Source organism: Klebsiella sp. H-Nf2, from assembly GCF_002806645.1.
Classification (GTDB): domain Bacteria; phylum Pseudomonadota; class Gammaproteobacteria; order Enterobacterales; family Enterobacteriaceae; genus Klebsiella; species Klebsiella variicola.
Map to the genome: position 1 here is coordinate 285,810 of NZ_PIBL01000004.1, position 47,424 is coordinate 333,233.

The window sequence follows — 47,424 nt, forward strand, 5'->3', positions numbered from 1 at the left end:
GCAGTAGCTGGTAGCGGAGCTGTGCCAGATAATCGAAACCGCAGGCATGCTGCCGACGCAGCTGTAACACACAATGCTCGGCGCCGTGCTCAATAATCTTCCAGCGCTGTAACCAGCCATCACCGTGAAGAAAGAAATGCTCGTCGGCATGGTGGTGAGGCAGGACAATCTCCTGCCCATGGAGAGTAAAACGGTTCCCGGCGACACGATTGGCCAACGGCAGCATGGGAAACATGCCGCCAGCAGGGTTGTCATACAGCACCGGAGCCTGATGTTGCCGGGAGAACAAACGTTGCACTTTGCCCCCCAGGGAGGAGATGCGCATCCGCAGATGCGCGTTTTCCAGAATCAACGCTTCCGCCATTAACGTGTCTGCTCCTGCTTTATCGCCTGGCCGGCCGAGTGACGCTGCGCCAGCTGCTCTTCCAGCGCTTCGAGGGTGATACCTTTCGTTTCCGGCACGTTGCGCAGAATATAGAGGTAGCCGGCAGCGCAAATGACGCCATACAGCAGGAAGCTGCCTGCCGCGCCCAGGCCGGCATTAAGCAGCGGGAAAGTATAGGTTAACAGGAAACAGGCAATCCACAGCGCCAGGGTACCTAAAGACATCGCGAGTCCACGTACGCGGTTGGGGAAAATCTCCGCCAGCAGCACCCAGGTCACCGGCGCCAGGGTTAACGCATAAATAGCAATCGCCGCCAGCACCAGCAACAGTACTGGCCACCCCATCATGCCCATCGCGTAAGCGCCGGCGATCAGGACATAGATCACCGTCAATCCTGAAGCGCCGAGCAGCATTAATTTACGGCGGCCGATTTTATCCACCAGCGGCAGTGCGGCAATGGTAAAGACCAGGTTAACGACGCCCGTGGCGACGATCGATTTTAACGTGCTGTTGATATCGAATCCCGCCGAGGCAAAAATCTCCTGCGCGTAGTTAAAGATGACGTTGATCCCGCACCACTGCTGGAACACAGCGAGCACCATGCCAATGATCACAATCGGTTTCACCTGCGGAGCCAACAGCGCGCCGTAGGAGACTTTGTTGTTATCCTTTTCCAGCGTATGCGCGATTTCACGCAGGATCCGGTCGGCATAGTCGGCAGAACCAATGCGCTCCAGCGCGGCCCGGGCACGCTCCGGTTTTCCGGCCTTCATGAGCCAGCGCGGCGACTCGGGAACAAAAAACATCAGGACCAGAAACGCCAGCGCCGGAACCAGTTCCGCGCCGAACATCCAGCGCCACCCCATCTGTCCGTTCCAGGTTTCCACAATCATCTGCTGCGTTGCCCCCGTCTCCACAGGTTCAGCAATCATCAGGTTGATAAGCTGAGCGGCCAGCACGCCAATCACGATGGTGAGCTGATTGACCGCCACAAAGCGCCCTCTTTTCTCTGCCGGACTGACTTCGGCAATGTAAAGCGGGCTGAGCGCGGATGCCAGACCAATCCCCACGCCGCCCACAATGCGGTAAACCACAAACATGTCAAAATGACTGGCGACCGCCGTCCCCCACGCCGACGCGCTGAACAGCACAGCGGAAAGAATTAATGGCAGTTTGCGCCCCAGTTTATCGGCGCACCATCCCGAAATTAATGCGCCGAAAATGCAGCCCAACAGCGCCGAGCTCATCGCCCAGCCGGACTGCGCCGGATCCGTAATTGAAAACCAGGCTTCATAAAATGGCTTAGCGCCGCCAATCACCACCCAGTCATAGCCAAACAGTAAACCACCGCAGGCGGCGACCAGACAAATAGTCCAGACGTAGCCCATTTTCAGATGTGTCTGCGCGTTATTCATAATGATTCCTCTATAAGGGAAACGCAGGGAACAGTAGGGTTCAGGCGGGCCTGGCCCGCCACTTTCAGATTCAGGAAAAGATGCCGCTTTGCAGGGCGTGGCGAATCAGATGCGCCTTATCATGAGCCGGGTTCATTTGCAGAAGCTGCTGCATCGCCTGCTGGCAGGCAGATAAATGACCCAGCCCCAGATGTCCCAGCGCTTCAATAAACAAACAGTGCTGCAGATGTCGTTGCTGCGCTGATATGTCGAGAACCACCAGGTCCGGAAGAGAGACGGCAAAAAAATCGGCTTGCGGAACGTCATCCCGATGCTGCCCGGCCCAGTCGATAAAATGGCGGAAGTGCCGCTCGGCCTGAGTCGGGTTACCGCGCTTACGCAGCGCAATGCCCTGCCAGAAAAGGTAATCTGCGGGCTGATCGTTGTAGTAACGCCCGGCGTCCAGCGTTGAGCCACCTTGCAGGGCAAGCTGGTAATATTCGGCTGCCTGCGGCGCATCCCCCGTCTGTTCAGCGCAATAGCCCAGCAAACACCAGATATCGTTGTCCGTTTGCCCGGGCAGTCGTCCCTCCCCCAGGTTATCGGGATAGCGTAATGCTGCTTTCAGACAGAGCGTGGCTGGCTTAAACGCCTGACGTTCGATGAACTGCAAAGCCCGATGCAGCTGATTCAGCAAATACTGGCCGGTAATTTTCCCTTCTCCCCCTTCCCAGGGATGGAATACGCGCGTATCCAGAATCGCGGCGGCATCGGCATAATGACCGGACGCGTTCCACAGGCTTAACAGCTCAGCGGTCAGATCGTCCCGCTTCAGCACCACGGCTTTACGCTCCGCCAGCGTCGTCAGTCGTTCATTGACCGGCGTAGCCAGTAACTTTTGCAGGAAATCGAGCTCAAACAGGAAGCGCGCATTTTCGGGTTCCAGCGCGACGGCGCGCTGCAGATATGCCAGCGCCTGCGTTGCATCCTGTTGTTTATTCCACGCATAGACGCCCAGCAGACGATGCGCGGGCGCATAATCGGGAGATTTTTCGAGCGTCTCGCGCCAGCAGCTCACCGCCTCTTCATAGCGACGTTTGCTGTACCAGAAGCAACCGAGCAGATAGCGGGCAAAAGCGCTGTCGCCCAGCGTTTGCAGCATCTGAACTTCATCAAGCGTGTTAGGGAAACGAACGTTGCGCGCATGACAGCGCTCGGCGGCGGCAATAAACTGTTGGCGTTGATTGGCATCGTCACTTAACGACGCACGCCACAGCATCGGCAACGCTTCCTGACAATCCAGAACCTCAAGTACCTCTTTCGCCGCCATTTTCTGTCCGATAGAGAGCAGCCAGCCCGCCAGCAGGCTGCCGTTTATCCCTCTGCGCCCTGTGACGCGCAGCAGGGTCTCTCGCGCTTCGTCACTCCGCTCAATCATCCAGCGCGCGCAGTGCAGCGGGTAGCTCAACGGGTATTGCTCAAGAGAGGCTAAAACAGACTCCAGCGCCGCTTGCTTCTGCCCGCTGTTCGCTAACGCCAGCGCTTTAAGCCCCATCGCCAGAGGGTTGCTGGCGTTGAATCGCAGGCTGGTATTAACTTTTTCCAGCGCATCGGCGACATCACCGCGCTTCATCGCCAGCCGCGCCAGCGACCACCAGGCGGCGTCACGGCAGTTACCGCTCCAGGAGGCTTTGAAATAGTGATCCCAGGCGCCTGCATCATCCCCCTGCCTTTCCAGTGTACTGGCTAGCAGCATACTGGCTTCGCCATCCCGTGGGTTCTTATTCAGACGATGCGCGCGCTGTAGCGCAGCGCGGGAACACTGTTCCGCCAGCGCCCAGTCGGCGCAGTTGAACGCCAGAGTACCGAGGGCAACATTATTGCGATAATCCTGCGGATCGAGCTCAACCGCCCGGCGATAGTAATCCCCGGCATAGCGGCTTGCGTGATTGTATTGTTCAAGGTGCTGGCCGATAAAATAGAGCTCGTCGCCATTGTGGATCGCTTCCGGTAACGCTGGCGCGATGGCGGGATCGGGCAGCGGCGTCTGCCGGGTAATATGTTCCTGATAATCCAGCAACAGCCGGTTCTCGGCGGTTTTCACTTTGATGGTTAAGCGCCCTGCGCCATTTTCCGGCAGCGTCTGCAGCCAACTCTCACCGGGCTTCAGCGTCAGCTGAGTTTCGTACAATGGCTGATGGTCAGCGCTGAGTTCCACCACGATATGTGTCAGCGGAGCAATGGCATAAACGCCAAGCTGCAGCTGCTCAGACTCGCGAACCAGCTTCAGTGCCAGCTGCGTATTGGCGTTTTGCACCATCCCTAACTCGCTGTAGGGAAGGAAATTTTGCACAAAAACCTTCTCTTCATAAGGCGCAAGCCACGTAAAGTCAGGCTGGTTATCGGTGAAGACACCGGTCATCAGCTCAATATAGGGGCCATTTTCATCGGTCAGATTGCGGTCCCAGGCCTGGCCAAATTCCCCGTAGCCCCAGCTCCACTGTTTCTTACCCGGAGAGACATGGTGATCCGCGACATGCAGTAACCCACCTCGCTCGTCATGGTGATAAGCGCCGACAAAATCGTAGTCCGACCTCTCGGCCATATACGAGGTTGGTACCGGAACGTTTTTATAGCGGGAGATATCAACGCCCGCAGAATAGTCCACTTTGTAATAGGTGCCGGTGGCAATGGGGAAAGCGGAAACGTCACGTTTACCATGGTCGAATACCGCGGTGACATCGGGAGGGAATACGCTCTGGTGGGCATCGCCGCCTTTGACTGCAGGGTTTGCCCACCACAGGAAATGACGCGGCGTGGCGTTACCATTAAAGACCTTACCGGCGATCTCAATCAGTGCCCGGTCAGGATAGAGCGTAAACCCGGCCATAACCTGCAAGCCGCGCATGGGCTCCGCTTCCCCCATCCATACAGTCTGTGCGCCGTTTTCTCCCTGCTGAACAGAAAAATCGACCGGCATAAAGGTCGTCGGCCGGTGATGTTGCGGCCAGTTAAACTCGATTCCGCCAGAGATCCAGGGCCCGAGCAGCCCGACCAGGGCAGGCTTAACCACTTCATTGTAATAGACGAAATCACGTTGTTTGACGTTGTCATACGCCCGATGAATACGGCCGCCAAGCTCCGGTAGCAGCATGATCCGAATGAAATCATTCTCCATCCACACGGCGTGATAATCGCGCATTTCACATTCGCCGGTCAGGGTATCAATCACGCCATAGGGATAGACGCTGCCGGAAGAGCCTTGATAAACACGTTTTTCCAGAAACATAGGGTTCGGATCTTCCGCCCCCGTCGTCCACGTTGGTAATGAAATGGTTTCCTGCCAGACCTTAACCGAACCGTACATGACGCCTCCACTAAACAAAACGAAGTAAAATATGTTATGAGAGGAGTCTATATCGCCAATTCGCTGTTAAAATGCGCAAAGCTCACGCAATATAGTTAAGGGAGTTAAGTGTATGCAGCGTACTGGTTTTAATAACGCCCGGGTCCGGCAGGTCAATAAATCGATTTTTCTTTCCCATCTGTGGCGGGAAAAGCAGCTCAGTAAATCACAGCTCTCTCAACTCACCGGACTCTCCATTCCGGCAGTGAGCAATATTCTCGCCGAGCTGCTGGGCGAAGGATTGATTAGTCACTCAACGGAACACATGAGCAAACGCGGCGTGAACAGCGGCAGCTACCAGATCCCCGAACACGGCGCCTGGACACTGTGCATGAATATCACCCCGACCAGCATTGAGTATCAGCTTGCTGACGCCCGTCTGTTGGCAGTGGACAACCACCAGCATTTGCCAGTCGACGCCCCCACCCCAAAAGCCCTGCTTGACGCCATCGTTGAATGCTGGCGGCATATCCACCGCCGCTACCCGCAGCACAGTATTAATCTCGCCCTTGGCGTGCACGGACAAGTTGATCCGATAACCGGCGTTTCACAAACCATGCCCCAGGCACGCTGGAAAACACCGATTGAAATAAAGTATCTGCTTGAGGAACAGCTTGGCGTGCAGGTTCGGGTGGATAATGACTGCGTGATGCTGGCGCTGGCGGAAAAGTGGCAGCATCAGGGTACCCAGCCGGATTTTTGCGTGATCAACGTCGACTACGGCATCGGCTCGTCATTTGTGATTAACGATCATATTTATCGTGGCAGCCTGTACGGCAGCGGGCAGATTGGGCACACGATTGTCAATCCTGACGGCAAAGCCTGTGACTGCGGAAGATACGGTTGCCTCGAAACCGTCGCCTCGCTCAGTGCGTTGAAAAAACAGGCCAGAATGTGGCTCAAAACACAGCCTGAAGCAACGCTCTCACCCGAGCAGCTCACCACGACATCGCTCATTGCGGCCTGGGAACAAGGAGATGTGCAAATTCGCGCATGGGTTGATAACGCTGCCAACGCTATTGGCTTAAGCCTCTATAATTTCCTGAATATATTAAATATTAATCAGATCTGGCTGTACGGGCGTAGCTGCGCCTTTGGTGAGCAATGGCTGGAAAATATCGTCAAACAAACGGGCTTCAACCCTTTTGACCACCGGGATACGCCGCGAGCGCACGCCACCCAAATCGGTTTTGGCCAGCTAACCCGTGCCCAGCAGCTGATGGGGATAGGTTATCTGTACGTTGAGGAGCAGTTGCAGACGTTGGTTTAGTCATAAACGAACGTGGCGGAGCGTAAATTTGTGTATTACGTTTAGATCACACTTCTCTCATAACGAGCTGATTATGAACACACTCCGCTATTTTGATTTTGGCGCTTCCCGCTCTTTGCTGCTGCTCATCGCCCGCATCGCCGTGGTGGTCCTGTTTATTCTTTTTGGTTATCCGAAACTGTTGGGCTTTGGCGGCACGGTGCAGTACATGGCCGCCTCCGGTGCGCCAATGCCGACGCTGGCGGCGATTATCGCTGTGATTATGGAGGTCCCTGCGGCGATCTTAATTGTGCTGGGCTTTTTCACCCGCCCGCTGGCGGTCATCTTTATTTTTTATACGCTGGGTACGGCGGTGATTGGCCATCATTACTGGGATATGACCGGCGATGCGGTATTGCCGAACATGATTAATTTCTGGAAAAACGTCAGTATTGCCGGCGCTTTTCTGCTGCTGGCGATTACCGGCCCCGGCGCGATTTCGCTCGACCGCCGCTAATCGACAGACACAAAAAAGGCCGCAATCGCGGCCTTTTTTATTGCAACGTTAACGCTTACGCATAAACCGGGAAACGTGCGCAGATATCCAGCACTTTGCCTTTCACACGTTCAATGACGGCTTCGTCATTGATATTGTCCAGCACGTCACACATCCAGCCAGCCAGCTCTTTGACTTCCGCTTCTTTAAAGCCGCGGCGAGTCACAGCCGGAGAACCGATACGGATACCGGAAGTCACGAACGGGCTCTTCGGATCGTTCGGCACGCTGTTTTTGTTCACGGTGATGTTGGCGCGGCCCAGGGCGGCGTCAGCTTCTTTACCGGTCAGGTTTTTATCCACCAGGTCCAGCAGGAACAGGTGGTTCTCAGTCCCGCCAGAAACCACTTTGTAACCGCGGCTCAGGAACACTTCCACCATCGCTTTCGCGTTTTTCGCAACCTGCTGCTGGTAAACTTTGAACTCTGGCTCCATCGCTTCTTTCAGCGCCACCGCTTTCGCCGCGATAACGTGCATCAGCGGGCCGCCCTGCGCGCTTGGGAACACGGCAGAGTTCAGTTTTTTGTACAGCTCTTCGCTACCGCCTTTCGCCAGAATCAGGCCGCCGCGCGGACCCGCCAGGGTTTTGTGGGTGGTGGTGGTCACAACGTGAGCATGCGGAACCGGGTTCGGATACACACCCGCGGCAATCAGGCCAGCCACGTGCGCCATATCGACGAACAGGTAGGCGCCGATGCTGTCGGCGATTTCACGCATTTTTGCCCAGTCAACGATACCGGAGTAAGCCGAGAAACCACCGATGATCATCTTCGGTTTGTGTTCCTGAGCCTGCTTCGCCATGTCGTCATAGTCAATTTTACCGGACTCATCAATACCGTAAGGGATGATGTTGTACAGTTTGCCGGAGAAGTTAACCGGAGAGCCGTGAGTCAGGTGGCCGCCTTGCGCCAGGTTCATACCGAGCACGGTATCACCCGGCTGCAGCAGCGCGGTGTAGACCGCAAAGTTAGCCTGAGAGCCGGAGTGCGGCTGGACGTTAGCATAGTCAGCGCCGAACAGTTCTTTCGCGCGGTCGATAGCCAGTTGCTCAACCACGTCGACATATTCACAGCCGCCGTAGTAACGCTTGCCCGGATACCCTTCAGCATATTTGTTGGTCAGCTGAGAGCCCTGCGCCTGCATGACGCGCGGACTGGTGTAGTTTTCGGAGGCGATCAGTTCGATGTGCTCTTCCTGACGTACTTTTTCCTGCTCCATAGCCTGCCACAGTTCGGCATCATAATCGGCAATGTTCATTTCACGCTTTAACATCCGCATCTCCTGACTCAGCTAACAATAAAATTTCGGCCTAAAAAGGCGGTCCGATTGGACAACGGCCCACAGTATAACCTAATCATTCTGTGATAACAGGTCTTGACAAAGGATTTTACGCAAACGATTGGCTCCGCATGATACAAGGCTTTGAGCAATAACGTCTCTCTCATTATCAACGGATTTCTTTTCAGGTTTGTGATGCAAATTCTTCATGTTGTAACGGCATCGGGGCTAAGTGTTAAAGAACCATTTACATAGCAGGGTTATTTCTATAAGATGCATTTAAAATGCATCAATAAGATAACACACAAGGAAGCACGCTATGCTCGACGCTCAAACCATCGCCACGGTCAAAGCCACCATCCCCCTGCTGGTAGAGACCGGCCCAAAGCTCACCGCCCATTTCTACGATCGTATGTTCGCGCATAATCCGGAGCTCAAAGAGATCTTCAACATGAGCAACCAGCGCAACGGCGATCAGCGCGAAGCGTTATTCAACGCCATTGCCGCCTACGCCAGCAATATCGATAACCTGCCCGCCCTGCTGCCGGCGGTGGAAAAAATCGCCCAGAAACACACCAGCTTCCAGATCAAACCGGAGCAGTACAACATCGTTGGCAGCCATCTGCTGGCGACCCTCGATGAAATGTTCAGCCCGGGTCAGGACGTGCTTGATGCCTGGGGGAAAGCTTACGGCGTGCTGGCGAACGTCTTTATCGGCCGCGAAGCCGAGATTTATCAGCAAAACTCCAGTAAAACCGGTGGCTGGGAAGGGACCCGCGCGTTCCGCATCGTGAAGAAAACCCCGCGTAGCCAGCTCATCACCAGCTTTGAACTGGCGCCGGTCGACGGCCAGCCGGTCGCCGATTACCAGCCGGGGCAGTACCTGGCCATCTGGCTGAAACCGGAAGGCTTCGAATATCAGGAAATTCGTCAATACTCTTTAACCCGCAAAGCAGACGGCAAAGGCTACCGCATCGCGGTAAAACGTGAGGACGGCGGTCAGGTTTCCAGCTGGCTGCATAACCATGCCAGCGAAGGCGATGTGGTCTATTTAGCCGCGCCGGCGGGGGACTTCTTCCTTAACGTTGAACCGCAGACGCCGGTCACCCTGCTCTCCGGCGGCGTCGGGCAAACACCGATGCTGGCGATGCTGGATTCGCTGGCGAAGAGCGGTCATCAGGGTCAGGTGAACTGGTTCCATGCGGCAGAAAATGGCGACGTTCACGCCTTTGCCGATGAAGTGAGTGCGCTTGGCGCGGCGCTGCCGGCGTTTACCTCTCACGTGTGGTATCGCAACCCGAGCGAAGCCGACCGTCAGGCTGGACGTTTTGATAGCGAAGGTTTGATGGATTTAGCGGCAGTGGCGGACAATATTCGCGACCCGCAGATGCAGTTCTATCTCTGCGGCCCGGTAGCGTTTATGCAGTTTGCAGCGAAGCAGCTGGTAGAATTAGGGGTCAATAAAGACAACATTCATTACGAATGTTTCGGCCCGCATAAGGTGCTGTAAGCCCCGACGACGCGGGGATTTGTAGGCCGGGTAAGCGCAGCGCCACCCGGCAATACTGCAGCGAGCGGCGAGAGTTAAATCGCCGCGTCGTCTTCTTCACCGGTACGGATACGAATAACCCGCGCGACGTCGAAGACAAAGATTTTACCGTCGCCGATTTTACCGGTCTGCGCCGTACGGATGATGGTATCGACGCAAGTATCGACGATATCGTCAGTCACCACGATTTCAATTTTCACCTTCGGCAGAAAATCCACCATGTACTCCGCACCGCGGTACAGCTCGGTATGACCTTTCTGGCGGCCAAAGCCCTTCACTTCCGTCACCGTCATCCCGGTGATGCCGACTTCGGCCAGCGCTTCACGCACGTCATCCAGTTTGAAAGGTTTAATAATCGCATCAATCTTTTTCATGGTGTTCCTGTCTTAGTCGCGTAACCGGTTGCTTACCGTATCATAACTTGCGCTATGCTGCGGAGCTACTCTTTAAAGTCGTTGGCGTCGAGCTCATGGCGCGACAGCAGTTTATAGAATTCGGTGCGGTTGCGCCCTGCCATCCGCGCGGCGTGGGTGACATTGCCTTTAGTAATTTGCAGCAGCTTGCGCAGGTAGTTCAGCTCAAACTGATTACGCGCCTCCACGAAGGTCGGCAGCGCGGTATTCTCTCCTTCCAGCGCCTGCTCCACCAGCGCGTCGCCGATCACCGGCGATGAGGTCAGGGCCACACACTGCTCGATCACGTTCACCAGCTGGCGCACGTTACCCGGCCACTTGGCGGCCATCAGCCGCTTCATCGCATCGCTGGAAAACGCCCGCACAAACGGCTTATGGCGATCGGCGGACTGGCGCAGCAAATGATTAGCCAGCAGCGGGATATCCTCAGCCCGTTCGGAAAGCGGTGGGATCTTCAGATTCACTACGTTGAGGCGGTAAAACAGATCTTCGCGGAACTCGCCGCGGGCCATCGCCTTCGGCAGGTCGCGGTGGGTGGCGGAGATGATCCGCACGTTGATCTCGATATCGCGGTTGCTGCCCAGCGGACGCACCTTACGCTCCTGCAGGACGCGCAGCAGCTTCACCTGCAGTGCAACCGGCATATCGCCGATCTCGTCGAGAAACAGCGTACCGCCCTCAGCGGCCTGGAATAATCCTTCACGGTTACTGACCGCGCCGGTAAAAGCGCCCCGCGCATGACCGAAGAGCTCAGACTCGAGCAGCTGTTCCGGCAGCGCGCCGCAGTTGATCGCCACGAACGGCTTATCATGACGCGGGCTGGCGTTATGGATCGCCTGAGCGACGATCTCCTTCCCGGTCCCGCTCTGGCCATTAATCAGCACGCTGACGTCCGATTGCGCCACCATCCCGGCCTGCTCAAGCAGGCGTAGCATCAGCGGGCTGCGGGTCACAATCGCCTGGCGCCAGGCTTCGTCGGTGGCCGGCGAGCGCTGCTCTAACGCCTCATCAATGGCTTTATACAAGGCATCTTTATCGACCGGCTTGGTCAGGAAGCTGAACACTCCCTGCTGGGTCGCGGCCACGGCGTCGGGAATCGAACCATGGGCGGTGAGAATAATCACCGGCATGCCGGGCAGCCCCTTCTGGATCTCGCTGAACAGCTGCAGGCCGTCCATTTCATCCATCCGCAGATCGCTAATCACCAGATCCACTTTCTCACGTCCCAGCACGCGCAGCGCTTCCGGCCCACTCTCCGCGGTGGCCACGCTGTAGCCTTCGCTGACCAGGCGCATACCCAGCAGCTTCAGCAGCCCCGGATCGTCATCCACCAGCAACAAACGCGCCGGTTTACGGATCGTCATGGATCACCTCCGGCACTTTTTCACTGCCGAAGTTGCCGCCCGGCTTGCGGCTGGAGAGCTGGCGTTCGATATCCGTCAGGTTCTCCAGCTTACGGGTGGTCAGCTCCAGCTGTTCGCGCAACGCCTGCTCCTGCTGACGCAGCGTCTCCAGTTCGCTATCGCTGGACTGCTGAAGCTTCGCGTAACGGGCACGCTCTTCCACCAGCTGCAGCTGGCGGGTCTGGCCGTCGCGCCAGAGCTGATACAGCGGGCGGACCTGAACGGCGATTTGCGGGCTGAAGGTATCGAGACGCGCCACCAGGTCGCGACGCTCGTCGGGAGTAATTTTGGCATCAGCAAGCAGGATGCCGCGACGGAAGGCGTCCTGCCAGCTGTCGTCGGTATGGCGCTTCGCCTCTGCCCGCGCCTGCACCGGAGCCAGACGATCGGCACAATCAATTCCCCGCAGCCAGTAGAGGGGATTTTTATCGCTGGCATCGCTGCTGTGCGCCCAGATGTCCGCGCAGTCGACCGCGACAAAATCGGCCACCTGATGCTGCGCCAGTCCAGGGGCGGCGGTACCTTCCGCCGTATGCGGTGAGAAGCCGGCGGAACACCCCGCCAGCGTCAGACAAGCTATGCCTGAGAGCAACCATCCGTTGAGCGAACGGCGCCAGGCCAGGAAATGGGACATAGTTCCCCGATATCGATTCATAGGTTGGTTTATTCCGGTGCTGCTGCGGGGAGCGTAATGCGAAAACAGACTTGCCCGGCGGGAGCGTCAACCAGACTCAGATCCCCTTGCATCTGCCGGACGCAGTCGCGGGCAATACTCAACCCCAGACCACTGCCCTTAACGGCCCCTTTACGCTGGTGACTTCCCTGGTAAAAAGGCTCAAAAATCATATTCTGTTCTGCGGCCGGGATCGGTTCGCCGCTGTTAGCGACATCAATACGTACCTGCTCTCCGTGCCGGTAGCTATGGATACGAATGTTACCGGATTCAGCGCCATAGTGCACCGCATTGGAGTAGAGATTATCCATTACGCTTATCAATAGCGCAGGCTCTGCCAGACAACGCCGCGCCTGCAGCGTCAGTTCGGTATGCATCAGTTTAGCCCGCGCGGGCAGGCTGTGCGCCGCCACGACGTTTTCCACCAGTTCCACCAGGTCCACCGCTTCGCGTGTCACCGGCCCGTCGGCCTGTTTTCGGTTGTAGTCCAGCAGCTGTTCAATCAGCTTTTGCAGGTTACGGCTACTGCTGTCGAGGATCTCGACGATCTCCTGCTGCTCAGGGGTCAGTGGCCCGGCGACCCTGTCGGCCAACAGCTCGGTACCTTCACGCATACTGGCCAGCGGGGTTTTCAGCTCATGCGACAGATGGCGAAGAAATTGATGCCGCTGCGACTCCAGCCACGCCAGGCGTTCGCTGAGCCAGATGATACGCTTGCCCACCGAGCGCAGCTCGCGCGGGCCGGTAAACAATGCGGCGTCGTCCAGCGACTTCCCTGCCCCCAGCTGATTGATCATTCTTTCGATGCCTTTCACCGGACCGATAATCATGCGGGTGAAGAGTAGCACCAGCGCCAGGCTCAGCAGAAACAGCACCAGCGCCTGCCAGCCGAAAAACTGGCCGCGTTCGGCAATCTCCTGCTGCAGCTGCTGGCCGCGGGAATAGACGACCGCCCGGGTCGCCTGCACCATATCGCTGTTATTGCTGGCGAAAACTTCCAGTCTGGCGGCCGACTGGGCATCGGGGCCGCTGTTTTTACACTGCAGCTGCGCCAGATCGCTGACATCCTGACGCAGCGCCTGCCAGAGCCTCTCGTCCGGTAGCACGCCAGCGTGGGCATCCAGCATCTGGCTGTAGCGCTGTCGCTGATTCTGATACACCCGCGCCAGCGTCGGATCGTCCAGCACGCAGTACTGGCGATAGCTGCGCTCCATCTCCAGCGCGGCATTGATCATCGCCTCGCTGCGTCGGGCATCGACCAGCGTAGTGCGGTTGATATGCGCCGCCTGGGCGCTAAGGGCATTCAGGCTCTGCCAGGCCTGCCATGCCAGCACCAGTAACGGCAGCAGGATCAGCACAAAGGAGAGCGTCACCAGCTGACGCAGCGAACGGGGAAAAAGAGAGAGTCGCTTCAAGGATGTTGTCTCAATCATTAGCTCTGGTCGATGCTAACTGAGGAGCGCGCCAGAGAAAAGCGCTACCGCTGACTGCTGCGCCGCAGAAACAACAAAGCCAGGCGCAAGGCCTGGCTTTGTTCAGGAATGAGGCGGTGCCTTACTCGACGTTTCGCCCGATGTCTGATAAAGCCAGGCTATTATCAGGAGTTGGACGGCAGGCACCTGTTTGTGCGTCATTCGAAGTTTATGTAGCGCGTCCCGAAGGGGCTGACATAAGAAGGTGAATGAGCCACTGGTTAATATTATGCATGAACTATGCCATCTTTCAAAACATTTTATTAACACACTGATATTTATGATATTAGTTCAATATCATCGCCCAACCAGAGCTGTGCACTTTTTATTCACACTGTCGCCAGTTGACGACACTAAATAAGCGCTTAATCACTCATCAATTAAATCAATAACTTAAATGTCTCCTATTAGAGACACCATAACATAGCGGTTGTCGGCAATTCCCGACACCCTGGCGTGCCGGCTATCACAGATAAAAAAAGCCCCCTGCCTGAGCAGGGGGCCGATACGTCCGCGTGACACGCTGCGGGGAGATTAACCCAGCTGTTTACGCGCGTTACGGAAGATACGCATCCACGGGCTGTCCTCGCCCCAGTTCTCCGGGTGCCAGGAGTTGCTTACGGTACGGAAGACGCGTTCCGGGTGCGGCATCATGATGGTCGCGCGCCCGCTTTCGCTGGTCACCGCGGTGATACCGTTCGGGGAACCGTTCGGGTTCGCCGGATAGGTTTCGGTCACTTTGCCGAAGTTATCGACGAAGCGCAACGCCACCAGACCTTTGCTCTCCAGCTGGGCCAGATGCGCGCTGTCGCGCACTTCCACCTGACCTTCGCCGTGGGAGACCGCAATCGGCATCCGTGAGCCAACCATGCCTTCCAGCAGCAGGGATGGGCTTTGCGTCACTTCCACCAGGCTAAAGCGCGCTTCGAAGCGGTCAGACTGGTTACGCACAAAGCGCGGCCACAGATCGCTGCCCGGGATCAGTTCACGCAGGTTGGACATCATCTGACAGCCGTTGCACACGCCGAGCGCCAGGGTCTGCGGACGATGGAAGAACGTCGCGAACTCATCGCGCACGCGCTCGTTGAACAGAATCGACTTCGCCCAGCCTTCACCCGCGCCCAGCACGTCGCCGTAGGAGAAGCCGCCGCAGGCCACCAGGGCATGGAAATCACCCAGACCGGTCCGGCCCGCCAGCAGGTCGCTCATATGCACGTCGATGGCGTCAAAGCCGGCGCGATGGAAGGCTGCCGCCATTTCAACGTGAGAGTTCACCCCCTGCTCGCGCAGGACGGCCACTTTCGGACGCGCGCCGGTGGCAATGTACGGCGCCGCAACGTCGTCATTAATATCAAACGAAAGCTTCACATTGAGGCCCGGGTCGGCGTCATTGGCTTTCGCCTCGTGCTCCTGATCGGCGCAGGCCGGGTTGTCACGTAGACGCTGCATCTGCCAGGTGGTTTCCGCCCACCACATGCGCAGCGTGGTACGGCTTTCGCTAAACACCGTCTGACCGTTGGCAGTCAGCACAAAGCGATCGCCCTCAACCGCTTTACCGAGGTAATGCACGCAGTCTGCCAGACCGTTAACCGCCAGAATGGCTTCCACCGCCTCACGGTCTGCGGCACGTACCTGGATCACCGCCCCCAGCTCTTCGTTGAACAGCGCGGCCAGACGGTCGTCGCCCAGCGCGGCGATATCTGCTTCCAGGCCACAGTGGCCGGTAAAGGCCATTTCCGCCAGGGTCACCAGCAGGCCGCCATCGGAGCGGTCGTGGTAGGCCAGCAGTTTACGCTGCGCCACCAGGGCCTGCATCGCATCCCAGAAGCCTTTCAGCTGAACAACATCACGCACGTCAGCTGGCTTGTCGCCGAGCTGGCGATAGACCTGCGCCAGGGCCGTCGCGCCCAGCGCGTTGTGGCCTTTACCGAGGTCGATCAGCAGCAGAGCGTTATCTTCTGTAGAAAGCTGCGGCGTGACGGTATGACGAACATCTTCGACACGGGCAAAGGCGGAGATCACCAGCGACAGCGGGGAGGTCATCTCGCGCTGCTCGCTGCCTTCCTGCCAGCGGGTTTTCATCGACATCGAGTCTTTGCCGACTGGAATGGTCAGGCCCAGCGCCGGACACAGCTCTTCGCCGACCGCTTTCACTGCCTCATACAGGCCAGCGTCTTCGCCCGGGTGGCCAGCGGCGGCCATCCAGTTAGCCGACAGCTTCACGCGGTTCAGCTCGCCAATCTGCGTGGCGGCGATGTTGGTCAGCGCTTCACCGACGGCCAGACGGCCAGAGGCCGCGAAGTCCAGCAGGGCAACCGGGGCGCGCTCGCCCATCGCCATCGCTTCACCGTAGTAGCTGTCGAGGCTGGCGGTGGTTACCGCGCAGTTGGCCACCGGGATCTGCCACGGGCCGACCATCTGGTCGCGGGCGACCATGCCGGTCACCGTACGGTCGCCGATGGTCACGAGGAAGGTTTTCTCGGCCACCGTCGGCAGATGCAGAACGCGATTTACCGCATCGGCAAGGGTAATAGGTTGGCGATCCAGCGCGCTGCCCTGAGCTTTCAGGGTCTGCACGTCACGGGTCATTTTCGGCGTTTTGCCGAGCAGGACGTCCAGCGGCAGGTCGATCGGCTGATCGTTAAAGTGGCTGTCGCTCAGGCTCAGGTGCTGCTCAGCGGTAGCTTCGCCGATAACGGCATAAGGCGCGCGTTCGCGGCGGCACAGTTCGTCGAACAGCGGCAGTTGCTCCGGCGCGACCGCCAGAACATAACGCTCCTGCGATTCGTTACACCAGATCTCCAGCGGGCTCATCCCTGGCTCATCGCTGAGAATATCGCGCAGCTGGAATTTACCGCCGCGGCCGCCGTCGCTTACCAGCTCCGGCATGGCGTTGGAAAGACCGCCCGCGCCAACGTCGTGGATAAAGAGGATCGGGTTGGCGTCGCCCAGCTGCCAGCAACGGTCGATCACTTCCTGACAGCGGCGTTCCATTTCCGGGTTGTCACGCTGTACGGAGGCGAAATCAAGGTCGGCATCAGACTGGCCGGAGGCCATAGAAGACGCCGCGCCGCCGCCGAGGCCGATATTCATCGCCGGGCCACCCAGCACGATCAGTTTCGCGCCGACGGTAATTTCGCCCTTCTGCACGTGCTCGCCGCGGATGTTGCCGATGCCGCCGGCCAGCATGATCGGTTTGTGGTAGCCGCGCAGCTCTTCACCGTTGTGGCTGGTGACTTTCTCTTCGTAGGTACGGAAGTAGCCGTTCAGCGCCGGACGACCAAATTCGTTATTAAACGCCGCGCCGCCCAGTGGGCCGTCAGTCATGATGTCCAGGGCGGTGACGATGCGATCCGGTTTACCGAAATCTTCTTCCCACGGCTGCTCGAAGCCCGGAATACGCAGGTTGGAAACCGAGAAGCCCACCAGGCCCGCTTTCGGCTTCGCGCCGCGGCCGGTGGCGCCTTCATCACGGATTTCACCGCCGGAGCCGGTTGCCGCGCCTGGCCATGGAGAGATGGCCGTCGGGTGGTTATGGGTTTCCACCTTCATCAGAATGTGCGCCGGCTCCTGATGGAAGTCGTAGCGCCCGGTCTGGTGGTCAGCGAAGTAACGTCCGACTTCAGACCCTTCCATCACCGCGGCGTTGTCTTTATAGGCTGACAGGACATAGTCCGGCGTTTTTTCAAAGGTGTTTTTGATCATTTTGAACAGCGACTTCGGCTGCTGTTCGCCGTCGATGATCCAGTCGGCGTTGAAAATCTTGTGGCGACAATGCTCAGAGTTCGCCTGAGCGAACATATACAGCTCGATATCGTTCGGATTGCGGCCCAGGCGGGTAAACGCGTCCTGCAGGTAGTCGATTTCATCGTCTGCCAGCGCCAGCCCCAGACGGAGGTTGGCGTCAATCAGTGCCTGGCGGCCCTCGCCCAGCAGGTCAACGCTAGTGACCGGCGTCGGCTGATGGTGGGCAAACAGTGTCTCGCCCGCTTCCAGGGCGTCGAAGACGCTCTCCATCATGCGGTCGTGCAGCTCCGCCGCCACGGCGGTCCACTGTGCTTCGGTCAGGGTTGAGGCTTCAACGTAATACGCCACGCCGCGCTCCAGGCGCACGACCTGAGTCAGACCGCAGTTGTGAGCGATGTCGGTAGCTTTAGAAGACCAGGGAGAGATGGTGCCAGGGCGAGGGGTCACGAGCAGTAATTTACCGGTCGGGGTATGGCTGTTTAAGCTCGGGCCATACTGAAGCAGTCGCGCCAGGCGCTCGCGATCGTCAGCGCTCAGCGGAGCGTTCAGATCGGCAAAATGAATATATTCGGCATATATGGCGCTTACCGGAAGGTTGGCCGCCTGAAATCGTGCCAGCAGTTTATTGATACGGAATGCCGACAGTGCAGGTGAACCACGCAAAATTTCCATCATAAGTCTCTCGTCTTCGAAGCTTTCAGGGTGAGCCAGGGGGGGAAACGGGCGTCATTATAGTGAATCCTGCGCCCCGACGAAACCGTTTGCGTAGAAATAAAATGATTCATCAGCTTTATCAATAAATGTGACGACCATCGCGAATAAGTTGCCAACTGGCGCATTCTTAAGCAGAATGCCGCACATTCGACGACAACCTTGCGTTTTTTCCGGACATCGCCTGCTGAGGAACCTGAAGCTGCAGAAGATTAACGCTCTGAAAAAATTAAAGATTAATTATCTGCTGATCGGCATTGTCACCCTTTTGCTGGCGGCGGCCCTGTGGCCGTCAATCCCCTGGTCCAGTAAACCCGAGAACCGGGTGGCGGGCATTATCGCTCGCGGCGAGCTGCGCATCAGCACCATCAACTCGCCGATGACCTTCGCCACCATGAACAATAAAACGTTCGGTCTGGATTATGAACTGGCGAAACAGTTTGCTGACTACCTGGGCGTAACGCTTAAGGTAACCGTCCGGCAGAACATCAGCCAGCTGTTTGACGACCTCGACGACGGTCAGGCCGATATGCTGGCCGCCGGTCTGGTCTATAACCAGGAGCGGGTGAAAAACTACCAGGCCGGCCCCACCTACTATTCTGTTTCCCAACAGCTGGTCTATCGTGTCGGTAATATCCGGCCACGCACTCTCGCGTCGCTGACCGCCGAGCAGCTCACCATCGCTCCGGGCCACGTGGCGATCAACGACCTGCAGGCCTTAAAAGCGGAGAAATACCCGGATCTTGCCTGGCGTGTGGACGAGAAGCGCGGTACCACGGCCCTGATGCAGGCGGTGATTGACGGCAAACTCGATTACACCGTCGCCGACTCGGTGGCCGTCAGCCTGTTTCAGCGCGTCCATCCGGAGCTGGCGGTAGCCCTGGATATCACCGACGAACAGCCGGTCACCTGGTTTAGCGCCCGGGGCGAAGATAATTCGCTGTCGGCGGCGATGCTTGATTTCTTCAATAACATTAATGAAGACGGCACGCTGGCACGCCTGGAGGAAAAATACCTCGGCCACGGCAACGACTTCGATTACGTCGACACCCGCACCTTCCTCCGTGCAGTGGAGAATATTCTCCCGGACGTGCAGCCGCTGTTTGAAAAGTACGCCCGCGAGATTGACTGGCGCCTGTTGGCCGCGATCGCCTGGCAGGAATCCCACTGGGATCCGCAGGCCACCTCCCCCACCGGCGTGCGCGGCATGATGATGCTGACGCGCAATACCGCGCAAAGCCTGGGGCTGACTGACCGGACCGATGCGGCGCAGAGTATCGACGGCGGCATGCGCTATCTGCAGGATATGATGGATAAAGTGCCGGATTCGATCCCGAAAGACGAACGCATCTGGTTTGCGCTGGCTGCTTACAATATGGGCTATGCCCATATGCTGGACGCCATGGCGCTAACCCGCAAACAAAAAGGCAATCCCAACAGCTGGGCAGACGTTAAGCTGCGTTTACCCCTGCTGAGCCAGAAGCCTTATTACAGCAAACTTAAATACGGCTATGCGCGCGGCCATGAGGCCTACGCCTATGTGGAAAACATCCGCAAATACCAGATAAGCCTTGTCGGCTATTTGTCAGAGAAGGAGCGCCAGCAACAGCAAACGCTGGCCCTGGCGGAGGATTACCCGGCCGTGCTGCCGAATGAACTCGAACAGCCGCAGGAAACCACCCTGCCCTTTTTCAAGTTTCGCGCCGATAAGCAGATGGATAATGCCCGGTTAAAACTCCCCGGCCACCTGTATTAACTTTCTCCGGTCTGCTCCCGGGCTTTCTTCAGCGCTTTTTTCTCTTCCCGCCGCCAGCGAAAGAAGTCGCTCAGCATGGTAGAGCAGGACTCCGCCAGCACACCTTCGCTTATTTCAACCCGATGATTCATTCCCGGATGGTGCAGGACATCTATCAGCGAGCCGGCAGCACCGGTCTTGGCATCCCTGGCGCCAAAGACCAGGCGGGCGATACGGCTGTGCACCATGGCGCCAGCACACATGACGCAAGGCTCCAGAGTCACGTACAGCGTGGCGTCGATCAGGCGGTAGTTTTGCAGCACCAGCCCGCCCTGGCGTAAAGCCATAATTTCCGCGTGAGCGGTGGGGTCGTGACGGCCGATCGGCCGGTTCCAGCCCTCGCCGATGACCTGGTTGTTATGCACCAGCACCGCGCCCACCGGCACCTCGCCCTCTTCCCAGGCGCGCTTTGCCAGCGTCAGGGCATGACGCATCCAGTATTCATCATTGATTTCGAGGTCAGACACAGCGGCCACTCCAGCAGAAAAAGCGGGGCGCATTATACATGGGCGCTATCAATTACACACTATTACTCCAGCTGCTGGAGCTCTCCCTGAGGCGTTACCCGCCAGCGATGCTGGCAAAAGCCGAGCAAGGGGTTGTCCTGCTCACTGTCGCTATAGCCGCTGTACAGCCGCAGCGGCGCGCCAATCTTTTTCTCCAGTTGCACCACTTTTTCATGCCCCAGGCAGCGCAGGGTCAATACCCAGCCGCCCCTGCGGCGCGCGGTGCGACTGGCAATCAGATTGACCCGTGGCAGCCAGAGGGTATCACGATAGACCTGCTCCACCAGCGACTGCGGCGAGCCGGTGATCAACCAGACGTCGGCATCGGTGCTGGTCAGGTACGCTGTGAGCCGCGCATGAACCACCGGAAACGCCGTCACATGATGGCGAAACCAGCCGACAAATTCCGCTTCCAGCCGCTTCAGTACCGCCTCACGACGGCCAAAGGTTGATGCCCACAACAGGAGACTCATCGGCCAGCGCGCCGCCCGCCCACAAACCGCCAGACCGACAAGGATCACTGGCACCATCGGCACCACCAGCAGCAGGTTTAGCGGCAGATTACGCAGCAGGTAGCGCAGGAAACTGCCGAACATATCCTGCTGATGCAAGGTTCCATCCAGATCGAAAAACACCACTTTCCGTTCATTGTGCTGCAAACTGCCTCCTTATGTCAGGACTCGCTTCTCGTTAGGTTAAGCTTAACAGCCTTACGCCGCGAAGAGGGAAAACATCCCCTGCCGTTAAGGAAGAATTAAAGTAGCAGGCTAAGGAAAAATTGTGGCTCAAGAATTTTTAATTCGTGGTATACCCCTTATAATCGAATAAAAATTCTGTCAGTCACGAGCCGGACGGCTCCAGCGGAGCTCCAATGAACTGTTTAACGCGTATTCGTCAGCGCTATCCCACCCTGGCGGCGAGCGACAAAAAGTTGGCCGATTATATTCTGAGCCAGCCCGATGAGACCCGGCACCTCAGCTCGCAGCAGCTGGCGGCGGAAGCCGGTGTGAGTCAGTCCAGCGTGGTTAAATTTGCCCAGAAGCTGGGATTCAAAGGCTTTCCGGCGCTGAAGCTGGCCCTCAGTGAGGCTCTGGCGAGCAGCCCGGATCCGCACTCCGTCCCGGTGCATAACCACATTCGTGGTGACGACCCGCTGCGACTGGTGGGCGAGAAACTGATTAAAGACAATGTCGCCGCCATGCATGCTTCACTGGACGTCAACACCGAAGAGACGCTACGGGAAGCGGTCACGCTCCTGCGCAACGCCCGGCGGGTGATCGTCACCGGCATCGGCGCGTCCGGTCTGGTGGCGCGTAACTTTAGCTGGAAGCTGATGAAGATCGGCATCAACGCTGTTTCTGAGCAGGATATGCACGCCCTGCTGGCGACAGTGCAGGCCATGTCCAGCGACGATCTGCTGCTGGCGATCTCTTACTCCGGCGAGCGCCGGGAGATCAATATGGCGGCAGGTGAAGCGCTGCGCGTGGGCTGCAAGATCCTGGCGATCACCGGCTTTAGCCCTAACGCCCTGCAGCAACAGGCAACCCACTGCCTGTATACCATTGCCGAAGAGCAGGCGACGCGTAGCGCGGCCATCTCCTCCACCAGCGCGCAAATGATGCTCACCGACCTGCTATTTATGGGGCTGGTGCAGCAGGATCTGGAGCGGGCGCCCGAGCGCATTCGCCATAGCGAAGCGCTGGTGAAAAAGCTGGTCTGAGCAGAAAATGGGCGTATAATGCCCGCCCTGTTTGTGTTGTTTCTGAGACTTTCCTGATGGCGCTGTTAATTACTAAAAAATGCATCAACTGCGATATGTGCGAACCGGAGTGCCCGAATGAGGCCATTTCGATGGGTGATAGCATTTATGAAATTAACAGCGACCGCTGCACCGAGTGCGTGGGTCATTATGACACGCCAACCTGCCAGAAAGTGTGCCCGATCCCGAATACGATCCTGAAAGATCCGGCACACATCGAGAGTGAAGAACAGCTGTGGGACAAATTCGTGCTGATGCACCACGCGGATAAAATTTAACCGCCCCCTGGCTAGCTTTCGACAATCACCGTGGCGCAGGCGTAGTGGCGTTCATCGGCGAGAGTAACGTGAATAGCGCTTACCCCCATTCGTTCAGCCAAAAGGTTTGCTTCACCCCATAGCCGCAGCTTTGGCTTGCCCAGCTCGTCGTTGTAAACCTCGAACTGGTTAAAAGCCAGTCCGTTACGGATCCCGGTTCCCAGCGCTTTCGCCGCCGCTTCCTTGACCGCAAAGCGTTTCGCCAGGAAACGCACCGGCTGCTGATGCTGCTCCCAGATGCTCCATTCATGGTCGCTCAGCACCCGGCGGGCAAGGCGATCGCCGCTGCGGGCGATCACCGCTTCGATGCGGGCGATCTCGACGATGTCGGTACCCAGCCCGAGAATGGCCATTAGCCGCGCGCTTCCAGCATCAGACGCTTCATTTCCGCGACCGCTTCTTTCAGGCCACTCATCACTGCGCGACCGATAATCGCATGGCCGATATTAAGCTCATGCATTTCCGGCAGCGCAGCAATCGCTTTCACGTTGTGGTAGGTCAGACCGTGGCCAGCATTCACCTTCAGGCCAAGGCTGGCGGCATAGGTGGCCGCTTTGGCAATACGTTCCAGCTCCTTCGCCTGCCCGGCGTCGGTTTTGGCATCGGCATAGCAGCCGGTGTGAATTTCGATATAGGGCGCGCCAACATCCGCCGCCGCTTTGATCTGCTCGTTATCCGCATCGATAAACAGAGAGACCAGGATACCGGCATCCGCCAGGCGTTGGCAGGCATCGCGCATCTTGTCGCGCTGCCCGGCCACGTCCAGTCCGCCTTCGGTGGTGACTTCCTGACGTTTCTCCGGCACCAGGCAGCAGAAGTGCGGTTTGGTTTCGCAGGCGATCGTCAGCATCTCTTCGGTGACCGCCATTTCAAGATTCATCCGGGTGTGCAGCGTCTGGCGCAGGATACGCACATCGCGATCGGTAATATGGCGGCGGTCTTCACGCAGATGCACGGTGATGCCGTCGGCGCCGGCCTGCTCGGCAATGAAAGCTGCCTGAACCGGATCCGGATAGGCGGTGCCGCGCGCGTTACGCAAGGTCGCGATATGGTCAATATTGACCCCTAACAGTAATTCAGCCATGACAATCCTCGTTAATCATTATTCGTATTAGCCGCCCGCACCTTTCGCGCGGGCATAAACTGGCGAAACAATTCCCGGCTCTTGAGCGGTTTGCCGCCGAGATAGGGCTTCAGGGCGATACGGGTAAAGCGCTTTGCGGCGCGCAGCGTATCAACATCCGGAAACTCGCGACTCGCCAACGCTTTCAAATGGTGCCCGGTAAACGTGTTGTTATCAATCACCAGGCTGGCAATAAAGCCCTTTTCTTCGCGATAGCGGTAGGTCATGGCGTCGTCCACCGGCTCGCCGCTGCCGGCGCAGTGAAGAAAATCCACGCCATAGCCCAGGTGCCCGAGCAGCGCCAGCTCAAAACGCCGCAGCGCGGGCTCCGGCGAGCCGCTGGTTCCGGCAAGCGCCTGAATGCAGTGCAGATAGTCAAAAAAGAGTTCGGAGAAGCGTGTTTCGTGCTCCAGAACGCGGGAGATAAGCTCGTTAACGTAGAGGCCGCTGTAAAGGGTGATACCACTGAGCGGCAGCGCCAGCGAGACGGCTTCCGCGCTGCGCAGGGTTTTGACCTCGCCGCGGCCACCGAAGCGAACCAGTAAGGGGGTAAAGGGCTGTAAAGCGCCTTTGAGATTAGAGCGTTTGGAGCGTGCGCCTTTGGCCACCAGGCGCACGCGACCCGATTCTTCCGTGAAGACGTCCAGCATCAGGCTGGTTTCGCTCCACGGTCGGCTATGCAGGACAAAGGCGCGCTGCCATCCATCCACGTTGTGTTAACTCAGAGGTCGTCAACGTAACCGAGACTGCGCAGGGCGCGCTCGTCATCGGCCCAGCCGGATTTCACTTTGACCCACAGCTCGAGGTGTACCGGTGCTTCAAACATGTCCTGCATGTCCTTACGCGCTTCGATACCGATGGTTTTAATTTTGGCGCCTTTGTTGCCAATCACCATCTTCTTCTGCCCTTCGCGCTCGACGAGGATCAGGCCGTTGATATCGTAGCCGCCGCGCTCGTTGGTCACGAAACGTTCGATTTCCACGGTCACGGAGTACGGCAGTTCAGCGCCAAGGAAACGCATCAGTTTTTCACGGATGATTTCAGAGGCCATAAAGCGCTGTGAACGGTCAGTAATATAATCTTCCGGGAAGTGATGGATCGCTTCCGGCAGATGCTTACGCACGATCGCCGCGATGGTATCGACATTGGTGCCGGTTTCCGCAGAGATCGGCACAATGTCGAGGAAGTTCATCTGGCTGGCGAGGAACTGCAGGTGCGGCAATAGCTCCGCTTTGTCCTGCACGTTATCCACCTTGTTGATCGCGAGGATCACAGGTGCTTTCGCGTCACGCAGCTTGTTCAGCACCATCTCGTCGTCTTGCGTCCAGCGAGTGCCTTCCACCACGAAAATGACCAGTTCAACATCGCCAATTGAGCTGCTGGCCGCTTTGTTCATTAAGCGGTTAATCGCGCGCTTCTCTTCCATATGCAGGCCCGGGGTATCGACATAAATCGCCTGATACGGCCCTTCGGTATGGATGCCGACGATGCGGTGACGGGTGGTCTGCGCTTTTCGGGAAGTGATCGAAATCTTCTGTCCCAGCAGCTTGTTCAACAGGGTGGATTTGCCAACGTTTGGACGACCAACGATGGCGACAAATCCGCAATAACTTTTTTCTTCGCTCATTCCAGCTCCAGTTTTTTCAGCGCCTGTTCGGCGGCAGCCTGCTCCGCCTTGCGACGGCTGGAACCTGTGCCAACCACCGGTTCACTCAGGCCACTGACCTGGCAGTGGATAGTAAATTCCTGATCGTGCGCTTCGCCGCGCACCTGGACCACCAGGTAGGACGGCAGCGGCAGATGACGTCCCTGCAGATACTCCTGCAGACGCGTCTTCGGATCCTTTTGCTTATCGCCCGGACTGATTTCGTCCAGACGGGTCTGGTACCAGGAGAGGATTAAGCGTTCAACGTTCTGAATATCGCTGTCGAGGAAAACCCCGCCAATTAACGCTTCAACGGTGTCCGCGAGAATGGATTCGCGACGGAAACCGCCGCTTTTCAGTTCGCCCGGCCCGAGGCGCAGACACTCGCCCAGTTCAAACTCGCGGGCGATTTCCGCCAGCGTGTTGCCACGCACCAGCGTCGCGCGCATACGGCTCATATCGCCTTCGTCCACACGAGGAAAACGATGATAGAGCGCATTCGCGATCACAAAACTTAAAATGGAGTCACCTAAAAACTCCAGGCGCTCATTATGTTTGCTGCTGGCACTGCGGTGAGTTAATGCCTGTTGCAACAGCTCCTGATGATGAAAAGTGTAGCCCAGCTTTCGTTGAAGCCGATTAATTACGATGGGGTTCATGCGTTACCAATAAATGAATGCGTCAAAGATGCAGCACACGAAACCGACCTGAGCATACGCTTCATACAGCAAGTTGAAACAGTCCAATACGCTTTCGTGTGCAGTGTCACTCGGTTGAGCGACAACCAAAAACTTCGGGGGGATATTCTATACGCAACGACACGGGATGTCGTTAGTTTGAATGGATTTAAATATTAAATAATTCACGCCGCTGTGATAACCGCAGCGGCGTGAATTCAACAGAGGAAATTAATGAATTCCACCAATGCGCGATAACCGCACGCCGGTCGGCCATTCACCTTCCTGCTTTTCAAAACTCATCCAGATAGCGGTCGCTTTTCCGACCAGGTTAGCTTCCGGCACAAAGCCCCAGTAGCGGCTGTCGGCGCTGTTATCCCGGTTGTCACCCATCATAAAATACTGACCGGGCGGTACGATCCAGGTGGCCAGCGGCAGGCCGGACTGGTGGTAGTACATCCCAACCTGATCCTGGGCAATCGGCACCATCAGAATACGGTGCGTGACGTCGCCCAGCGTCTCCTGACGCTCGGTCAGACGAATGCCGTCAGCTTTGGTTTCGCCCTTCGGCAACTGCCAGAAACCGCTGGACGCTTCGCCGCCGTTGCTGCGGGAGAAAGTCTGAACGAAATCGCTCGGCTCAACATTGGAATAAGTCACCGGCAGCGCGTTGCCGCAGGCCTGTCCGGAGCTGCAGCCCGGCTGGATAGTGACCTGCTTGGCAACCGGATCGTAGGTGACCTTATCACCCGGTAACCCTACCGCGCGCTTGATGTAGTCAAGACGCGGATCTTCCGGATATTTAAACACCACGATGTCGCCGCGCTTCGGATGACCCGTTTCGATCAGCGTTTTCTGATAGATCGGATCTTTAATGCCGTAAGCGAATTTCTCCACCAGGATGAAATCGCCAATCAGCAGGGTCGGCATCATCGAACCTGACGGGATCTGGAAAGGTTCATAGATAAACGAACGCACAATCAGCACAATCGCCAGCACCGGGAAGACCGAGGCGCCAGTTTCCAGCCAGCCCGGTTTCGGGCCAACTTTCTTCAGCGTTTTCTTGTCCAGCTGCTCGCCGGTCGCTGCCTGAGCAGCGGCCTGACGCTCACGACGTTTTGGTGCGAATATGAACTTATCCAGACACCACAACAGCCCTGTCACAAGGGTCGCAATGACCAAAATCAGGGCAAACATGTTCGCCATGCCAACTCCTTAATTATTTGCCGTCTTTACCAACGTGCAGAATGGCGAGGAACGCTTCCTGCGGCAGTTCAACGTTACCGACCTGTTTCATACGCTTCTTACCGTCTTTCTGCTTCTGCAGCAGCTTTTTCTTACGGCTGACGTCGCCGCCGTAGCATTTCGCCAGGACGTTTTTACGCAGCTGTTTCACGGTGGAACGCGCGATGATGTGGTTGCCGATAGCCGCCTGAATGGCAATATCGAACTGCTGACGCGGGATCAGCTCTTTCATCTTCTCGACCAGTTCGCGACCACGATAAGGGGCGTTGTCATTGTGGGTGATCAGCGCCAGCGCATCGACGCGATCGCCGTTGATCAGCACGTCAACACGCACCATGTTCGAGGCCTGGAAGCGTTTGAAGTTGTAATCCAGCGACGCATAGCCGCGAGAGGTAGACTTCAGACGGTCGAAGAAGTCGAGAACCACTTCCGCCATCGGGATTTCATAGGTCAGCGCCACCTGTTTACCGTGGTAAACCATGTTGGTCTGCACGCCACGCTTCTCGATACACAGGGTGATCACGTTGCCGAGGAACTCCTGCGGCAGCAGCATGTGACACTCGGCGATCGGCTCACGCAGCTCCTGGATATTATTCAGCGGCGGCAGCTTGGACGGGCTGTCGACGTAGATAACTTCTTTGGAGGTCGTTTCCACTTCGTAGACTACCGTCGGCGCCGTGGTAATCAGGTCGAGATCGTACTCACGCTCCAGACGCTCCTGAATGATTTCCATGTGCAACAGGCCGAGGAAGCCGCAGCGGAAGCCGAAGCCCAGCGCCGTTGAGCTTTCTGGCTCATAGAACAAGGAAGCATCGTTCAGACTCAGTTTACCCAGCGCATCGCGGAAGTTTTCATAGTCATCAGAACTCACCGGGAACAGACCGGCGTAGACCTGCGGCTTCACTTTTTTGAAGCCTGGCAGCGCTTTATCCGCTGGATTACGGGCGGCGGTCAGGGTATCGCCCACCGGCGCGCCGAGGATGTCTTTAATGGCGCAAACCAGCCAACCTACCTCGCCGCATTTCAGCTCGGTACGGTCAACCTGTTTCGGGGTAAAGATGCCCAGGCGGTCAGCGTTATAGACCTGGCCGGTGCTCATCACCTTAATTTTGTCGCCTTTGCGCATGGTGCCGTTTTTAATACGCACCAGCGACACGACGCCTAAGTAGTTATCGAACCAGGAGTCGATAATCAGCGCCTGCAGCGGCGCGTCCGGATCGCCTTCCGGCGGCGGAATGTCGCGCACCAGACGTTCCAGCACATCCGGCACGCCAACACCGGTTTTCGCTGAACAGCGAACCGCGTCGTGGGCGTCGATACCGACGATGTCTTCAATCTCGTCCGCTACGCGCTCAGGGTCGGCCGCAGGCAGGTCGATCTTGTTGAGCACCGGAACGACTTCGAGGTCCATCTCCATGGCGGTGTAGCAGTTGGCCAGGGTCTGGGCTTCTACGCCCTGCCCGGCATCCACCACCAACAGCGCGCCTTCGCACGCGGCGAGGGAACGAGAAACTTCATAAGAGAAGTCCACATGGCCTGGGGTGTCGATAAAGTTCAGTTGATAGGTCTCACCGTCGTTGGCCTTGTAGTCCAGAGTGACACTCTGCGCCTTGATGGTGATCCCGCGCTCGCGCTCAAGATCCATGGAGTCCAGAACCTGGGCTTCCATTTCACGATCAGAAAGGCCACCGCAAATCTGGATGATACGGTCAGACAGCGTCGACTTACCGTGGTCGATGTGAGCGATGATCGAAAAGTTACGTATATTCTTCATATTTAGAGTTAATTATGCCTTACGAGTATCATGAGGCCGCTGTACTGTGCCTGACGTTTTTTAATCCGAAAACGCCGCATTCTACACTACATCCGTGAAACCAGGAAATGCTGTTAGATCCAGCATAACGGCAGAAATTGTGGCGTTGTAACAGGAAGAGTAAATAAAGGTGAAGGACAGTGAAATCACTGCCCCATTTCAGAGGAAGGCGTATCAACACGCAGTAGATCAGGCGGCAAACCGACGCTTAAAATCACCGGCTGCCATGACTGGCGAGCAGCCAGCTGCGGCGACAGACCGCGCGCCACCAGGAAGCCGCCGACGCCGCCCAACAACGCACCGCAAAGTGACGCGATATCGCTGGCAAACAGCACCTGGAAAATGGACGCCATCATAAACAGCCCCACCAGCGGCGCCATATAGACGAGCAGCGCTGAGCCCAGCAAGCTGCTTTCGGCGATCCCCAACTCCACTTTTTGCCCCGCTGCCAACGGCTGCTCGCAGGGCACGCTAATGGTATGGCTGGTCTGCGGTCCCAGCTTGTTTAACACCCTGCTACCACAGCCGGCACGGGAAGCGCAGCTGCTGCAGGAGGCTTTAACGTCGCAGTGCACCTGCGCCACGCCGTTATGCCAGGAAACCACGGTGGCCCACTCTTTAATCATTGTACTGCCTTGAATTTAATACTGTCAGCGATACGCTTCGCCGTCTGCGGCGGCAGTTCGCCCACCACGGTGATCTCCGCGTTATCACGTACTGTCGTGCTGACGGTGCGTCGGCCGGTACGCAACAGCTGGTCGCTGCTGGCCGCCGTGGCGCGGTTAATATTGATCGAGAAGCTGAACAAGCCATCGGAATAGAGACGCGATTCGACGGGACCGTCAAAAGTGGGCAGACGGCGCTGACTGCTGGAAACTTCAGTCATCCCCTGGGGAAGCCACGTCGGAGCCCAGTTGAAGTTGGCTTTGTCGCCCCCTTCAGGGACGGACAGCTGCGGGGGTAGATTCGCTTTTGCCAGCGTCTCCATGCTGGCGCTGACGTTGTCGCCAACGTTGAAGGAGACAACCCGGAACTGCTCGAGCGTTTCGCCGTCGCGGTCGAGCAAATCGACGCGCAGCGGCAGTTTGGTCTCGGCGTCCAGCCAGGCGATAAAGCTATAGCGCGTACCGTCGCGAGCTACGACGCGGATCACGTCACAGAGGCGGTCAGCGATACGGGTACGGCCAACGGAGATAAAATCATACGCCGCGGAGAGGCGTTTGAAATCGCTGTAAACTAACGACGGCAGCGAATCGACGATATAGTCGCCGTTCAGGGTAAACGGATCGAGACCGGGTTCAAAATAGCTGATTTCCGTGCCGCGCAGGACCACTTCCCGGCGCGGACCGTCCAACTGCAGCAGCTGCGCCAGCGGTTGATTGTTCAGTCGCGCATGACGATAGCGCAGCGACTCAACGCCTTGTTTATTGATGCTGACGAAAGACAGCTCATAATTGAGGGACTGGCTGGCCAGGTTCATCTGCTGCAACAACGCCCCGGACGATGTATCAGCCGAGGCGTTGACAGAGAACAACAGGCTGCCTGCCATGAGCGACATGGCACACCAAAGTTGCTTCATTACTGCGATTGCGTTCCTAAAGTTTGATAACCCGGCACCTGGACTGCTGCCTGCTGAGTCTGGGCCTGGCCAAACTGCAGCTGCTCAGCGTGCAGGCGGCGCTGCAGTTCATAGTCCTGCAACATGGCGTTAATCCGGCGGCGCTGTTCCTGGACCTGCGCCTGCTGGCCGCTACCTGCTGATGCGTCAGCCGGTACGCCAAGGCTTACCGGGCTCGCTTTACCCATCATCGGCAGGGTATTGAACACTGGCGCCTCTGGCTGCTGAGTCGCATCAGACTGCCCATTATAGTGCTGGACGCCGACGATAACCGCAAGCGATACGCAGGCGGCAACGCCCATTTGGGTGAGTGAGCTGGCCCATGGACGCACTTTGTTCCAGAACGGCATCTGCCGCCACTGGTGCGGTGCGGGCTGAGATTCAGGAATAAGCGGCGCCGTCTGACGAACGGGCTCATTTTCAATGGCGGCCATCACCCGGGCGGAGATATCGAATTGCAGCACCTCTGCGGTATCGCCACGCAGCGTATCGCGAATGAGGTGATAACTCTCCCAGGTTTTTTGCATCTCAGAGGAACGGCTCAACTCGTTGAGCAGTTCTTTATCCAGCGTTTCACCATCCATTAAAGCCGAAAGTTGTTCTTTCTGCATGCCTGATACCCTTTTCCAGTATTCCGCTATCGTCAACGCCTGATAAGCGGTTGAACTTTATTATCAATAGCTTCTCGCGCCCGGAAGATACGCGAACGCACCGTCCCAACCGGACAATCCATGATAGCGGCTATCTCTTCATAGCTCAGGCCATCCAGCTCCCGTAACGTAATTGCCATGCGTAAATCTTCCGGGAGCGATTCAATGGTACGAAAAACTATTTGTCTCAGTTCTTCTGACAACATTAAGTTCTCAGGGTTCGAAATTTCTTTCAACGCCCCGCCGCTTTCGAAGTTTTCCGCCTCGTTGGCGTCAACATCGCTGGACGGCGGACGGCGTCCCTGAGCAACCAGATAATTCTTCGCCGTGTTGACGGCGATACGGTATAACCAGGTGTAAAAAGCGCTATCTCCCCGGAAAGAGTCCAGCGCACGCCATGCCTTAACGAACGATTCCTGAACAACGTCAGCGATATCGCCCGGCGGTACATAGCGGGAAACCAGACTCGCGACCTTATGCTGATAGCGCACCACCAGCAAATTAAACGCTTTCTGATCTCCTTTCTGGACCCGTTCAACAAGGACCTGATCCGTTAACTGCTCGCTCATCCGAGGTAATGTCTCCCCAAACCCAATTCCCATGCGTCTTCAAAACACCACCCAAAATCTGCATTATGAGCAAGCTGACTGTTGGAGTGCATGAAAACAATAAAGTTCCGTTACGCTTTTGTTTTTTGTCTGGCAACGGCGGCAGATCGTTATCAATCATTATATGCCCAGGTTGCTAAACAACAGGTTAGTCAATAAGAAAAAGCGCAGGCCCGACTGAAGGGTATCGTAACACAGTGTTTATTTCACTATAAAATCCAATGCTAACAACCTGCTCCACTTCTCTTTTTTACCGCACAACGCCCCTTTTCCCGGCCCCTTCTGTTTAGCCGTCACAACACCAGGCAAAAAAAATGTACGATTCCTCACGCGCTGGTGCTATTGTGAGCTAAATGTGTTTAGTAAATTAAACAAAGACGATGAATACCACTCCTGACTTCTCTTGTGATGTGTTGATTATCGGCAGCGGCGCTGCCGGTCTCTCTCTCGCGCTGCGCCTGGCGGAGCACAGTTCGGTGACGGTGCTGAGTAAAGGGCCGATCAGCGAAGGTTCTACGTTCTATGCGCAGGGCGGAATTGCCGCCGTCTTTGATGAGACGGACAGTATCGAATCCCATGTTGAAGATACGCTGATCGCCGGCGCGGGACTCTGCGATCGCCATGCGGTCACCTTCGTCGCCAGCAACGCCAGGCCGTGCGTACAATGGCTTATCGATCAGGGCGTGCTGTTTGACACCCAGGTTCAGGCCAATGGCGAAGAGAGCTACCATCTTACTCGCGAAGGAGGTCACAGCCATCGACGCATTCTTCACGCCGCCGATGCTACCGGCAAAGCGGTAGAGACGACGCTGGTCGATAAAGCCCTTGCCCATCCAAATATCCGCATCATTGAGCGCAGCAATGCCGTTGATTTGATCGTATCGGATAAGATTGGCCTGTCGGGCACGCGCCGGGTGGTCGGGGCCTGGATCTGGAACCGCAATAAAGAGCGGGTGGAAACCTGCAGCGCGAAGGCGGTAGTGCTTGCGACCGGCGGGGCTGCCAAGGTTTATCAATATACCACTAACCCCGACGTCTCTTCCGGAGACGGTATTGCGATGGCCTGGCGGGCGGGCTGCCGGGTAGCCAATCTCGAATTCAACCAGTTCCACCCCACCGCACTGTATCATCCACAGGCACGTAATTTCCTGCTTACTGAAGCGCTGCGCGGCGAAGGCGCCCACCTTAAACGCCCGGACGGCACCCGCTTTATGCCGGACTTTGACGAGCGCGGCGAGCTGGCCCCGCGCGATATCGTCGCCCGCGCCATCGACCATGAAATGAAGCGCCTGGGCGTTGACTGTATGTTCCTTGATATCAGCCATAAACCCGAGGCGTTTGTTCGCCAGCACTTCCCGATGATTTACGAAAAGCTGCTCGGCCTGGGAATTGATTTAACCAAAGATCCGGTGCCGGTCGTCCCCGCCGCGCATTACACCTGCGGCGGCGTGATGGTGGATGATAATGGCCGCACCGATGTCGATGGCTTATACGCCATCGGCGAAGTCAGCTATACCGGGCTGCACGGCGCGAACCGCATGGCCTCAAATTCGCTGCTGGAATGTCTGGTCTACGGTTGGTCCGCCGCCGAGGACATTGCCCGGCGCCTGCCGCTGGCCCAGAAGGTCACCACCCTGCCGGCGTGGGATGAAAGTCAGGTGGAGATCCCGGATGAACTGGTGGTTATCCAGCACAACTGGCATGAGCTGCGCCTGCTGATGTGGGATTACGTGGGCATTGTGCGCACGACGCGCAGACTGGAGCGCGCCCTGCGGCGCATTACCATGTTGCAGCAAGAGCTGGATGAGTATTACGCCCGCTTCCGCGTCTCGAATAATCTGCTGGAGCTGCGCAATCTGGTGCAGGTGGCGGAGCTTATCGTACGCTGTGCGATGTTGCGTAAGGAGAGCCGCGGACTGCACTATACCCTCGACTATCCGCAGCCGCTGCCGAACAGCGGCCCCTCAATACTGTCCCCTCTGGCTCACATAAAGAGATAAAAATCCTCGGTCAGAGCAGTAAACCCTTCGGAGTACTGCTGCTCTGGCCCGCGGATCGCCAGCCTGTCGCTGAAACACTCTCCTGCCGTTGGGGAGAAAGCCAGCAGCACCCGGTGCGGCGGCCGCAGTTCAGTCTCCGCCACGTCAGTGCGCAGTCGCAAATTCCACCCCATCGCCGTTGCCCGCTCGATAAACGCATTACCGATATCCACCGGCAGCACCACGCAAAAAAATCCTTCTTCGGTGATATGCTCTGCGGCACAGGTCAGCAGGGAAGCGTGATCGAGCGTCGTGGTATATCGCGCCTGCTCCCGCTGCGAGGTAGCGCATGGCACCCCTTCGGCAAAAAAAGGCGGGTTACTGATTATCAGTTCATAGCGCCGGGTCTGCGACGGCTGCCACTGATGAATATCGGCCTGGCAGACTTCTATGCGCGAAGACCATGGCGACGCGATGGCATTTTCCCGCGCCTGAGCGGCTGCCTCCTCGTCCAGTTCGACCGCATCGACATGCACTTCATGGCCGGTACGCTGGGCGAGCATTAGCGCCAGCAGGCCGCTGCCCGCGCCAATATCCAGCACATGCTTCACCCCGGCAATCGGCGCCCAGGCACCAAGCAAAATGCCATCAGTGCCCACCTTCATCGCGCAACGATCGTGGGCGACAAAGAACTGTTTGAAGGTAAAACCATTGCGCGGCAGCGCAAACTTCGACTGAGACATCCTCAATAACCTTGCCGACAAAAACTCCTGAACGTAAGGCTATGCACAATACCGGAGAACAGATAGCCTTACAAACAGATGAACATTACGTCAGTAACGTCTATAATCGGCGGCCCACTCAGAGGTAGAACATGACTGTAACGACTTTTTCCGAACTTGAACTCGACGAAAACCTGCTGGAGGCCCTCCAGGATAAAGGTTTCACTCGCCCGACAGCCATTCAGGCCGCCGCTATTCCGCCTGCGCTCGATGGCCGTGACATTCTCGGTTCAGCGCCGACCGGCACCGGTAAAACGGCGGCGTATCTGCTGCCAGCGTTGCAGCACCTGCTCGATTTCCCGCGTAAGAAATCCGGCCCGCCGCGTATTCTTATCCTGACGCCGACCCGCGAGCTGGCGATGCAGGTGGCTGACCACGCCCGCGAGCTGGCGAAGCATACCCATCTGGACATCGCCACCATTACCGGCGGCGTTGCGTACATGAACCACGCGGAAGTGTTCAGCGAAAACCAGGATATCGTGGTCGCTACCACCGGTCGCCTGCTGCAATATATTAAAGAAGAGAACTTTGACTGCCGCGCCGTCGAGACCCTGATCCTCGATGAAGCTGACCGCATGCTGGACATGGGCTTTGCCCAGGATATCGAAACCATCGCCGGTGAAACCCGCTGGCGCAAGCAGACCATGCTGTTCTCCGCGACGCTGGAAGGCGATGCGATCAAAGATTTTGCCGAGCGTCTGCTGGAAGAGCCGGTTGAAGTCTCCGCCACCCCATCGACCCGCGAACGTAAAAAAATACATCAGTGGTACTATCGCGCCGACGATATCGAGCATAAAACCGCGCTGCTGATTAATTTGCTGAAGCAGCCGGAAGCAACCCGCTCCATCGTCTTTGTTCGTAAGCGTGAGCGCGTTCACGAACTGGCCGCTAAGCTGCACGAAGCAGGGATCACCACCTGCTGGCTGGAAGGCGAGATGGTGCAGATTAAGCGCAACGAAGCGATTAAACGCCTGACCGATGGTCGCGTGAACGTGCTGATCGCCACCGACGTCGCCGCGCGCGGTATTGATATCCCGGATGTCAGCCACGTGTTTAACTTCGACATGCCGCGCACCGCCGATACCTATTTGCACCGTATCGGTCGTACCGGCCGCGCCGGTAAAAAAGGCATCGCTATTTCGCTGGTTGAAGCGCATGACCACCTGCTGCTGGGCAAAATCGGCCGCTATGTTGAAGAACCGCTGAAGGCCCGCGTGATTGATGAACTGCGACCGAAAACCCGCGCGCCGAGCGAGAAGTTAACCGGTAAACCGTCGAAGAAAGTGTTGGCGAAGCGCGCCGAGAAAAAAGAGAAAGAAAAAGAGAAACCGCGGGTGAAGAAACGCCACCGCGATACGAAAAATATCGGTAAGCGCCGTAAACCAAGCGCTACCGGGACGCCATCAACGTCCAACGAAGAGTAAAAAAAACGCCGGGATATCCCGGCGTTTTCACATCTGGCTTCAGCCTTACAGGCTTTCGGTAAAGGTACGGGCGATGACGTCGCGCTGCTGTTCCGGAGTCAGAGAGTTGAAGCGTACCGCGTAGCCGGATACACGGATGGTCAGCTGCGGGTATTTTTCCGGATGCTCAACCGCGTCCAGCAGGGTTTCGCGACGCAGCACGTTAACGTTCAGGTGCTGGCCGCCTTCCACGCGAACTTCTGGTTTCACGTCCACCGGGATTTCACGGTATTCGATTTCACCCAGTTTGCTCACTGCAACCACGTCATCTTCCGCAAAACCACCTTTGGCACACAGGCAGCGCGCTTCGCCTTTTTCGCTATCCAGCAGCCAGAAAGAGTTCAGCAGGTCGTCGTTTGCCGCTTTAGTAATTTGGATACCAGTAATCATTTGATGCCTCCCAGGCAGTGTTTATTCGATTTTGGCCTCTTCGCGGCCAATTGGTAAAACCATTGTTGTATGAGTGTATATATATCAGCCGCACCCGCGGCATTCCTTGATATAAATCAATAAAAACCACTCATACAAAGTGGGTATAGGGGGATTTTATTGTTTTACATCAAGTTACGCCATGGGATGTCATAAATAATTTTGTAAATTTTCAATTTTTTTTGCATAAAAGCCCTCCTCAAGCCGTGCCGATTTTGTTCTGTAGAAAGAAGCCGTTAAGCTATAGCGATGACCCTTTGCAGGAGAGCAAGATGAGCACCCCTTTAACCTGGCATGACGTGCTGGCGGATGAAAAGCAACAACCCTATTTTCTCAATACTCTGAAGACCGTCGCCGAAGAGCGCCAGTCCGGGATCACCATCTACCCACCGCAAAAAGACGTCTTCAATGCGTTTCGCTTTACCGAACTGGGCGACGTCAAAGTCGTCATTCTCGGCCAGGATCCCTATCACGGCCCGGGTCAGGCGCACGGTCTGGCGTTCTCGGTTCGCCCGGGCGTCGCGATCCCGCCATCGCTCTTGAACATGTACAAAGAGCTGGAGGCCACGATCCCCGGCTTTACCCGCCCCACTCACGGTTACCTCGAAAGCTGGGCGCGCCAGGGCGTGCTTCTGCTTAATACGGTTCTGACCGTCCGCGCCGGGCAGGCGCACTCGCACGCCAGCCTCGGCTGGGAGACCTTTACCGATAAGGTAATCGCATTAATCAATGAGCATTGCGAGGGGGTGGTATTCCTGCTGTGGGGTTCTCACGCGCAGAAGAAAGGCGCGATTATCGATCGTCAGCGCCACTGCGTGCTAAAGGCGCCGCACCCGTCGCCGCTCTCTGCGCATCGCGGTTTCTTTGGCAGTAACCATTTCGTACAGACCAACCAGTGGCTGGCTGACCGCGGCGAAGCGCCGATTGACTGGATGCCGGTCCTTCCCGCAGAAAGCGAGTGATCGAGCCATAAAAAAAGCCAGCATCAGCTGGCTTTTTCGCATTCAGGCAGGCGAATTACGCCTTGTTCTGACGCCACCATTCTGCCAGCAGGACGCCGGTCGCCACAGAGACGTTCAGGCTTTCGACATTGCCGGTACCGTCGATGGCGACGCTGAGATCAGAGCTGGAAATCGCCGCATCGGACAGACCATCACGCTCCTGGCCCAACACCAGCACCATTTTCTTCGGCAGCTCGGCTTTAAACAGCGGCGTACCATTATGGCTGGACGTTGAGACAATCGCGTAGCCCGCTTTGCGGAACTGATCCAGGGTATCGATAAAGCTGTCGCCGGTGATCGGCTCAACATGCTCCGCACCGCCCTCTGCCGTACGGATCGCCGCCCCGGACTCCAGCACGCCAGCATCCTGAACTACCACGCCCTTCACGCCGAAGTGCGCGCAGCTGCGCATGATCGCCCCGAGGTTGTGCGGGTTACCCACATCTTCCAGCGCCAGAACGCAATCTTCTTCTGCCGCCTTCGCGACCCACTGGGCGACAGAGGTGCCGTGGCGTTTTTTGATCAGGAAGCAGACGCCGCCGTGATGCTCGGTGCCGGAGGCTTTCGCCAGCTCAGCTTCGTCCACCACGTGATAGGCCTTACGGTTGGCCGCCATCCAGCGCAGCGCTTCTTTAAAGCGTGGCGTGACGCTCTGGATAAACCAGGCGCGAACAATGGCATCCGGACGGCTCAGGAACAGGGCCTGACAGGCATTTTCGCCATACACGCGGGTTTCTTCCGCACGCTGACGACGCAGCACTTCCGGATCGATAAAGCTCTTCCCGCTGATCCCGCCGTGATCTTCTTTTACCGGCGTCTCATCGCCAGGGGCACGGGAAACGGTGCGCCATGGGGACGCATCGTCGCGATGAAAATCATCACGCTTACGGTCGTCACGTTTGCGGTCGTCACGTTTGCGATCGTCGCCGCGGCTGTTTCGTTCATCGCGCGCAGGGCGGCTGCGGCCGTCAACACGAGATTTTCCTGGACGACCTCCCCCTTTCCCGGTTCGTGGGTTATGGGTACGTTTGTCAGAATCATCATCACTGCGGACATACATCACTTTGACCTTGCCGCTTTTATTTTTCAGTTCGTCGCTCATCAATTTTCTCCACCTGCGCTGCGCGAAGCGCGCAGATTACCCGATGTGTCATCGCTTAGCCATGATTTCGTTTAAAAGCCGGCCTCTATTGCACTCATCGAACAAAACGCATTGTCCTTAAATAACACTTAATCGATAATATGTAACATCACAGAAACATATCGGCCACGTGCCACGTTGCAACCCATAACCAGAGGTTAGTTATGAATACCGTTTGTGCCAGTTGTCAGGCTCTGAACCGCCTCCCGGACGATCGTAGCGCGGATGGCGCAAAGTGCGGACGCTGCGGTCACGATCTTTTTGACGGCGACGTCATCAACGCGACCGGGGCAACGCTGGATAAACTCTTAAAGGACGATCTGCCGGTCGTTGTCGATTTCTGGGCGCCATGGTGCGGCCCCTGCCGTAGCTTCGCGCCGATCTTTGAAGATGTCGCGGAAGAGCGTAGCGGGAAGATGCGTTTTGTGAAAGTCAACACCGAAGCGGAACGTGAGCTTAGCGCCCGGTTTCGTATCCGCAGCATCCCGACCATTATGATGTTCAAAAATGGCGAAGTGATCGACATGCTCAATGGCGCGGTGCCAAAAGCGCCATTTGACAGCTGGCTGAACGAAGCCGGCCAACAATAATCCTTCCGGGGCACTGCTTGTGCCCCGTTTTCACCTCTGCGACAATAGCGTTTTTCACTAGCGACTCCCATGATTGAAAACGCAGTCCTTCGCCTGCGCGCTGAACGCCTCGCGCGAGCTACCCGGCCTTTCCTTGCTCGCGGCAACCGCATCCGCCGCTGTCAGCGCTGCCTGCTGCCGCTCAAGCAGTGCCTGTGCGCGACGTTAGTGCCCGCGCAGGCCACCAGCCGCTTCTGCCTGGTGATGTTTGATACGGAACCGATGAAGCCCAGCAACACCGGCCGGCTCATCGCCGATATTCTGCCTGATACCGAGGCTTTTCAATGGTCGAGAACCGAGCCGCCGCAGGCGCTGCTCGATCTGGTCGCTCATCCTGATTATCAACCGATGGTGGTTTTCCCTGCCTCCTATGCCGGGCCGGAGCGCCAGGTCCTGAGCGCGCCGCCGTCCGGCAAGCCGCCGCTGTTTATTATGCTCGACGGCACCTGGACCGAAGCGCGCAAGATGTTCCGCAAGAGTCCTTATCTTGACGCGCTGCCGATAATCTCCGTCGATCTGTCACGCATCTCTGCCTACCATCTGCGCGAGGCGCACGCCGACGGACAATACTGTACTGCGGAAGTGGCCATCGCCCTGCTGGATTTGGCGGGAGATGCCCCGGCCGCCGCTGCGCTTGGCGAGCACTTCACCCGCTTTCGGACCCGCTATCTGGCGGGAAAAACCCAGCATAAGGGCAGTATCACAGCGGACCAGGTGGAAAACGTTTAAAATCATTCGGTCACTGGGATGAAAGGAGACCGGTATGAGCCAACGAGGCCTGGAAGCACTGCTGCGACCAAAGTCCATCGCCGTTATTGGCGCATCAATGAAGCCGCAGCGCGCTGGCTATCTCATGATGCGCAACCTGTTAGCCGGCGGTTTCAATGGCCCGGTACTGCCGGTGACCCCAGCCTGGAAGGCGGTGCTCGGGGTGCTGGCATGGCCCACGATTGAGAGCCTGCCGTTTACTCCGGATCTGGCGGTGCTCTGTACTAACGCCCGGCGTAATATCGAATTGCTCGAAGCCTTAGGGCAGAAAGGGTGTAAAACCTGCATCATTCTCTCTTCGCAGCCGGAACAGTATCCGGCGCTGCTCGAATGCGCCGCCCGCTATCAGATGCGCCTGCTCGGCCCAAACAGCCTGGGGCTGCTGGCGCCGTGGCAAGGCCTGAACGCCAGTTTCTCGCCGGTCGCGATCCACCGCGGTAAACTGGCCTTTATCTCGCAGTCGGCCGCCGTCTCTAATACCATCCTTGACTGGGCGCAGCAGCGCGAGATGGGCTTTTCCTACTTCATCGCGCTGGGCGATAGCCTGGACATTGATGTCGATGACCTGCTGGACTTTCTGGCCCGCGACAGCAAGACCAGCGCCATTTTGCTTTACCTCGAGCATCTTAGCGACGCGCGTCGGTTTGTCTCCGCCGCGCGCAGCGCTTCGCGAAACAAGCCTATCCTGGTGATTAAAAGCGGCCGTAGTCCCGCGGCGCAAAAGCTGTTGCGCGTCAACTCCGGGATGGATCCGGCATGGGATGCAGCCATTCAGCGTGCTGGCCTGCTGCGGGTGCAGGACACCCATGAGCTGTTCTCCGCCGTGGAAACGCTCAGCCATATGCGCCCGCTGCGTGGTGAAAAGCTGATGATCGTCAGCAATGGCGCGGCACCGGCGGCACTGGCGCTGGATGAACTCTGGCTGCGTAATGGCAAACTGGCGGTCCTCAGCGAGGAGACCCGCGACGCCCTGCACCAGGCGTTGCCGGTTGGCGTCGAGATCGCCAACCCGTTAGATCTGCGCGATGATGCCAGCAGCGAACATTATCAGCAGGCCGTGAATATTTTGCTCAACAGTCAGGACTATGACGCGCTGCTGGTGATCCACTCGCCCAGCGCGGCCGCGCCGGGCACGGAGAGTGCGCTGGCCCTGATTGATGCCCTGAAGCATCATCCGCGCGGTAAATATGTCACCGTGTTGACCAACTGGTGCGGCGAATTTTCCTCGCAGGAAGCGCGACGGTTATTCAGCGATGCCGGCCTCCCTACCTACCGTACGCCGGAGGGCACGATCACCGCTTTTATGCATATGGTTGAGTACCGTCGCAACCAGAAACAACTGCGTGAGACGCCGGTGCTACCAGACTCGTTAACCGCCAATACCAGCGAGGCGCATGCTCTTCTGCAGCAAGCGATAGATGATGGCGCCACCACGCTGGATACCCACGAAGTCAGCCCGGTGCTACGAGCCTATGGCATCCATACTCTGCCGACATGGATTGCTGCCGACAGCGCAGAAGCAGTGCATATCGCTGAGCAGATAGGCTATCCGGTCGCGCTGAAGCTGCGTTCTCCGGATATCCCGCACAAATCGGAAGTACAGGGGGTCATGCTCTATCTGCGTACCGCCGCCGAAGTGCAGCAAGCGGCAGATGCGATGATCGATCGCGTCAGACTGGCCTGGCCCCAGGCGCGCATCCATGGTCTGCTGGTGCAGAGTATGGCTAATCGCGCCGGCGCCCAGGAGCTGAGAGTGGTGGTTGAGCACGATCCCGTCTTCGGCCCGTTGATTATGCTGGGCGAAGGCGGCGTGGAGTGGCGGGCCGAGGATCAGGCCGCGGTGGCGCTGCCGCCGTTGAATATGAACCTGGCGCGTTACCTGGTGATCCAGGCGATCAAAAATAAAAAGATCCGCGGTCGCAGCGCATTGCGCCCGCTGGATATCGCGGGCCTGAGCCAGCTGCTGGTTCAGGTATCGAATCTGATCGTCGACTGCCCGGAGATCCAGCGCCTGGACATTCATCCCCTGCTCGCCTCCGGCAACGAGTTTACGGCGCTGGACGTCACGTTGGGCCTGGCCCCCTTTGACGGCGACAGTGAAAGCCGCCTTGCGATTCGTCCCTATCCGCACCAGCAGGAGGAGTGGGTGGTGATGAAAAATGGCGATCGCTGCCTGTTTCGGCCAATCCTCCCGGAAGATGAGCCGCAGCTACTCGCGTTTATCGCTCAGGTCACCAAAGAAGATCTCTATTATCGCTATTTTAGTGAGATCAACGAATTTACCCACGACGATTTAGCCAACATGACGCAGATCGACTACGATCGTGAAATGGCGTTTGTTGCCGTCAGGACCACCGCAGAGAAGAGCGAAATTCTCGGCGTTACGCGGGCAATATCCGATCCCGACAATATTGACGCCGAGTTTGCCGTTCTGGTCCGTTCAGATTTAAAAGGGTTAGGCCTGGGGCGAAGGCTGCTGGAAAAGCTGATCGCCTATACGCAAAGCCATGGCCTGCAACGCCTTAATGGCATTACGATGCCGAATAACAGAGGCATGATCGGCCTGGCCAGAAAGCTGGGATTCACCGTTGATATTCAGCTGGAAGATGGGATTGTCAGTCTATCGCTGCCCCTGAATCAGGGATAATCGCGCCACGCTGACCGCAATTGTTGACCACATTAGCGGGTAGTAATGGTATTATTGCCCGCTTACGTCGTCTGCATGGTACAGAAGACCCTTCAATAAACAGAGAAGAAACGCACTGTGATGTTGTCAAAATTTAAGCGTAATAAACATCAACAACACCTTGCCCAACTCCCTAAGCTTTCTCAGTCAGTTGATGATGTAGAGTTCTTTTACGCCCCTGCGGATTTCAGGGAAGCGTTACTGACCCGGATTGCCCACGCCACTCAGCGTATATGCATTATTGCGCTCTATCTGGAGCAAGATGATGGCGGAAAAGGAATTTTGCAGGCTCTCTACGACGCCAAACGCCAGCGTCCGGAACTGGATGTCCGCGTTCTGGTAGACTGGCACCGCGCTCAACGTGGTCGTATCGGCGCCGCCGCCTCCAACACCAATGCCGACTGGTATTGCCGGATGGCCGATGAAAATCCAGGTGTGGATATCCCCGTTTACGGCGTGCCGATTAATACCCGGGAGGCACTCGGCGTTCTCCATTTCAAAGGCTTTATTATCGATGACAGCGTCCTCTACAGCGGCGCCAGCCTGAACGATGTTTATCTGCATCAGCATGACAAGTACCGTTATGACCGCTATCAGTGCATCCGTAACGGCAAAATGGCGGACGTCATGTTCGACTGGGTCGACAATAATCTGGTTCAGGGGCGCGGCGTTAATCGTCTCGACAGACCGGATCGGCCAAAAAGCCCGGAAATCAAAAACGACATTCGCCAGTACCGTCAGGAGCTCCGCGACCGCAGCTACCATTTTGTCGGCACCGCTGGTGACGAAGAACTCTCCGTCACCCCGCTGGTAGGTCTGGGTAAATCCAGCCTGCTGAATAAAACCATCTTTCACCTGATGCCGTGTGCCGAGCACAAGCTGACGATTTGTACCCCCTACTTCAACCTCCCTGCCGTACTGGTGAGAAATATCATCCAGTTGCTGCGGGACGGTAAACAGGTGGAGATTATTGTCGGCGATAAAACCGCTAACGATTTCTACATTCCGGAAGATCAGCCGTTTAAAATTATCGGTGCGCTTCCCTATCTGTATGAGATCAACCTGCGGCGTTTCCTCAGCCGGCTGCAATATTATGTCAATACCGATCAGCTGATCGTCCGCCTGTGGAAGGATGACGATAACAGCTACCACCTGAAAGGCATGTGGGTTGACGATGAGTGGATGCTACTCACCGGCAACAACCTCAACCCGCGCGCCTGGCGGCTCGATCTGGAAAACGCCATTCTGATCCACGATCCAAAGCAGCAGTTGGGGGCCATGCGCGAGAAAGAGCTCAAGCTCATCCGCACCCACACCACGGTGGTGAAACATTATCGCGACCTGCAAAGTATCGCCGACTATCCGGTTAAAGTGCGAAAACTGATCCGCCGCCTGCGACGGATCCGCATTGACCGGTTGATCAGCCGTATTCTCTGACTATCAGCCCCGCGTCGACGGGGCTTTTTTCTGGAAGCGCTATGCGTTCGATAATAGTGATGACATCGCTGCTGTTAACGGGCTGCAGCCACATGGCAAATGATGCATGGTCCGGTCAGGACAAAGCCCAGCATTTTCTGGCCTCGGCGATGTTGTCTGCCGCTGGCAATGAGTATGCGCAACATCAGGGTTACAGCCGGGACCGCAGCGCCGCCATCGGCCTGATGTTTTCCATCAGCCTCGGCGCGTCAAAAGAGCTTTGGGACAGCCGCCCGGCTGGGAGCGGCTGGAGCTGGAAGGATTTCGCCTGGGATGTCGCTGGCGCGACCACCGGCTATGCTGTGTGGCAACTGGCGCACCAGTAAGCGTTACAGGCGCAGGCCTTTCCCCTTGCGATGCAGCATCAGAGAGACCAGGAAGGCGATGGCCGCCATCACCGTCACATACCAGTAGAACGCGTGCTCTATCCCCGCCGACTTAAGCGACAGCGCGACATACTCCGCAGATCCACCGAACAACGCGTTCGCGACGGCATAGGAAAGCCCTACCCCAAGCGCGCGAACCTGAGCCGGGAACATCTCAGCCTTGAGGATACCGCTGATCGAGGTATAGAAACTGACAATCAGCAAAGCACAGATCACCAGCCCGAAGGCAGCATACGGTGAGCTCACATTCTGCAGGGCGCTGAGGATAGGCACGGTAAATAACGTCGCCAGCACGCCAAAGCACAGCATGGAGGTGCGGCGGCCAACTTTATCCGAAAAGGCACCGAATAGCGGCTGAACCAACATATAAACGAACAGCGCCGCGGTCATAATCACGCTGGCGGTACCGGCCGTCATACCCGCCGTATTGACCAGATACTTTTGCATATAGGTGGTAAAGGTGTAGAAGGTCAGCGATCCGGCGGCGGTAAAGCCCAACACCATCGCGAAGGCCCGGCGATTGCGCCACAACCCTTTAAATGATCCAGCCTCTTTCAGCGCCCGGGTCTCCTGCTTTGAGGTTTCGTCCAGCTGGCGACGCAGCCACAGCGCGACGATAGCCAGTACCGCCCCGAGAGCAAAAGGAATACGCCATCCCCAGGCATGGAGATCTTCATCGCTGAGCACCTGCTGGAGCGCCACAACCACTAATACCGCCAGCAGTTGACCGCCAATCAGCGTAACGTACTGGAAGGAGGCATAGAAGCCTTTCTTACCTTCCACCGCGACTTCACTCATATAGGTCGCACTTGTGCCGTATTCTCCGCCAACAGACAGCCCCTGGAACAGACGTGCCAGCAGCAGCAGCGCCGGAGCCCAGGTGCCGATGACCGCATAACCCGGCAGACAGGCAATCACCAGTGAGCCAAAGCACATCATGCAGACCGAGATAAGCATGGAGGCTTTACGTCCGCGGCGGTCGGCGATTCGACCAAACAGCCATCCGCCGATGGGACGCATCAGGAATCCGGCGGCAAATACGCCTGCCGTCTGCAGCAGTTGGGTGGTGGTATTTCCGGATGGAAAGAAGATGTGGGCGAAATAGAGCGAGCAGAATGAGTAAACGTAAAAATCAAACCATTCAACCAGATTTCCCGAGGAAGCGCCAACTATTGCCCAAATACGACGACGGGTATCGGCCTGATCCGGCGCACCCCGTTCGGTAATGCTACTTTCTGTCATTGTTATATTGCTCCAGCAAAGACTGCAATCTGTCTTGTCGGGCGTACCACGTCACGTAGACAAATTAGTTAGTGAACTAAATGTTATATAATTGTTATATTTTTATATGTGATTGCATTCACATTTTTTTTCGTAAGAGCAGTTTTCGCGATCAACGCCAGCGCAGGAGCAAGGAAAAAGTGGATTATGGTGAAGGGATTGCCATGGCGGGGTTTTATTTTGCTTTGAATGAAGATAATGGTGCGGGTATGGCAGGATTTTCCCCGGAGGCGGTGCTGCGCACCTTGTCCGGGCTACCAGTCGGCCCCGGTTTGTAGCCCCGGTAAGCGCAGCGCCACCGGGGAGATATACCCCACACAGCAAAAAACCCCGCACCTTTCGGCACGGGGTTCTTTTTTAACGCAAAACAAAAAGCTCAGTCTTTCGACTGAGCTTTCTGCTTTGTTTGATGCCTGGCAGTTCCCTACTCTCACATGGGGAGACCCCACACTACCATCGGCGCTACGGCGTTTCACTTCTGAGTTCGGCATGGGGTCAGGTGGGACCACCGCGCTATCGCCGCCAGGCAAATTCTTTGTGCTCAGTACGCCATTCTTTATCGCATCAGCCGCGTTGCCTGCGCTCGTCAACTCAGTCACATACTTCAGTATGCTCCTTCCTTTCCTTCGCTTGTCGCCTTGCTGCTGCGCAAATTATTGCGTACTCAACTCTGAATCTAAGCTGAAAATCTTCTCTCAAATCGCCAAAACACCTTCGGCGTTGTAAGGTTAAGCCTCACGGTTCATTAGTACCGGTTAGCTCAACGCATCGCTGCGCTTACACACCCGGCCTATCAACGTCGTCGTCTTCAACGTTCCTTCAGGAGACTTAAAGTCTCAGGGAGAACTCATCTCGGGGCAAGTTTCGTGCTTAGATGCTTTCAGCACTTATCTCTTCCGCATTTAGCTACCGGGCAATGCCATTGGCATGACAACCCGAACACCAGTGATGCGTCCACTCCGGTCCTCTCGTACTAGGAGCAGCCCCCCTCAATTCTCCAGCGCCCACGGCAGATAGGGACCGAACTGTCTCACGACGTTCTAAACCCAGCTCGCGTACCACTTTAAATGGCGAACAGCCATACCCTTGGGACCTACTTCAGCCCCAGGATGTGATGAGCCGACATCGAGGTGCCAAACACCGCCGTCGATATGAACTCTTGGGCGGTATCAGCCTGTTATCCCCGGAGTACCTTTTATCCGTTGAGCGATGGCCCTTCCATTCAGAACCACCGGATCACTATGACCTGCTTTCGCACCTGCTCGCGCCGTCACGCTCGCAGTCAAGCTAGCTTATGCCATTGCACTAACCTCCTGATGTCCGACCAGGATTAGCTAACCTTCGTGCTCCTCCGTTACTCTTTGGGAGGAGACCGCCCCAGTCAAACTACCCACCAGACACTGTCCGCAACCC

At 57.0% G+C, this 47,424-nt stretch carries 42 protein-coding genes and 2 rRNA genes (1 of these 44 cut by a window edge); 15 read left to right on the forward strand and 29 right to left on the reverse strand.

The features are described from left to right. The 3 genes from CWM58_RS13650 to CWM58_RS13660 form a co-directional block, all read right to left on the reverse strand. On the reverse strand, nt 1–364 hold the 5' portion of the coding sequence (locus tag CWM58_RS13650) for an aldose 1-epimerase (RefSeq protein WP_100681114.1). It extends 473 nt beyond the left edge of the window; 364 of the gene's 837 nt are visible here — the first part of the coding sequence; it begins with the start codon at nt 362–364; its stop codon lies beyond the left edge, outside the window. After that, on the reverse strand, nt 364–1,800 hold the full coding sequence (locus tag CWM58_RS13655) for a sugar porter family MFS transporter (RefSeq protein WP_100676044.1): 1,437 nt from the start codon (nt 1,798–1,800) through the stop codon (nt 364–366). Before CWM58_RS13655 ends, CWM58_RS13650 begins: the two co-directional genes overlap by 1 nt. A 70-nt stretch (nt 1,801–1,870) precedes the next feature. Then, nucleotides 1,871–5,146, reverse strand: a complete 3,276-nt coding sequence (locus tag CWM58_RS13660; RefSeq protein WP_100681115.1) for a DUF5107 domain-containing protein — start codon at nt 5,144–5,146, stop codon at nt 1,871–1,873. A 112-nt stretch (nt 5,147–5,258) separates the two neighbouring features. On the opposite strand from CWM58_RS13660, the gene CWM58_RS13665 reads away from it, so the two are divergent. Both CWM58_RS13665 and CWM58_RS13670 read left to right on the forward strand, forming a co-directional pair. Then, a complete protein-coding gene (locus CWM58_RS13665; protein ID WP_100681116.1) occupies nt 5,259–6,455 on the forward strand; it encodes an ROK family transcriptional regulator in 1,197 nt (398 codons plus the stop codon). 73 nt (nt 6,456–6,528) lie between these two features. Further along, the gene (locus tag CWM58_RS13670) at nt 6,529–6,951 is read left to right on the forward strand and encodes a DoxX family protein (protein WP_012540860.1); all 423 of its coding nucleotides are present in this window, start codon (nt 6,529–6,531) and stop codon (nt 6,949–6,951) included. Nucleotides 6,952–7,006: 55 nt separating this feature from the next. Here the strand turns inward: CWM58_RS13670 and glyA are convergent, their stop codons facing one another. Beyond that, on the reverse strand, nt 7,007–8,260 hold the full coding sequence (glyA, locus tag CWM58_RS13675; RefSeq protein WP_061153655.1) for a serine hydroxymethyltransferase: 1,254 nt from the start codon (nt 8,258–8,260) through the stop codon (nt 7,007–7,009). Between the two features lie 325 nt (nt 8,261–8,585). On the opposite strand from glyA, the gene hmpA reads away from it, so the two are divergent. Next, a complete protein-coding gene (gene hmpA / locus CWM58_RS13680; protein WP_100681117.1) occupies nt 8,586–9,776 on the forward strand; it encodes an NO-inducible flavohemoprotein in 1,191 nt (396 codons plus the stop codon). A 74-nt stretch (nt 9,777–9,850) separates the two neighbouring features. Here the strand turns inward: hmpA and glnB are convergent, their stop codons facing one another. The 5 genes from glnB to purL all read right to left on the reverse strand — a co-directional run bounded on the left by glnB (nt 9,851) and on the right by purL (nt 18,198). After that, nucleotides 9,851–10,189, reverse strand: coding sequence for a nitrogen regulatory protein P-II (gene glnB / locus CWM58_RS13685; RefSeq protein ID WP_002914032.1), 339 nt, complete (start codon nt 10,187–10,189; stop codon nt 9,851–9,853). 65 nt (nt 10,190–10,254) lie between these two features. Further along, nucleotides 10,255–11,592: a two-component system response regulator GlrR gene (gene glrR / locus CWM58_RS13690; protein WP_061153653.1), complete on the reverse strand. Its 1,338-nt coding sequence runs from the start codon at nt 11,590–11,592 to the stop codon at nt 10,255–10,257. Further along, nucleotides 11,579–12,265, reverse strand: a complete 687-nt coding sequence (gene qseG, locus CWM58_RS13695; protein WP_061153652.1) for a two-component system QseEF-associated lipoprotein QseG — start codon at nt 12,263–12,265, stop codon at nt 11,579–11,581. Before qseG ends, glrR begins: the two co-directional genes overlap by 14 nt. Before the next feature lie 29 nt (nt 12,266–12,294). Further along, entirely contained in the window at nt 12,295–13,719 is a 1,425-nt protein-coding gene (locus CWM58_RS13700) for a sensor histidine kinase (RefSeq protein WP_077274667.1), read from the reverse strand. A 591-nt stretch (nt 13,720–14,310) separates the two neighbouring features. Further along, complete coding sequence (gene purL / locus CWM58_RS13710; protein WP_100681118.1) at nt 14,311–18,198, reverse strand: phosphoribosylformylglycinamidine synthase; 3,888 nt, start codon at nt 18,196–18,198, stop codon at nt 14,311–14,313. A gap of 175 nt (nt 18,199–18,373) precedes the next feature. Between purL and mltF the strand changes: the two genes are divergently transcribed. Continuing rightward, complete coding sequence (gene mltF, locus CWM58_RS13720; protein ID WP_100681120.1) at nt 18,374–19,990, forward strand: membrane-bound lytic murein transglycosylase MltF; 1,617 nt, start codon at nt 18,374–18,376, stop codon at nt 19,988–19,990. Here mltF and tadA read toward each other — a convergent pair. Both tadA and yfhb read right to left on the reverse strand, forming a co-directional pair. Then, entirely contained in the window at nt 19,987–20,496 is a 510-nt protein-coding gene (gene tadA / locus CWM58_RS13725; protein WP_061153647.1) for a tRNA adenosine(34) deaminase TadA, read from the reverse strand. The genes mltF and tadA overlap by 4 nt on opposite strands. A gap of 62 nt (nt 20,497–20,558) precedes the next feature. Then, nucleotides 20,559–21,170 (reverse strand): phosphatidylglycerophosphatase C, encoded by a 612-nt coding sequence (gene yfhb / locus CWM58_RS13730; protein ID WP_218057855.1) that lies wholly within the window; start codon nt 21,168–21,170, stop codon nt 20,559–20,561. Between the two features lie 236 nt (nt 21,171–21,406). Between yfhb and CWM58_RS13735 the strand changes: the two genes are divergently transcribed. Then, nucleotides 21,407–22,255: a MurR/RpiR family transcriptional regulator gene (locus tag CWM58_RS13735; RefSeq protein ID WP_004144349.1), complete on the forward strand. Its 849-nt coding sequence runs from the start codon at nt 21,407–21,409 to the stop codon at nt 22,253–22,255. A gap of 56 nt (nt 22,256–22,311) precedes the next feature. Continuing rightward, the gene (locus tag CWM58_RS13740; protein WP_047373197.1) at nt 22,312–22,572 is read left to right on the forward strand and encodes a YfhL family 4Fe-4S dicluster ferredoxin; all 261 of its coding nucleotides are present in this window, start codon (nt 22,312–22,314) and stop codon (nt 22,570–22,572) included. Nucleotides 22,573–22,583: 11 nt separating this feature from the next. Here the strand turns inward: CWM58_RS13740 and acpS are convergent, their stop codons facing one another. From acpS to rseD, 12 genes are all read right to left on the reverse strand, one after another. After that, on the reverse strand, nt 22,584–22,964 hold the full coding sequence (gene acpS / locus CWM58_RS13745) for a holo-ACP synthase (RefSeq protein WP_004144351.1): 381 nt from the start codon (nt 22,962–22,964) through the stop codon (nt 22,584–22,586). Continuing rightward, on the reverse strand, nt 22,964–23,695 hold the full coding sequence (gene pdxJ, locus CWM58_RS13750) for a pyridoxine 5'-phosphate synthase (protein ID WP_042948161.1): 732 nt from the start codon (nt 23,693–23,695) through the stop codon (nt 22,964–22,966). Before pdxJ ends, acpS begins: the two co-directional genes overlap by 1 nt. A gap of 11 nt (nt 23,696–23,706) precedes the next feature. Continuing rightward, the gene (recO, locus tag CWM58_RS13755) at nt 23,707–24,444 is read right to left on the reverse strand and encodes a DNA repair protein RecO (RefSeq protein ID WP_074387838.1); all 738 of its coding nucleotides are present in this window, start codon (nt 24,442–24,444) and stop codon (nt 23,707–23,709) included. Nucleotides 24,445–24,455: 11 nt separating this feature from the next. After that, nucleotides 24,456–25,361 (reverse strand): GTPase Era, encoded by a 906-nt coding sequence (gene era, locus CWM58_RS13760; RefSeq protein ID WP_061153644.1) that lies wholly within the window; start codon nt 25,359–25,361, stop codon nt 24,456–24,458. Beyond that, nucleotides 25,358–26,038: a ribonuclease III gene (rnc, locus tag CWM58_RS13765; RefSeq protein WP_002914065.1), complete on the reverse strand. Its 681-nt coding sequence runs from the start codon at nt 26,036–26,038 to the stop codon at nt 25,358–25,360. Before rnc ends, era begins: the two co-directional genes overlap by 4 nt. 249 nt (nt 26,039–26,287) lie before the next feature. Then, on the reverse strand, nt 26,288–27,262 hold the full coding sequence (gene lepB, locus CWM58_RS13775; protein ID WP_008803766.1) for a signal peptidase I: 975 nt from the start codon (nt 27,260–27,262) through the stop codon (nt 26,288–26,290). Between the two features lie 13 nt (nt 27,263–27,275). Beyond that, complete coding sequence (gene lepA / locus CWM58_RS13780) at nt 27,276–29,075, reverse strand: translation elongation factor 4 (protein WP_061153643.1); 1,800 nt, start codon at nt 29,073–29,075, stop codon at nt 27,276–27,278. Nucleotides 29,076–29,260: 185 nt separating this feature from the next. Then, the gene (gene rseC, locus CWM58_RS13785) at nt 29,261–29,740 is read right to left on the reverse strand and encodes a SoxR-reducing system protein RseC (RefSeq protein ID WP_061153642.1); all 480 of its coding nucleotides are present in this window, start codon (nt 29,738–29,740) and stop codon (nt 29,261–29,263) included. After that, entirely contained in the window at nt 29,737–30,693 is a 957-nt protein-coding gene (rseB, locus tag CWM58_RS13790) for a sigma-E factor regulatory protein RseB (protein WP_061153641.1), read from the reverse strand. Before rseB ends, rseC begins: the two co-directional genes overlap by 4 nt. Further along, a complete protein-coding gene (rseA, locus tag CWM58_RS13795) occupies nt 30,693–31,343 on the reverse strand; it encodes an anti-sigma-E factor RseA (RefSeq protein ID WP_008803762.1) in 651 nt (216 codons plus the stop codon). The genes rseB and rseA overlap by 1 nt, the downstream gene beginning before the upstream one ends. A gap of 32 nt (nt 31,344–31,375) precedes the next feature. Continuing rightward, nucleotides 31,376–31,951, reverse strand: a complete 576-nt coding sequence (rpoE, locus tag CWM58_RS13800) for an RNA polymerase sigma factor RpoE (protein ID WP_002914074.1) — start codon at nt 31,949–31,951, stop codon at nt 31,376–31,378. Continuing rightward, on the reverse strand, nt 31,948–32,043 hold the full coding sequence (gene rseD / locus CWM58_RS29535; protein ID WP_121980491.1) for a rpoE leader peptide RseD: 96 nt from the start codon (nt 32,041–32,043) through the stop codon (nt 31,948–31,950). Before rseD ends, rpoE begins: the two co-directional genes overlap by 4 nt. 327 nt (nt 32,044–32,370) lie before the next feature. On the opposite strand from rseD, the gene nadB reads away from it, so the two are divergent. After that, nucleotides 32,371–33,990 (forward strand): L-aspartate oxidase, encoded by a 1,620-nt coding sequence (nadB, locus tag CWM58_RS13805; RefSeq protein WP_061153640.1) that lies wholly within the window; start codon nt 32,371–32,373, stop codon nt 33,988–33,990. Here nadB and trmN read toward each other — a convergent pair. Continuing rightward, nucleotides 33,975–34,712 (reverse strand): tRNA(1)(Val) (adenine(37)-N(6))-methyltransferase TrmN, encoded by a 738-nt coding sequence (gene trmN, locus CWM58_RS13810; protein WP_100681121.1) that lies wholly within the window; start codon nt 34,710–34,712, stop codon nt 33,975–33,977. The two genes, nadB and trmN, sit on opposite strands and share 16 nt — an antisense overlap. Nucleotides 34,713–34,843: 131 nt before the next feature. On the opposite strand from trmN, the gene srmB reads away from it, so the two are divergent. Next, a complete protein-coding gene (gene srmB / locus CWM58_RS13815; protein WP_061153638.1) occupies nt 34,844–36,175 on the forward strand; it encodes an ATP-dependent RNA helicase SrmB in 1,332 nt (443 codons plus the stop codon). 45 nt (nt 36,176–36,220) lie between these two features. Here srmB and grcA read toward each other — a convergent pair whose 3' ends face one another. Next, a complete protein-coding gene (gene grcA / locus CWM58_RS13820; RefSeq protein WP_002914084.1) occupies nt 36,221–36,604 on the reverse strand; it encodes an autonomous glycyl radical cofactor GrcA in 384 nt (127 codons plus the stop codon). A gap of 311 nt (nt 36,605–36,915) precedes the next feature. Here grcA and ung point away from each other — a divergent pair, with 311 nt between their 5' ends. Continuing rightward, a complete protein-coding gene (gene ung, locus CWM58_RS13825) occupies nt 36,916–37,605 on the forward strand; it encodes a uracil-DNA glycosylase (RefSeq protein ID WP_061153637.1) in 690 nt (229 codons plus the stop codon). A gap of 55 nt (nt 37,606–37,660) precedes the next feature. Here the strand turns inward: ung and CWM58_RS13830 are convergent, their stop codons facing one another. Next, nucleotides 37,661–38,746: a tRNA/rRNA methyltransferase gene (locus tag CWM58_RS13830; protein ID WP_061153636.1), complete on the reverse strand. Its 1,086-nt coding sequence runs from the start codon at nt 38,744–38,746 to the stop codon at nt 37,661–37,663. Nucleotides 38,747–38,949: 203 nt separating this feature from the next. Between CWM58_RS13830 and trxC the strand changes: the two genes are divergently transcribed. The 5 genes from trxC (at nt 38,950) to CWM58_RS13855 (ending at nt 44,670) form a co-directional block, all read left to right on the forward strand. After that, nucleotides 38,950–39,375, forward strand: a complete 426-nt coding sequence (trxC, locus tag CWM58_RS13835; RefSeq protein WP_002914091.1) for a thioredoxin TrxC — start codon at nt 38,950–38,952, stop codon at nt 39,373–39,375. 69 nt (nt 39,376–39,444) lie between these two features. Next, nucleotides 39,445–40,143: a tRNA-uridine aminocarboxypropyltransferase gene (gene tapT / locus CWM58_RS13840; protein ID WP_061153635.1), complete on the forward strand. Its 699-nt coding sequence runs from the start codon at nt 39,445–39,447 to the stop codon at nt 40,141–40,143. A 34-nt stretch (nt 40,144–40,177) separates the two neighbouring features. Beyond that, complete coding sequence (locus tag CWM58_RS13845; protein ID WP_100681122.1) at nt 40,178–42,829, forward strand: bifunctional acetate--CoA ligase family protein/GNAT family N-acetyltransferase; 2,652 nt, start codon at nt 40,178–40,180, stop codon at nt 42,827–42,829. Between the two features lie 120 nt (nt 42,830–42,949). Continuing rightward, nucleotides 42,950–44,305, forward strand: coding sequence for a CDP-diacylglycerol--serine O-phosphatidyltransferase (gene pssA, locus CWM58_RS13850; protein WP_061153634.1), 1,356 nt, complete (start codon nt 42,950–42,952; stop codon nt 44,303–44,305). A gap of 41 nt (nt 44,306–44,346) precedes the next feature. Further along, on the forward strand, nt 44,347–44,670 hold the full coding sequence (locus CWM58_RS13855; RefSeq protein ID WP_008803753.1) for a YfiM family lipoprotein: 324 nt from the start codon (nt 44,347–44,349) through the stop codon (nt 44,668–44,670). Nucleotides 44,671–44,673: 3 nt separating this feature from the next. On the opposite strand, the gene CWM58_RS13860 is transcribed toward CWM58_RS13855, so the two are convergent. After that, nucleotides 44,674–45,972 carry an MFS transporter gene (locus CWM58_RS13860; RefSeq protein WP_061153633.1) on the reverse strand — a complete coding sequence of 433 codons (1,299 nt, stop codon included), beginning with the start codon at nt 45,970–45,972 and terminating at the stop codon, nt 44,674–44,676. A gap of 179 nt (nt 45,973–46,151) precedes the next feature. Here CWM58_RS13860 and CWM58_RS29030 point away from each other — a divergent pair, with 179 nt between their 5' ends. After that, entirely contained in the window at nt 46,152–46,289 is a 138-nt protein-coding gene (locus CWM58_RS29030) for a hypothetical protein (RefSeq protein WP_168441417.1), read from the forward strand. 133 nt (nt 46,290–46,422) lie between these two features. Here the strand turns inward: CWM58_RS29030 and rrf are convergent. Further along, nucleotides 46,423–46,538, reverse strand: a 5S ribosomal RNA gene (gene rrf / locus CWM58_RS13870). A gap of 197 nt (nt 46,539–46,735) precedes the next feature. Further along, nucleotides 46,736–47,424, reverse strand: a 23S ribosomal RNA gene (locus CWM58_RS13875); the annotation flags it as partial.

What these genes read in the sequence shown, in the direction of transcription:
- CWM58_RS13655 (WP_100676044.1), bottom strand. Translation starts at nt 1,800, where the DNA reads ATGAATAACGCGCAGACACATCTGAAAATGGGCTACGTCTGGACTATT.
- CWM58_RS13660 (WP_100681115.1), bottom strand. Translation starts at nt 5,146, where the DNA reads ATGTACGGTTCGGTTAAGGTCTGGCAGGAAACCATTTCATTACCAACG.
- CWM58_RS13665 (WP_100681116.1), top strand. Translation starts at nt 5,259, where the DNA reads ATGCAGCGTACTGGTTTTAATAACGCCCGGGTCCGGCAGGTCAATAAA.
- CWM58_RS13670 (WP_012540860.1), top strand. Translation starts at nt 6,529, where the DNA reads ATGAACACACTCCGCTATTTTGATTTTGGCGCTTCCCGCTCTTTGCTG.
- glyA (WP_061153655.1), bottom strand. Translation starts at nt 8,260, where the DNA reads ATGTTAAAGCGTGAAATGAACATTGCCGATTATGATGCCGAACTGTGG.
- hmpA (WP_100681117.1), top strand. Translation starts at nt 8,586, where the DNA reads ATGCTCGACGCTCAAACCATCGCCACGGTCAAAGCCACCATCCCCCTG.
- glnB (WP_002914032.1), bottom strand. Translation starts at nt 10,189, where the DNA reads ATGAAAAAGATTGATGCGATTATTAAACCTTTCAAACTGGATGACGTG.
- glrR (WP_061153653.1), bottom strand. Translation starts at nt 11,592, where the DNA reads ATGACGATCCGTAAACCGGCGCGTTTGTTGCTGGTGGATGACGATCCG.
- qseG (WP_061153652.1), bottom strand. Translation starts at nt 12,265, where the DNA reads ATGTCCCATTTCCTGGCCTGGCGCCGTTCGCTCAACGGATGGTTGCTC.
- purL (WP_100681118.1), bottom strand. Translation starts at nt 18,198, where the DNA reads ATGATGGAAATTTTGCGTGGTTCACCTGCACTGTCGGCATTCCGTATC.
- mltF (WP_100681120.1), top strand. Translation starts at nt 18,374, where the DNA reads ATGCCGCACATTCGACGACAACCTTGCGTTTTTTCCGGACATCGCCTG.
- CWM58_RS13735 (WP_004144349.1), top strand. Translation starts at nt 21,407, where the DNA reads ATGAACTGTTTAACGCGTATTCGTCAGCGCTATCCCACCCTGGCGGCG.
- CWM58_RS13740 (WP_047373197.1), top strand. Translation starts at nt 22,312, where the DNA reads ATGGCGCTGTTAATTACTAAAAAATGCATCAACTGCGATATGTGCGAA.
- acpS (WP_004144351.1), bottom strand. Translation starts at nt 22,964, where the DNA reads ATGGCCATTCTCGGGCTGGGTACCGACATCGTCGAGATCGCCCGCATC.
- pdxJ (WP_042948161.1), bottom strand. Translation starts at nt 23,695, where the DNA reads ATGGCTGAATTACTGTTAGGGGTCAATATTGACCATATCGCGACCTTG.
- era (WP_061153644.1), bottom strand. Translation starts at nt 25,361, where the DNA reads ATGAGCGAAGAAAAAAGTTATTGCGGATTTGTCGCCATCGTTGGTCGT.
- rnc (WP_002914065.1), bottom strand. Translation starts at nt 26,038, where the DNA reads ATGAACCCCATCGTAATTAATCGGCTTCAACGAAAGCTGGGCTACACT.
- lepB (WP_008803766.1), bottom strand. Translation starts at nt 27,262, where the DNA reads ATGGCGAACATGTTTGCCCTGATTTTGGTCATTGCGACCCTTGTGACA.
- lepA (WP_061153643.1), bottom strand. Translation starts at nt 29,075, where the DNA reads ATGAAGAATATACGTAACTTTTCGATCATCGCTCACATCGACCACGGT.
- rseC (WP_061153642.1), bottom strand. Translation starts at nt 29,740, where the DNA reads ATGATTAAAGAGTGGGCCACCGTGGTTTCCTGGCATAACGGCGTGGCG.
- rseB (WP_061153641.1), bottom strand. Translation starts at nt 30,693, where the DNA reads ATGAAGCAACTTTGGTGTGCCATGTCGCTCATGGCAGGCAGCCTGTTG.
- rseA (WP_008803762.1), bottom strand. Translation starts at nt 31,343, where the DNA reads ATGCAGAAAGAACAACTTTCGGCTTTAATGGATGGTGAAACGCTGGAT.
- rpoE (WP_002914074.1), bottom strand. Translation starts at nt 31,951, where the DNA reads ATGAGCGAGCAGTTAACGGATCAGGTCCTTGTTGAACGGGTCCAGAAA.
- rseD (WP_121980491.1), bottom strand. Translation starts at nt 32,043, where the DNA reads ATGCACTCCAACAGTCAGCTTGCTCATAATGCAGATTTTGGGTGGTGT.
- nadB (WP_061153640.1), top strand. Translation starts at nt 32,371, where the DNA reads ATGAATACCACTCCTGACTTCTCTTGTGATGTGTTGATTATCGGCAGC.
- trmN (WP_100681121.1), bottom strand. Translation starts at nt 34,712, where the DNA reads ATGTCTCAGTCGAAGTTTGCGCTGCCGCGCAATGGTTTTACCTTCAAA.
- srmB (WP_061153638.1), top strand. Translation starts at nt 34,844, where the DNA reads ATGACTGTAACGACTTTTTCCGAACTTGAACTCGACGAAAACCTGCTG.
- grcA (WP_002914084.1), bottom strand. Translation starts at nt 36,604, where the DNA reads ATGATTACTGGTATCCAAATTACTAAAGCGGCAAACGACGACCTGCTG.
- ung (WP_061153637.1), top strand. Translation starts at nt 36,916, where the DNA reads ATGAGCACCCCTTTAACCTGGCATGACGTGCTGGCGGATGAAAAGCAA.
- CWM58_RS13830 (WP_061153636.1), bottom strand. Translation starts at nt 38,746, where the DNA reads ATGAGCGACGAACTGAAAAATAAAAGCGGCAAGGTCAAAGTGATGTAT.
- trxC (WP_002914091.1), top strand. Translation starts at nt 38,950, where the DNA reads ATGAATACCGTTTGTGCCAGTTGTCAGGCTCTGAACCGCCTCCCGGAC.
- tapT (WP_061153635.1), top strand. Translation starts at nt 39,445, where the DNA reads ATGATTGAAAACGCAGTCCTTCGCCTGCGCGCTGAACGCCTCGCGCGA.
- CWM58_RS13845 (WP_100681122.1), top strand. Translation starts at nt 40,178, where the DNA reads ATGAGCCAACGAGGCCTGGAAGCACTGCTGCGACCAAAGTCCATCGCC.
- pssA (WP_061153634.1), top strand. Translation starts at nt 42,950, where the DNA reads ATGTTGTCAAAATTTAAGCGTAATAAACATCAACAACACCTTGCCCAA.
- CWM58_RS13855 (WP_008803753.1), top strand. Translation starts at nt 44,347, where the DNA reads ATGCGTTCGATAATAGTGATGACATCGCTGCTGTTAACGGGCTGCAGC.
- CWM58_RS13860 (WP_061153633.1), bottom strand. Translation starts at nt 45,972, where the DNA reads ATGACAGAAAGTAGCATTACCGAACGGGGTGCGCCGGATCAGGCCGAT.